Source organism: Bradyrhizobium huanghuaihaiense (assembly GCF_007830635.1).
GTDB classification, from domain to species: Bacteria; Pseudomonadota; Alphaproteobacteria; order Rhizobiales; family Xanthobacteraceae; genus Bradyrhizobium; species Bradyrhizobium huanghuaihaiense.
This window is the reverse complement of the sequence record NZ_VLLA01000014.1, coordinates 1-55,247: the sequence shown is the minus strand read 5'-3', so window position 1 is coordinate 55,247 and position 55,247 is coordinate 1. Positions and strand designations below refer to the sequence as shown.

55 protein-coding genes, 2 pseudogenes and 1 riboswitch (1 of these 58 running past the window's edge) are annotated in these 55,247 nt (G+C 64.4%); of the genes and pseudogenes, 27 read left to right on the top strand and 30 right to left on the bottom strand.

Features of this window, described 5'->3' with window-relative positions:
- The 3 genes from gcvP to gcvT form a co-directional block, all read right to left on the bottom strand.
- On the bottom strand, window positions 1-887 hold the 5' portion of the coding sequence (gene gcvP, locus IQ16_RS25770) for an aminomethyl-transferring glycine dehydrogenase (RefSeq protein WP_026311953.1). It extends 1,978 nt beyond the left edge of the window; 887 of the gene's 2,865 nt are visible here — the first part of the coding sequence; its start codon is at window positions 885-887; the stop codon falls past the left edge of the window.
- Window positions 888-1,039: 152 nt separating this feature from the next.
- Entirely contained in the window at window positions 1,040-1,408 is a 369-nt protein-coding gene (gene gcvH / locus IQ16_RS25765) for a glycine cleavage system protein GcvH (protein ID WP_145831824.1), read from the bottom strand.
- Window positions 1,409-1,418: 10 nt separating this feature from the next.
- Window positions 1,419-2,564 carry a glycine cleavage system aminomethyltransferase GcvT gene (gene gcvT, locus IQ16_RS25760; protein ID WP_018642756.1) on the bottom strand — a complete coding sequence of 382 codons (1,146 nt, stop codon included), beginning with the start codon at window positions 2,562-2,564 and terminating at the stop codon, window positions 1,419-1,421.
- Window positions 2,565-2,709: 145 nt separating this feature from the next.
- A riboswitch (glycine riboswitch) is annotated at window positions 2,710-2,800 on the bottom strand.
- A 220-nt stretch (window positions 2,801-3,020) separates the two neighbouring features.
- Here gcvT and alaS point away from each other — a divergent pair.
- Window positions 3,021-5,699, top strand: coding sequence for an alanine--tRNA ligase (gene alaS, locus IQ16_RS25755; RefSeq protein WP_026311952.1), 2,679 nt, complete (start codon window positions 3,021-3,023; stop codon window positions 5,697-5,699).
- A gap of 6 nt (window positions 5,700-5,705) precedes the next feature.
- A complete protein-coding gene (locus tag IQ16_RS25750) occupies window positions 5,706-6,932 on the top strand; it encodes a cyclic nucleotide-gated ion channel (RefSeq protein WP_018642754.1) in 1,227 nt (408 codons plus the stop codon).
- 4 nt (window positions 6,933-6,936) lie between these two features.
- On the opposite strand, the gene IQ16_RS25745 is transcribed toward IQ16_RS25750, so the two are convergent.
- Window positions 6,937-7,437, bottom strand: a complete 501-nt coding sequence (locus IQ16_RS25745) for a DUF3455 domain-containing protein (RefSeq protein ID WP_018642753.1) — start codon at window positions 7,435-7,437, stop codon at window positions 6,937-6,939.
- A 124-nt stretch (window positions 7,438-7,561) separates the two neighbouring features.
- Window positions 7,562-8,776 (bottom strand): NADP-dependent isocitrate dehydrogenase, encoded by a 1,215-nt coding sequence (locus tag IQ16_RS25740; protein WP_018642752.1) that lies wholly within the window; start codon window positions 8,774-8,776, stop codon window positions 7,562-7,564.
- 353 nt (window positions 8,777-9,129) lie between these two features.
- Between IQ16_RS25740 and IQ16_RS25735 the strand changes: the two genes are divergently transcribed.
- Window positions 9,130-10,329, top strand: a complete 1,200-nt coding sequence (locus IQ16_RS25735) for a TrmJ/YjtD family RNA methyltransferase (protein ID WP_018642751.1) — start codon at window positions 9,130-9,132, stop codon at window positions 10,327-10,329.
- Window positions 10,330-10,547: 218 nt separating this feature from the next.
- Window positions 10,548-12,323, top strand: a complete 1,776-nt coding sequence (locus tag IQ16_RS25730) for a tetratricopeptide repeat protein (RefSeq protein WP_018642750.1) — start codon at window positions 10,548-10,550, stop codon at window positions 12,321-12,323.
- A 342-nt stretch (window positions 12,324-12,665) separates the two neighbouring features.
- Here the strand turns inward: IQ16_RS25730 and IQ16_RS25725 are convergent, their stop codons facing one another.
- The 4 genes from IQ16_RS25725 to IQ16_RS25715 all read right to left on the bottom strand — a co-directional run bounded on the left by IQ16_RS25725 (window position 12,666) and on the right by IQ16_RS25715 (window position 15,943).
- Entirely contained in the window at window positions 12,666-13,412 is a 747-nt protein-coding gene (locus IQ16_RS25725) for a hypothetical protein (protein WP_018642749.1), read from the bottom strand.
- A gap of 309 nt (window positions 13,413-13,721) precedes the next feature.
- On the bottom strand, window positions 13,722-14,090 hold the full coding sequence (locus IQ16_RS47340; RefSeq protein WP_283812189.1) for a diguanylate cyclase domain-containing protein: 369 nt from the start codon (window positions 14,088-14,090) through the stop codon (window positions 13,722-13,724).
- Entirely contained in the window at window positions 14,071-14,931 is an 861-nt protein-coding gene (locus IQ16_RS25720; protein ID WP_283812188.1) for a GGDEF domain-containing protein, read from the bottom strand. The genes IQ16_RS47340 and IQ16_RS25720 overlap by 20 nt, the downstream gene beginning before the upstream one ends.
- Before the next feature lie 364 nt (window positions 14,932-15,295).
- Window positions 15,296-15,943, bottom strand: coding sequence for a TetR/AcrR family transcriptional regulator (locus IQ16_RS25715; protein ID WP_018642747.1), 648 nt, complete (start codon window positions 15,941-15,943; stop codon window positions 15,296-15,298).
- A 246-nt stretch (window positions 15,944-16,189) separates the two neighbouring features.
- On the opposite strand from IQ16_RS25715, the gene IQ16_RS25710 reads away from it, so the two are divergent.
- The 3 genes from IQ16_RS25710 to IQ16_RS25700 are packed head-to-tail and all read left to right on the top strand — an operon-like array spanning window position 16,190 to window position 18,807.
- Window positions 16,190-16,732 (top strand): OsmC family protein, encoded by a 543-nt coding sequence (locus IQ16_RS25710; RefSeq protein ID WP_018642746.1) that lies wholly within the window; start codon window positions 16,190-16,192, stop codon window positions 16,730-16,732.
- A gap of 35 nt (window positions 16,733-16,767) precedes the next feature.
- Window positions 16,768-17,880 carry an acyl-CoA dehydrogenase family protein gene (locus IQ16_RS25705; RefSeq protein ID WP_026311951.1) on the top strand — a complete coding sequence of 371 codons (1,113 nt, stop codon included), beginning with the start codon at window positions 16,768-16,770 and terminating at the stop codon, window positions 17,878-17,880.
- Window positions 17,881-17,928: 48 nt separating this feature from the next.
- Window positions 17,929-18,807: a sulfurtransferase gene (locus tag IQ16_RS25700; protein WP_018642744.1), complete on the top strand. Its 879-nt coding sequence runs from the start codon at window positions 17,929-17,931 to the stop codon at window positions 18,805-18,807.
- A 10-nt stretch (window positions 18,808-18,817) separates the two neighbouring features.
- Here IQ16_RS25700 and IQ16_RS25695 read toward each other — a convergent pair whose 3' ends face one another.
- On the bottom strand, window positions 18,818-20,743 hold the full coding sequence (locus IQ16_RS25695) for a sigma 54-interacting transcriptional regulator (RefSeq protein ID WP_018642743.1): 1,926 nt from the start codon (window positions 20,741-20,743) through the stop codon (window positions 18,818-18,820).
- 159 nt (window positions 20,744-20,902) lie between these two features.
- Between IQ16_RS25695 and IQ16_RS25690 the strand changes: the two genes are divergently transcribed.
- The 4 genes from IQ16_RS25690 (at window position 20,903) to cynS (ending at window position 24,890) form a co-directional block, all read left to right on the top strand.
- Window positions 20,903-22,282, top strand: a complete 1,380-nt coding sequence (locus tag IQ16_RS25690; RefSeq protein WP_018642742.1) for a CmpA/NrtA family ABC transporter substrate-binding protein — start codon at window positions 20,903-20,905, stop codon at window positions 22,280-22,282.
- Window positions 22,283-22,469: 187 nt separating this feature from the next.
- Window positions 22,470-23,309: a nitrate ABC transporter permease gene (ntrB, locus tag IQ16_RS25680; RefSeq protein ID WP_026311950.1), complete on the top strand. Its 840-nt coding sequence runs from the start codon at window positions 22,470-22,472 to the stop codon at window positions 23,307-23,309.
- A gap of 153 nt (window positions 23,310-23,462) precedes the next feature.
- On the top strand, window positions 23,463-24,386 hold the full coding sequence (locus tag IQ16_RS25675) for an ABC transporter ATP-binding protein (protein ID WP_026311949.1): 924 nt from the start codon (window positions 23,463-23,465) through the stop codon (window positions 24,384-24,386).
- Between the two features lie 15 nt (window positions 24,387-24,401).
- A complete protein-coding gene (gene cynS, locus IQ16_RS25670) occupies window positions 24,402-24,890 on the top strand; it encodes a cyanase (protein ID WP_018642739.1) in 489 nt (162 codons plus the stop codon).
- A 271-nt stretch (window positions 24,891-25,161) separates the two neighbouring features.
- Here cynS and IQ16_RS25665 read toward each other — a convergent pair whose 3' ends face one another.
- A complete protein-coding gene (locus IQ16_RS25665) occupies window positions 25,162-25,509 on the bottom strand; it encodes a hypothetical protein (protein WP_018642737.1) in 348 nt (115 codons plus the stop codon).
- A 160-nt stretch (window positions 25,510-25,669) separates the two neighbouring features.
- Here IQ16_RS25665 and IQ16_RS25660 point away from each other — a divergent pair.
- Window positions 25,670-25,831: pseudogene (locus IQ16_RS25660) on the top strand (cyanase); the annotation flags it as partial.
- Here the strand turns inward: IQ16_RS25660 and IQ16_RS25655 are convergent.
- Window positions 25,818-26,645: an isocitrate lyase/PEP mutase family protein gene (locus tag IQ16_RS25655; RefSeq protein ID WP_020607860.1), complete on the bottom strand. Its 828-nt coding sequence runs from the start codon at window positions 26,643-26,645 to the stop codon at window positions 25,818-25,820. The pseudogene IQ16_RS25660 and the gene IQ16_RS25655 overlap by 14 nt on opposite strands.
- Window positions 26,646-26,753: 108 nt before the next feature.
- Between IQ16_RS25655 and IQ16_RS25650 the strand changes: the two genes are divergently transcribed.
- Window positions 26,754-27,728: a LysR family transcriptional regulator gene (locus IQ16_RS25650; protein WP_018642734.1), complete on the top strand. Its 975-nt coding sequence runs from the start codon at window positions 26,754-26,756 to the stop codon at window positions 27,726-27,728.
- Between the two features lie 5 nt (window positions 27,729-27,733).
- Here the strand turns inward: IQ16_RS25650 and IQ16_RS25645 are convergent, their stop codons facing one another.
- Complete coding sequence (locus tag IQ16_RS25645) at window positions 27,734-28,057, bottom strand: DUF1476 domain-containing protein (RefSeq protein WP_018642733.1); 324 nt, start codon at window positions 28,055-28,057, stop codon at window positions 27,734-27,736.
- Window positions 28,058-28,388: 331 nt separating this feature from the next.
- Here IQ16_RS25645 and purC point away from each other — a divergent pair, with 331 nt between their 5' ends.
- Window positions 28,389-29,156: a phosphoribosylaminoimidazolesuccinocarboxamide synthase gene (gene purC, locus IQ16_RS25640; RefSeq protein ID WP_172782948.1), complete on the top strand. Its 768-nt coding sequence runs from the start codon at window positions 28,389-28,391 to the stop codon at window positions 29,154-29,156.
- A 13-nt stretch (window positions 29,157-29,169) separates the two neighbouring features.
- Window positions 29,170-29,412 (top strand): phosphoribosylformylglycinamidine synthase subunit PurS, encoded by a 243-nt coding sequence (gene purS, locus IQ16_RS25635; protein WP_007602264.1) that lies wholly within the window; start codon window positions 29,170-29,172, stop codon window positions 29,410-29,412.
- 123 nt (window positions 29,413-29,535) lie between these two features.
- Here purS and IQ16_RS25630 read toward each other — a convergent pair whose 3' ends face one another.
- Window positions 29,536-30,552 carry a magnesium and cobalt transport protein CorA gene (locus IQ16_RS25630; protein WP_018647439.1) on the bottom strand — a complete coding sequence of 339 codons (1,017 nt, stop codon included), beginning with the start codon at window positions 30,550-30,552 and terminating at the stop codon, window positions 29,536-29,538.
- A gap of 167 nt (window positions 30,553-30,719) precedes the next feature.
- Here IQ16_RS25630 and purQ point away from each other — a divergent pair, with 167 nt between their 5' ends.
- From purQ to IQ16_RS25615, 3 genes are all read left to right on the top strand, one after another.
- Window positions 30,720-31,421, top strand: coding sequence for a phosphoribosylformylglycinamidine synthase subunit PurQ (gene purQ, locus IQ16_RS25625; RefSeq protein WP_018647438.1), 702 nt, complete (start codon window positions 30,720-30,722; stop codon window positions 31,419-31,421).
- Window positions 31,418-32,407 (top strand): tripartite tricarboxylate transporter substrate binding protein BugD, encoded by a 990-nt coding sequence (locus tag IQ16_RS25620; RefSeq protein ID WP_018647437.1) that lies wholly within the window; start codon window positions 31,418-31,420, stop codon window positions 32,405-32,407. Before purQ ends, IQ16_RS25620 begins: the two co-directional genes overlap by 4 nt.
- Before the next feature lie 182 nt (window positions 32,408-32,589).
- The gene (locus tag IQ16_RS25615) at window positions 32,590-33,333 is read left to right on the top strand and encodes a tetratricopeptide repeat protein (protein WP_018647436.1); all 744 of its coding nucleotides are present in this window, start codon (window positions 32,590-32,592) and stop codon (window positions 33,331-33,333) included.
- Window positions 33,334-33,341: 8 nt separating this feature from the next.
- Here IQ16_RS25615 and IQ16_RS25610 read toward each other — a convergent pair whose 3' ends face one another.
- The 3 genes from IQ16_RS25610 to IQ16_RS25600 all read right to left on the bottom strand — a co-directional run bounded on the left by IQ16_RS25610 (window position 33,342) and on the right by IQ16_RS25600 (window position 35,633).
- Window positions 33,342-34,010, bottom strand: a complete 669-nt coding sequence (locus tag IQ16_RS25610; protein ID WP_018647435.1) for a CPBP family intramembrane glutamic endopeptidase — start codon at window positions 34,008-34,010, stop codon at window positions 33,342-33,344.
- Window positions 34,011-34,091: 81 nt separating this feature from the next.
- Window positions 34,092-35,078: a DMT family transporter gene (locus tag IQ16_RS25605; RefSeq protein WP_018647434.1), complete on the bottom strand. Its 987-nt coding sequence runs from the start codon at window positions 35,076-35,078 to the stop codon at window positions 34,092-34,094.
- Between the two features lie 75 nt (window positions 35,079-35,153).
- A complete protein-coding gene (locus IQ16_RS25600) occupies window positions 35,154-35,633 on the bottom strand; it encodes a PaaI family thioesterase (protein WP_018647433.1) in 480 nt (159 codons plus the stop codon).
- A 185-nt stretch (window positions 35,634-35,818) separates the two neighbouring features.
- Here IQ16_RS25600 and purL point away from each other — a divergent pair, with 185 nt between their 5' ends.
- Window positions 35,819-38,029, top strand: a complete 2,211-nt coding sequence (gene purL / locus IQ16_RS25595) for a phosphoribosylformylglycinamidine synthase subunit PurL (protein ID WP_018647432.1) — start codon at window positions 35,819-35,821, stop codon at window positions 38,027-38,029.
- 121 nt (window positions 38,030-38,150) lie between these two features.
- Here purL and IQ16_RS25590 read toward each other — a convergent pair whose 3' ends face one another.
- Window positions 38,151-39,341, bottom strand: coding sequence for an acyltransferase family protein (locus IQ16_RS25590; RefSeq protein ID WP_018647431.1), 1,191 nt, complete (start codon window positions 39,339-39,341; stop codon window positions 38,151-38,153).
- Between the two features lie 181 nt (window positions 39,342-39,522).
- On the opposite strand from IQ16_RS25590, the gene IQ16_RS25585 reads away from it, so the two are divergent.
- Entirely contained in the window at window positions 39,523-39,696 is a 174-nt protein-coding gene (locus tag IQ16_RS25585) for a DUF1328 domain-containing protein (RefSeq protein ID WP_018647430.1), read from the top strand.
- Window positions 39,697-39,725: 29 nt separating this feature from the next.
- Here IQ16_RS25585 and IQ16_RS25580 read toward each other — a convergent pair whose 3' ends face one another.
- Window positions 39,726-40,826, bottom strand: a complete 1,101-nt coding sequence (locus IQ16_RS25580; RefSeq protein WP_026312703.1) for an alpha/beta fold hydrolase — start codon at window positions 40,824-40,826, stop codon at window positions 39,726-39,728.
- Window positions 40,827-40,884: 58 nt separating this feature from the next.
- Window positions 40,885-41,244, bottom strand: a complete 360-nt coding sequence (locus tag IQ16_RS25575; RefSeq protein ID WP_018647428.1) for a DUF427 domain-containing protein — start codon at window positions 41,242-41,244, stop codon at window positions 40,885-40,887.
- Window positions 41,245-41,441: 197 nt separating this feature from the next.
- Between IQ16_RS25575 and IQ16_RS25570 the strand changes: the two genes are divergently transcribed.
- Together IQ16_RS25570 and IQ16_RS25565 are read left to right on the top strand one after the other, a co-directional pair.
- A complete protein-coding gene (locus tag IQ16_RS25570; protein WP_018647427.1) occupies window positions 41,442-41,687 on the top strand; it encodes a BolA family protein in 246 nt (81 codons plus the stop codon).
- Window positions 41,688-41,726: 39 nt separating this feature from the next.
- A complete protein-coding gene (locus IQ16_RS25565; protein ID WP_018647426.1) occupies window positions 41,727-42,920 on the top strand; it encodes a low temperature requirement protein A in 1,194 nt (397 codons plus the stop codon).
- Window positions 42,921-43,156: 236 nt separating this feature from the next.
- Here IQ16_RS25565 and egtD read toward each other — a convergent pair whose 3' ends face one another.
- Together egtD and egtB are read right to left on the bottom strand one after the other, a co-directional pair.
- A complete protein-coding gene (gene egtD, locus IQ16_RS25560; RefSeq protein ID WP_026312702.1) occupies window positions 43,157-44,128 on the bottom strand; it encodes an L-histidine N(alpha)-methyltransferase in 972 nt (323 codons plus the stop codon).
- 51 nt (window positions 44,129-44,179) lie between these two features.
- On the bottom strand, window positions 44,180-45,478 hold the full coding sequence (egtB, locus tag IQ16_RS25555; RefSeq protein ID WP_018647424.1) for an ergothioneine biosynthesis protein EgtB: 1,299 nt from the start codon (window positions 45,476-45,478) through the stop codon (window positions 44,180-44,182).
- 273 nt (window positions 45,479-45,751) lie between these two features.
- On the opposite strand from egtB, the gene grxD reads away from it, so the two are divergent.
- From grxD to IQ16_RS25535, 4 genes are read left to right on the top strand one after another with little or no spacing between them, the layout of a single operon-like run.
- Window positions 45,752-46,078, top strand: a complete 327-nt coding sequence (grxD, locus tag IQ16_RS25550) for a Grx4 family monothiol glutaredoxin (RefSeq protein WP_018647423.1) — start codon at window positions 45,752-45,754, stop codon at window positions 46,076-46,078.
- A 4-nt stretch (window positions 46,079-46,082) separates the two neighbouring features.
- Window positions 46,083-46,637 (top strand): O-acetyl-ADP-ribose deacetylase, encoded by a 555-nt coding sequence (locus tag IQ16_RS25545; RefSeq protein ID WP_018647422.1) that lies wholly within the window; start codon window positions 46,083-46,085, stop codon window positions 46,635-46,637.
- Between the two features lie 43 nt (window positions 46,638-46,680).
- Window positions 46,681-47,967, top strand: a complete 1,287-nt coding sequence (locus tag IQ16_RS25540) for a serine hydrolase domain-containing protein (RefSeq protein ID WP_026312701.1) — start codon at window positions 46,681-46,683, stop codon at window positions 47,965-47,967.
- A gap of 1 nt (window position 47,968) precedes the next feature.
- On the top strand, window positions 47,969-49,234 hold the full coding sequence (locus IQ16_RS25535) for a serine hydrolase domain-containing protein (RefSeq protein ID WP_018647420.1): 1,266 nt from the start codon (window positions 47,969-47,971) through the stop codon (window positions 49,232-49,234).
- 107 nt (window positions 49,235-49,341) lie between these two features.
- Here the strand turns inward: IQ16_RS25535 and IQ16_RS25530 are convergent, their stop codons facing one another.
- The 8 genes from IQ16_RS25530 to murI all read right to left on the bottom strand — a co-directional run bounded on the left by IQ16_RS25530 (window position 49,342) and on the right by murI (window position 54,844).
- On the bottom strand, window positions 49,342-50,409 hold the full coding sequence (locus IQ16_RS25530) for a threonine aldolase family protein (protein WP_026312700.1): 1,068 nt from the start codon (window positions 50,407-50,409) through the stop codon (window positions 49,342-49,344).
- Between the two features lie 20 nt (window positions 50,410-50,429).
- On the bottom strand, window positions 50,430-50,759 hold the full coding sequence (locus IQ16_RS25525; RefSeq protein WP_018647418.1) for a type II toxin-antitoxin system RelE/ParE family toxin: 330 nt from the start codon (window positions 50,757-50,759) through the stop codon (window positions 50,430-50,432).
- The gene (locus IQ16_RS25520) at window positions 50,719-50,934 is read right to left on the bottom strand and encodes a hypothetical protein (protein WP_167526348.1); all 216 of its coding nucleotides are present in this window, start codon (window positions 50,932-50,934) and stop codon (window positions 50,719-50,721) included. The genes IQ16_RS25525 and IQ16_RS25520 overlap by 41 nt, the downstream gene beginning before the upstream one ends.
- Window positions 50,935-51,002: 68 nt before the next feature.
- Window positions 51,003-51,620 (bottom strand): 30S ribosomal protein S4, encoded by a 618-nt coding sequence (gene rpsD / locus IQ16_RS25515; RefSeq protein ID WP_018647416.1) that lies wholly within the window; start codon window positions 51,618-51,620, stop codon window positions 51,003-51,005.
- A 270-nt stretch (window positions 51,621-51,890) separates the two neighbouring features.
- Window positions 51,891-52,658, bottom strand: coding sequence for an acyltransferase (locus IQ16_RS25510; RefSeq protein ID WP_018647415.1), 768 nt, complete (start codon window positions 52,656-52,658; stop codon window positions 51,891-51,893).
- Window positions 52,659-52,763: 105 nt separating this feature from the next.
- Window positions 52,764-53,147, bottom strand: a complete 384-nt coding sequence (locus tag IQ16_RS25505) for a cupin domain-containing protein (protein WP_018647414.1) — start codon at window positions 53,145-53,147, stop codon at window positions 52,764-52,766.
- A 70-nt stretch (window positions 53,148-53,217) separates the two neighbouring features.
- Window positions 53,218-53,991 (bottom strand): HpcH/HpaI aldolase family protein, encoded by a 774-nt coding sequence (locus tag IQ16_RS25500; protein ID WP_018647413.1) that lies wholly within the window; start codon window positions 53,989-53,991, stop codon window positions 53,218-53,220.
- Between the two features lie 61 nt (window positions 53,992-54,052).
- Window positions 54,053-54,844, bottom strand: coding sequence for a glutamate racemase (gene murI, locus IQ16_RS25495; RefSeq protein ID WP_018647412.1), 792 nt, complete (start codon window positions 54,842-54,844; stop codon window positions 54,053-54,055).
- 138 nt (window positions 54,845-54,982) lie between these two features.
- On the opposite strand from murI, the pseudogene IQ16_RS25485 reads away from it, so the two are divergent.
- Window positions 54,983-55,247: pseudogene (locus tag IQ16_RS25485) on the top strand (IS110 family transposase); the annotation flags it as partial.

Genomic DNA, 55,247 nt, shown 5'->3' with positions numbered 1-55,247 from the left:
AGCGAGCGCTTCAGCGCATCGCGCACCGCCATATAGGCCGCGTGCGGCCCGCCATAACCCATCGGTACGCCGAAGCGCTGCGCGGAGCCGATTGCGATGTCGGCGCCAAGCTCGCCGGGCGAGGCGAGCAACGTCAGCGCCAGCAGATCGGCGGCAACGATCGCCAGCGCGCCCTTGGCCTTCAGCGCCGCGATCGCGGGCCGGAGGTCGCGCAATGCGCCGGACGAACCCGGATATTGCAGCAGCGCGCCGAGCACATCTGATTTGTCGAGATCGGTGAGGGGATCGCCGACGATCAGATTCCAGCCCAGCGGCTCGGCGCGGGTGCGCATCACCGCCAGCGTCTGCGGATGCACGTCCTTGTCGACGAAGAAGGCTTTTGCCTTGACCTGCGAGTGGCGCTCGGCGAGCGCCATGGCTTCGGCAGCGGCGGTTGCTTCGTCCAGCAGCGAGGCGTTGGCGACGTCGAGTCCCGTGAGGTCGCAGATCATGGTCTGGAAGTTGAACAGCGCCTCCAGCCGGCCCTGGCTGATCTCGGGCTGGTAGGGCGTGTACGCCGTGTACCAGGCCGGGTTCTCCAGAATGTTGCGCTGGATCACCGCGGGCAGGATGGTGCCGGAATAGCCTTGGCCGATCAGCGAGGTGAAGACCTGGTTCTGCGCGGCGAGCTCGGCCATGTGCGCGATCGCCTCGGTTTCGCTGAGCGGCTTGCCGAGATCGAGCGGGGATGCCTGCCGGATCGAGGCCGGCAGCGTCTCGGCCATCAGCGCGTCGACGCTCTTGGCGCCGACGGCCTCGAGCATTGCGGTGACATCGCGCACTGAGGGGCCGATGTGGCGGCGAACGAAGGCGGCGGTGTCGCCATTGGATTTGCGGTGCGCGGTCATCATGGGTCCTCGCTAGAAATGTCTCTCGCCGTCATCGTCCGCGAAGGCGGACGATCCAGTACGCCGCGGCCTCTCGGTTCAATCCGTGCTGCCGGTGGCTACTGGATGCCCCGCCTTCGCGGGGCATGACGATCGCTTGGGTCTGCTTCATCTCACGCCGTATGTGCCTTGTAGGCGGCTTCATCCATGAGGCCGCCGAGCTCGCTTTTGTTGGCAATCTTGATCTTGAAGAACCAGGCCGCGCCTTGCGCATCCGAATTGATCAGCGCCGGCTCGGCGGCCAGCGCCTCGTTGGTCTCGAGCACTTCGCCGGTAATTGGGGCGTAGACGTCGGAGGCGGCCTTCACGGACTCGACCACCGCTGCGGCTTCCGCCTTCTTCAAGCTGCGGCCGACCTTGGGCAATTCGACGAAGACGACGTCGCCGAGCTGCTGCTGCGCGTAGTCGGTGATGCCGACCGTGGCGGTATCGCCGTCGATGGCGAGCCATTCATGATCGGAAGTGTACAGCGTCGTGGTCATTGTCTCGTCCTCAGCGTTTGTAGGTGTTTTTCACGAAGGGCATGGCGGCGACCACGAGCGGCAGTCGCTGGCCGCGCACTTCGGCGAAGAGTTTCGTGCCGAGCGCGCTCAGGCTCACGGGCACGTAGCCCATCGCCACCGGCGCGCTCAGGCTCGGGCCAAAACCGCCCGATGTGACCTTTCCGACGGGCTCGCCGCCCGCGCTGTCGGCAAACAGCAGCGCGCCCTCGCGCACCGGCGCACGGCTCTCGGCGAGCAGGCCGACGCGACGACGGGATGCGCCATTGTCGAAATGCGCCAGAATCTTTTCCGCACCGGGAAAGCCGCCGGCACGGGCGCCGCCGCTGCGGCGGCTCTTCTGCACCGACCATTCCAGCGCGGCCTCGACCGGCGTGGTGGCGGTCTCGATGTCGTGGCCGTAGAGGCAGAGCCCGGCTTCCAGCCGCAGGCTGTCGCGGGCGCCAAGGCCGATCGGCAACACGTCCGGATTGTCCAGCAGCATCCTGGCGAGGCGTTCGGCATCGCTGTCGGGAACCGAGATCTCGAACCCGTCCTCGCCGGTGTAGCCGGAGCGCGAGACGAAGCACTTGATGCCGGCGACCTCATGCGGGCCGGCGTCCATGAACTTCATGGCCGGTGCCGCTGCACAGAATTTCGCCAGCACCGCCTCGGCCTTCGGGCCCTGCAGCGCGATCAGCGCGCGGTCGGCAAGCGAATCGATCACGCAGTCGTCGGACAGATTCGCGCGCAGATGCGCCTCGTCCTGTTCCTTGCAGGCGGCGTTGACGACCAGGAACAGGTGATCGCCGAAATTGGCGACCATCAGGTCGTCCAGGATGCCGCCATCCGCATTGGTGAACTGGGCGTAGCGCTGCCGCCCCTTGGCGATTGCCACGATATCCTGCGGCACCAGCCGTTCCAGCGCGCGGGCGGCGTCCTCGATCCTCCCGGATTTCGGCAGCAAGCGGAGCTGGCCCATATGGGAGACGTCGAACAGGCCGGCTTGGGTGCGGGTATGAAGGTGCTCCTTCAGCACGCCCGCGGGGTATTGCACGGGCATGTCATAGCCCGCGAACGGCACCATCTTGCCGCCCAGGGAGACATGGAGGCTGTGGAGGGGCGTACGTTTCAGAGAGTCTTGGCTGTGCGCTAGCATCTAAGGGGCCCTCGGCGGTTCCCGGGGAGGATTCCCCATGGACACCAGTCGAAGCCCCATCTGTCGCTGTGCCTGAGAGTATTATCCCGTCGGCGGACGCTGGTCCGGGCCTTAAGCCCGTCGGCGCCTCTTTCCAGATGCTGTCAAAGCCACGCGGTCCTTTTGCCTGAGAGTTTCCGGGGCGGTTGCTCCTTCGGCGCCGGCTGCCTAAAGCCGGTCTCTCCCGACGTGGCCGTACGATACAGATGGGTACAGACCACAGGCCAGCCAAGGCTGTCAACGCGACTTCAGCGGCTTTCAACCGGATTGCGCGCCTGCGGCAACCCTCTGATCTCCTTGCACAGTTTCTGGACAGCGAAGCTGGCCTTGTCTAAAAGCGCTTTGGCCCGCAGATATCAGCCTTAATTTCCGGTTTGGACGGCGGCAGCGGGCCCAAGCACACCCGATTGGATGAACATGAGCGGCGTCAACGAGATCAGGTCGACCTTTCTGAACTTCTTTGCCGAGAACGGCCACGAGATCGTGCCGTCCTCGCCACTCGTGCCGCGCAACGACCCGACGTTGATGTTCACCAATGCCGGCATGGTGCAGTTCAAGAACGTCTTTACCGGCGTCGAGAAGCGGCCTTACCAGCGCGCCACCACGTCGCAGAAATGCGTGCGCGCCGGCGGCAAGCACAACGACCTCGACAATGTCGGCTACACCGCGCGCCATCTCACCTTCTTCGAGATGCTCGGCAACTTCTCGTTCGGCGATTACTTCAAGGAGCGCGCGATCGAGCTCGCCTGGAAGCTGATCACCAAGGAGTACGGGCTGAACAAGGACAAGCTGCTCGTCACGGTCTACCACACCGACGACGAGGCGCACGGGCTCTGGAAGAAGATCGCCGGCTTCTCCGACGACCGCATCATCCGCATCCCGACCTCGGACAATTTCTGGGCGATGGGCGACACCGGCCCGTGCGGCCCGTGCTCGGAGATCTTCATCGACCGCGGCGAGCACATCTGGGGCGGGCCTCCCGGCTCGCCGGAAGAGGATGGCGACCGCTTCCTCGAATTCTGGAATCTCGTGTTCATGCAGTACGAGCAGGTGACGAAGGAGGAGCGCGTGGATCTGCCGCGTCCCTCGATCGACACCGGCATGGGCCTGGAGCGCATGGCCTGCGTCCTCCAGGGCGTCGAGAGCGTGTTCGAGACCGACCTGTTCCGCCACCTGATCGATGCGACGTCGTCCGCGCTCGGCAGCGGGCCGCAGGAGCAGACGGTTGCTTCGTTCCGCGTCATCGCCGACCATTTGCGCTCCTCCGCGTTCCTCGTCACCGACGGCGTGCTGCCCTCGAACGAGGGCCGCGGCTATGTGCTGCGCCGGATCATGCGCCGTGCGATGCGCCATGCGCAGCTGCTGGGGGCCAAGGAGCCCTTGATGCATCGCCTGGTGCCGGCGCTGGTGCGTGAGATGGGCCAGGCCTATCCCGACCTGATGCGCGCGGAGAAGCTGATCGAGGAAACGCTGCGGCTGGAAGAGACCCGCTTCCGCAAGACTCTTTCGCGCGGCTTGGCGATCCTTGACGAGAAGAGCGCGTCCTTGAAGAAGGGCGACATGTTCGACGGCGACGTCGCCTTCACGCTGTACGACACCTACGGCTTCCCGCTCGACCTGACGCAGGACGCGCTGAAGTCGCGCGGCATCGGCGTCGACCAGTCCGCCTTCACCGACGCGATGGAGCGCCAGAAGGCCAAGGCGCGCGAGTCCTGGAAGGGCTCGGGCGAAGCTGCTTCCGAAGCGATCTGGTTCCCGCTGCGCGAAAAGCTCGGCGCCACCGAGTTCCTGGGCTACGAGACCGAGAGCGCCGAGGGCGTGGTGTCCGCGCTGGTCAAGGACGGCGCGGAGGTCGCCAGTCTCAAGGCCGGCGAGACGGGCGCGCTCGTGCTGAACCAGACGCCGTTCTATGCGGAGTCCGGCGGCCAGGTCGGCGATACCGGCGTGCTGATCGGTGAGGGCGGCATCAAGGTCCGCGTCACCGACACGCAGAAGAAGCTCGGCGATTTCTTCGTCCACATCGGCACCGTCGAGAGCGGCGAGCTCAAGCTCGGCACCGCGCTGCAGCTCGAGGTCGATCATTCGCGCCGCTCGTCGATCCGCGCCCATCACTCGGCGACGCATCTGATCCACGAGGCGCTGCGCCAGGTGCTCGGCGACCACATCGCCCAGCGTGGCTCGATGGTCGCGCCCGATCGCCTGCGCTTCGACTTCGTGCATCCGAAGCCGATCACGGCGGAGGAGCTTGCCCGCGTCGAGGACATCGCCAACGACGTGGTGCTGGAGAACGACGAGGTGACGACGCGCGTCATGGGCGTCGACGAGGCCCGCGAGGCCGGCGCGCGCGCCCTGTTCGGCGAGAAGTATGGCGACGAGGTCCGCGTCGTCTCGATGGGCAGGACCGCGCGCGAGCGCGGCGCCAATGCGCTCGGCTGGTCGGTCGAGCTCTGCGGCGGCACGCATGTCAAGCGCACCGGCGATATCGGCCTGATCACGCTCACGGGCGAAAGCGCGGTCGCCTCGGGCGTGCGCCGCATCGAGGCGCTGACGGGCAACTACGCGCGAAAACACGCCAACGAGACCATGGCGCTGGCGAAGACCGCGGCGAACGAGCTGCGCACCTCGATCGACGACGTGCCGGCGCGCATCGCCGCGCTGATGGAGGAGCGCAAGAAGCTCGAGCGCGAGCTGTCCGACGCCCGCAAGAAGCTGGCGATGGGCGGCGGCGCATCCGCGGGCAACGGCGCCGCGAGCGGCGTGCGCGAGGTCGGCGACGTCAAGCTGATGGCGCGTGCGGTCGAGGGCATCGAGATGAAAGATCTCAAGGGCCTTGCCGACGACGGCAAGAAGCAGATCGGCTCGGGCGTCGTCGCCATCGTCGGCGTCACCGGGGACGGCAAGGCCGGCGTCGTGGTCGGCGTCACGCCGGATCTCACCGCGCGCTTCAACGCCGTGAACCTCGTCCGCGTCGCCTCCGAAGCGCTCGGCGGCAAGGGCGGCGGCGGCCGGCCCGACATGGCCCAGGCCGGCGGCCCCGACGGCGCCAACGCCACCGCGGCGCTCGCGGCGATCGAAAAAGCGATGGCAGGCGCTTAAAGGCCCATGCGCCTCGTTCCGCGAGGACGTGGGCTTGGCGATCCCGACTTCCGGGATCGCCTCTACGAATTGCTGGAGCACGATCCCTTGGCCTATTCGGTCGGGTCGCGCTTCATCCAGCTCATCATCGGCGTCATCGTGCTCAACGTGGCCGCGATGATCCTCGCCTCGGTGCCGGAGTTAGATGCGCGGTTCGATGTGCTATTCAGCGCGATCGCCGTCTTCGCCGTCATCGTGTTCGCGCTCGAATATCTGGCGCGGCTGTGGACGGTGGCGGGGCACACCCAGCGCACAGGCTCGGCGCTGTCCGACCGGCTGTCCTATGCCTTCTCCGCGCTCGGCATCATCGACCTCATGGCGTTCCTCCCCGCAGCGATCGTGCTCGCGACGGGGCGGCACGCGACGCTCGCCGGGCTCGGCGTGCTGCCGTTCTTCAAGCTGATCCGCTATTCGCCGGCGATGCGTTCGCTGCTCGCCGCCGTCCATGCCGAGCGGCGCGCGCTGATCGGCTGCATTGTCATCCTGATCGGTGCGGTCCTGACCTTCGCCTCGCTGCTCTATGCCGTCGAGCGCGACGTGCAGCCGGACAAGCTCGGCACCATCCCGCAGGCGATGTGGTGGGCGATCGTGACGCTCGGCACCGTCGGCTATGGCGACGTCGTGCCGGTGACGCCGCTCGGCAAGTTCATCTCCACCTTCGCCATCATCAGCGGCTTCGCCATGATCGCGCTGCCGGTCGCGATCATCTCCTCGGCGTTCGCCGAAGAGGTGAAGCGGCGCGATTTCGTCGTGACATGGGGCATGCTGGCGCGGGTGCCGCTGTTCTCGCATCTGTCCGCGGCCGAGATCGCCGACATCATGCGCCTGTTGCGCGCCCGCACCATCGAGCAGGGCGAGATCCTGGTGCGGCGGGGCGATGCCGCCTCGTCGATGTATTTCATCACCGCCGGCGAGGTCGAGATCGCGCTGCCGAGCCAGCAGGTGCGCCTTGCCGACGGCACCTTCTTCGGCGAGATCGCGCTGCTGCATAAGACAAAACGCAGCGGCACGGTGACGGCGACGCGCAAGACGCGCCTCCTCGTGCTCGACGCGCAGGATTTCCACGCCCTGATCGCGCGTATGCCGACGCTGGCCGAGCACGTCCACACCACCGCCAAGGCGCGGCTCGCCGACAGCGGCGATCTCGCGGCGGCTGAGCTGGCGCAGGCCGAGAAGGACCACACCGACCGCTGAGCGGTCAGCCCTTCTTCAAGAAGACGTAGTCGGCCGAGTAGGGCGCGCTTTTGAACTCGCCGGCCTTGTCACACGCGCCGTCGAGCTTGCCGCCATGGGTGTTGATACGCTGGACCGTGGTGACGGGCGTCAGGGTGCCGCTGCCGCGGCGGGAGGCGACTTCAAGCTTCAGCCAGGGGATATCGGCAGCCGTTGCGCCGGGCGCGTTGCCGATGGCCTTGCCGACGACGGCGCTGCCGTCGGCGAGCTCCCAGTTCGGCCCGGCATAATGACGGCCGACGGTCTTGCCCTCGGAGAGCAGGGTGGCGACCGGTTCGCGGAAGGCCCAGGCGAGCTTGCCGTCGGCGGCGGCCTTGCACTCATAGACCTGCGCGCCCTCGGCGTGGACGCTGAGCACGACGGTCTCGCCAGGCGCGGCGATGGCGTCAGGAAGTGGGTCTGCGGCCAGCGCGGTGGTGCTGGTCAGGGCTAAGACCGCAAATGCAAGGCTCTTGAGTGTCGGCATGGTGCTTCCTCAGGCAAAGGTCTCGTCATTGCGAGGAGCCCTTGCGACGAAGCAATCCAGACTGTTTCCGCGGAGGGATTCTGGATTGCTTCGCTTTGCTCGCAATGACGGCGTAGTTGACAGCTTACGCCGCCATCGCCTTGGTGAGGTTCTCGGCGACCTTGTCGAGGAAGCCGGTGGTCGAGAGCCAGCGCTGGTCGGCGCCGACCAGGAGCGCGAGGTCCTTGGTCATGTAGCCGGCCTCGACTGTGTCGACGCAGACCTTCTCGAGGGTCGAGGCGAACTTGGCGAGTTCGGCATTGTTGTCGAGCTTGGCGCGGTGGGCGAGGCCACGGGTCCAGGCGAAGATCGACGCGATCGAGTTGGTCGAGGTCTCCTTGCCCTTCTGGTGCTCGCGGTAGTGGCGGGTCACGGTGCCGTGGGCGGCTTCCGCCTCGACGGTCTTGCCGTCGGGGGTGAGCAGCACCGAGGTCATCAGGCCGAGCGAGCCGTAGCCCTGCGCCACCGTGTCGGACTGCACGTCGCCGTCGTAGTTCTTACAGGCCCAGACATAGCCGCCGGACCACTTCAGCGCCGAGGCCACCATGTCGTCGATCAGGCGGTGCTCGTAGGTCAGGCCCTTGGCGTCGAACTCCTTCTTGAACTCCTTGTCGAAGATCTCCTGGAAGATGTCCTTGAAGCGGCCGTCATAGACCTTCAGAATCGTGTTCTTGGTCGACAGGTAGACCGGGTAGCCGCGCAAGAGGCCATAGTTGAAGGAGGCGCGGGCGAAGTCGATGATGGAGTCGTCGAGATTGTACATCTCCATGGCGACGCCGGCGCCCGGGGCCTTGAACACTTCCTTCTCGATCACGGTGCCGTCCTCGCCGACGAACTTCAGCGAGAGGGTGCCCTTGCCCGGGAACTTGATGTCGGTGGCGCGGTACTGGTCGCCATAGGCGTGGCGGCCGATGATGATCGGCTTGGTCCAGCCCGGAACGAGGCGCGGCACGTTCTTGCAGATGATCGGCTCGCGGAAGATCACGCCGCCGAGGATGTTGCGGATGGTGCCGTTTGGCGACTTCCACATCTGCTTGAGGTTGAACTCCTTCACCCGGGCTTCATCAGGGGTGATGGTGGCGCACTTGACGCCGACGCCGACCTTCTTGATCGCCTCGGCGGCGTCGATGGTGACCTGATCGTTGGTGTGGTCGCGGTACTCCATGCCCAGGTCGAAATACATCAGCTCGACATCCAGGAACGGGTTGATCAGCTTGTCCTTGATGTACTGCCAGATGATCCGGGTCATCTCGTCGCCATCGAGTTCGACGACGGGATTGGATACCTTGATTTTTGCCATGATCGGGGAAGCCCTCTTGGGAACGGCGCTTTTGGCGCGCCAACGTGAATATCCGCCGCCTCTTAGCACCGGATAGCAGCGGGCGAAAGCCAAGTGATTATGCACTTTTAGCTCATCCAGCTTCCCCAGATGGGGAGCGGGGCCTGACACCACGGCTGGGGCGGGGGTGAGGTTTCAAGCGAGATTCAAAAGTTGAATCCAACCCGTTATTTCCCTTGAGAATTTTGTCAGGACAGGCAAACGACAGGCGGGCAGCGCCGGCCGGCCCAAGACCGACTCGAAAAGGCCGCCTTGAATCATTTCCTAAGAGTGCCTTGCCAAGGCCTTGAGAGACAGTGTGAAAGCGAAGCCAGATGTCGGGGACTGACAAGAGCAAGACGGGCCTTTCCCTCGACGGTCCCATCGTCATCCTGGTCGAGCCGCAGCTGGGTGAAAACATCGGCATGGCCGCGCGCGCCATGGGCAACTTCGCGCTCGGCGCCTTGCGCATCGTCAACCCCAGGGATGGCTGGCCCAACATCGCGGCCCAGCGGGCCGCGGCCGGCGCCGACCACATTCTGGAAAAGGTCGAATTGTTCGACACGGTGGAGCAGGCCGTCGCCGACCTCGACCTGTTGTTCGCCACCACGGCTCGCCCCCACGACCAGGCCAAGCCGGTGGTCGGGCCGGAAGCGGCAGTCAGCGAGATCGCCCGGCATGTCGCGACCGGCGGCAAGGCCGGTATCCTGTTCGGCCGGGAGCGCTGGGGCCTGACCAACGAGGAGGTCGGGCTCTCCAACCGCATCATCACTTTCCCGGTCAATCCGGGCTTTGCCTCGCTCAACCTCGCCCAGGCCGTGCTGCTGGTCGGCTATGAATGGTTCAAGCTGGCGACGTCAGGCGAACTGCCGCACGCCATGCCGGAGCGCTCCGAGCGCGCCTCGCAGCACCAGATGCAGGCCTTCTTCGACAATCTCGTGCGCGAGCTCGACAAGGTCGAGTTCCTGCGGCCGGCCGAGAAGCGCGACACCATGCTGGTGAACCTGCGCAACATTTTTAGCCGCATGGAGCCGACCAAGCAGGACATGCATACCCTCCACGGCGTCGTCATGGCGATTGCGGAGGGGCGCAAGGGCCCGGCCAAGGGCGGCGTGCTCGACGGCGAGCAGGCCACACGCCTGCGCGCGTTGCTGGCCGAGCACGGCCAGGGCGGCGGCGTGCCCGACAGCGGCTCGACCGTGCGCGGCCTCGCCCGCCTGCTCCGCCGCAACCCGACCGACGCCGAGCGGCTGCTCTGGCAGGCCCTGACCCGCGACCGCCGCTTTGCAGGTGGGTTCAAGCGCCAGACCCCGGTCGGCCGTCATATCCCGGACTTCGTCTCGTTCCCGCACCGGATCGCGATCGAGCTGGTGAACCCGGGCGAGGGGGAAGCCATCGCGGCTGATCGCGCAGGGCGGCGGACATGGCTCGAGGCGCGCGACTATCGGGTGCTGGAGATCCGCGCGGCGGATGTGGAGCGCGATCTCGAGGCGGAGCTGGTGCGGCTGCAGGGGATGGTGGAGCAGGGCGCGTAGGTTTCGTCGAGCACAGGTCTCGTAGGGTGGGCAAAGCGAAGCGTGCCCACCACGTCCATCGACGACGCTGAGAGAGAAGTGGTGGGCACGGCGCTTTGCCTTTGCCCACCCTACGAGACCGTCATCGTCGCCCGAGTTGCACCTCGCGCCGCAACCAAGGGCTGTGCAGAGGCGCAATCGGTTGCTATGAAGTCCCCGGGAATTGAATTGGGGACTGCATGTTGGGAATGACAGGCCGCGCGCTCGTTGGCGCGGCAGCAGGCGTGAGTGCGTTGGCGCTGACGACTTTGCTCGAAATATCAGGCGCCCGCGCGGAAATGCCGTTGGCTTCCAAGTGCAACGCGGTCGGCAATTTCAGCATCGATGACAGGATCGCAGGCTGTACCGCCATCATCGAGGCGGCGGGGACGAGCATGCCGCAAGGTGTGATCATGACGCGCTTCCGCCGCGCCATGTTCTACCGCCAGAAGGGCGAGATCGACCTTGCGATAGCGGACTACAACGAGATCATCTCGCACTATCCAGACAATCCGAGCGCCCGACTCGAGAGGGCTTCTGCGTTTCTGCAGAAGCGAGATTCCGACGCCGCTTTATCGGATTACGACAAGGCGATCGTGCTCGATCCCAAAAATGCCCAGGCATACCTGGGCCGCGCGCGAATCTACGGAGAGAGACGCGACTTCATCCGCGCCATCGCCGACTACGATCAGGCCCTGCTGATCCATCCGGACAATGTCCAAGGGCGTGTCGAGCGAGGTCTTGCTCACCTCCACAATGGGGATACCGATCGTGCCATGCCCGACTGTGATCGAGTGGTCGGCATCAGCCCGCAAGACGGCGGTGGCCAGCTATGCCGCAGCCGGGTTTACTTCGCCAGGGGGAACAGATCGCGGGCATTGGCCGAACTCGAACAAACCGTCCAGAACAAGCCAAGGAACGACTCTTTCTATTATTTTCGTGCCGAATCCTTTCTTCAGCTGGGCGAGTTCGACCGGGCGATTGCGGATTATGACGAGATCATTCGGCTGGCACCAAGAGATCAGCGCGCGTACTACAGTCGCGGGGTTGCGTACGTTAGAAAAGGCGATCTCGATCGCGCGATTGCCGACTATACCAAGACGATCGAGTTAAATTCCGATCCGTCCCAGCGGGCGCGCAGCACAGAAGCTCACTACAGTAGCGAGCTGGCTCCCGCCCCGTCCAATCAGCCTGTTCAGCTCAATCCAATGTACAAGGCCGCTTATCTGGCGCGCGGAGAAGCGCACAGCAGGAAGGGCAATGCCGATGGAGCAATGTCGGATTATGATCAGGCGATACAGATCGATCCGACCTATCGGGCTGCGTACGTCTACCGCGCGACCGAATACAGGGCCGCGCGTGATCTCATGCGGGCGATGGCCGATTGCGACCGCGCAGCATCGCTCGACCCGAAAGATGTGTATCCTTACGTCTGTCGTGGCTTGACCTACCAGGCTATGGGCGATTCGGAGCGCGCCGTTGCGGCGTGTGACCGTGCAATCGAGCTCGCTCCGAAGGCAGCCGGCATCTATCGTCCCTGTGCCATGGTACAGCTTCAGGCCGGTTTTCCGGCAAAAGCGGTCACCTATCTCGATCGGTCGAGGGAGATTGATCCCAAGGACAGCTACACCGCGTTGTGGCGCGAGATTGCGGCCCGGCGCGGGAATGCGGCGAGTACGCTCGCGGATGCGACCGCCAAGCTCGACATGACTAAATGGCCTGCGCCGGTAATCCGGCTATTCTTGGGAACGACGTCGGCCGACGACGTGCTGCACGCAGCTGACGATCCCGATCCGATCAAGAAGAAAGGCCAAATCTGCGAGGCGAACTTTTTCACCGCTGAACTCGCCTTGCAGCGCGGCGTGACGCAGGAAGCGCGGCGGCTTTTTGGGCTTTCGCTTGCTGATTGTCCGCCGGCTTTCGTGGAAGCACAGGCGGCCGCGGCCGAACTCAAGGCGCTGGGTGTCAATCCCTGATGGGATATCAGTGTTTCTTCGCAGGGGACGCAACCCGCCTCTTCATGTTCCGGAGAGAGAACCCGTGGATTAGGTCGGTGGACTGCGCTTTGCGCCGCCGCCGGCTATTAGGGTGGGCAAAGCGAAGCGTGCCCAGCATGATCCAGCATGCTGAAACAACGCGTAGGTCTTGTAGGGTGGGTTAGCCATGCGGCTGCGCGAAAGCGCAGTCCGCTGGGCGTAACCCACCTCTTCCGTCTCTGAGGAAATCAAAGAGGTGGGTTACGCTACGCTAACCCACCCTACGAGCTACGCTCCGCTAGTCAGCAATTTTCCCGCATGTACGATCGCCGCCCTCTGCATCTACCGTTCTGATTCAGCATCAACAAAGGTGACGATCAGCTTCGGTCCTGCTTCTGTTTTGGAAACCCAACCGCCCGCCTTCTCGATACGCAGGTCATCAAGTTCTGACGCGATTTCGGCCTTTTGCTTGCTGCTTTTCTCAAAGATCGTCGTCATCGACTTTTCAATGATTGAATCCATTACGTCGATCATCATCTTCACGTGCGCATCGATAGCCGCAGCTAAGTCTACGTGATGATGCATGGACGACGCAGTGTAGTTCACGTAGGTAACGGACAAGCCATCATTCAGGTTAAGCCTTAGGGGGACGAAGGCTTGCTGGGTGCCTGTAGCCCGGTCCAGAAGATCTGTTCCGTGCGACGACAGTTTATGTCTGAGACCGCGAATCTCCAATGTCTCAAATGTCGCTCTGAGTTGCTTCGGATCGGGCAGGTTCATCAACTTGTAGATCGTGCCGATCGACTGTTGCTGAATGTAAGTCGCGCTCAGAAGTCCGTAGAGTCGCAGATATTTTTCGCCTAGATCGTCGTACTTCGTTGGGCCGCGAAGCCCGTATTTCATCACATGACCTATGGCGGCGGACCCATCGTCAACAATATCCATCGCAGAGGTTAGAAAATCCCAGTCTGCCTCTGAATTGAGACTGAGGAGTTCTTTGATCGAGCGTTCGCTGCTCCAGACCTTCGCGCTTATCATTTTGCGGAAGAGAGATGCGTATTTGTAAAGCAGTCCGAGTGGGTCCATCATCTATTGATGCCTTCACGATTGCTCCGGGCAGCTTCGCCTAAGGAGCGGGTTCGTTTCATATGGTCGTGAATTACCTCCGATTGATCTTCCCCCACAAGTTGCGCCATCATTCATGAATGACCAGCCCTCGATCGTTTCGCTTTCTTCTGCGAAGGATCTGACGATAAAGCGTGAGGTCGGGGTCTCGCTTAGACCAAAACGGCGCAGCGCCGTAGCCCGGATGAGCGAAGCGATATCCGGGGAAAGGCCCCGCATGTCGCTGCGCTCATGCGGGCTACGCCGTGGGGGTGGAGCGCGTTTCGGTTCGCATCAGGCCGCACTCGCCATCGGGCCCCTCGGCTCGCTCTGTTTCAGCCGGCGCAATGCCGAAAGGTTGGTCTCGACCGATGCGAGGCAGCAGCGCGATTTGCCGCCCGACTTCGCCTCGTAGAGCGCGGCATCGGCGACGGCGAGCAAATCGGCGACTTCGGCGCCGTGATCCGGCGACATCGCAATGCCGACGCTGGCTCCGACACTGGCGCGCATCTCGCCACTGAGCTCATAGGAGGCGGCAACCTCGGCGATGAGGCGGTGTCCCGTCTCCTGCGCCATCTCGGGAGTGACGCCGTCGAGGAGCACGACGAATTCGTCGCCGCCCATCCGCGCAACCACCGTGCCGTCAGGCAACACCCGGCGCACGCGCGCGGCCACCGCTTTTCAGCACTTCGTCGCCCGCCGCGTGTCCGAACGTGTCGTTGATCGGCTTGAAATTGTCGAGGTCGAAGAACATCACCGCGAAGGAGCGTTCGGCGCGCGCCGCGAGCCTCGTGCCGAGCGCTTCGACGAGGCCGGCCCGATTGAGCAGTCCCGTGAGCGCGTCATGATGGGCGCGATGGCTGTTCTCGCGCTCGGCGCGCATGGTTGCGATCAGCATCCGGTTGAGGCGGAAGGCGGCAGCCGTCATCGCCGCCAGATACATCGGCACCTGCAGATACACGATGTAGAACAGCGGCTCGCCGGCGAGTGCGGCGCCGGGGATGATGGGACCAAGGCTCAAGAGGATCATGGTTCCGGCGAGGCGCGGTGCGCCGAAATTGCGGAAGCAGATGCCGCCGACCATCGCTGCGGCCGACAGTGACGCCAGCATGGCGACGACCCAGTCGCCGCTCGCAAGGCTGGCGATGGCGCCAAATCCGACGCTGGCGCTCCAGGCGACCGCCAGCATGAGATGAAGGTCAGTCGGAGTCGGGCGGTGCTCACGCGCCTTGCGATGCGCGCTGGCGAGCACGAGGAGACGGGCGAGGCAGATCGCGATCTCCATGACCAGCCAGACGATGAAGGGGGCGGTCTGCTTGCGGGCGGCGATCACGGCGGCGACCGCAATGGTGTTGACGGCGCCGGCGGCAAACACCGGCAGCGATCCATGGAGCTGGGCAATGAGCGCGGCGCGGATGTCGTCGGGCGCGCCCGGCCCGGCATCGGCCAGCCAGCGCGTCAGGCGCCAGCTCGGCGCGCTGTAGAGTGCCTCGTTCGATTGCATTGCAGAGCGTCCCCGTATCCCGGGGGCCAACAACGACGACGGCTCCTAACAGCCTTTTAGGCCAGAAGCCGATTGTGCCGGCCGTGCTTGACGCAAGGTAAATGGACGCTGCCGGGACTGCGGCCGTGCAGGAAGATGCGGGTTGGTGCAGGTGCGGCGAGGGAGAGGCGGATTGGGGTAGCGAGCCAACGGGTCGGCGCGAAGCGCCGCCCGATGACAGGCTCCGCGATATCCGGGGAAAGGTCCCGCATGTCGCTGCGCTCATGCGGGCTACCAGCGTCGTAGCCCGGATGGAGCGGAGCGTAATCCGGGACAGTGTCCCCGCATTCCGCTTCGCTGCATGCGGGCTACGAGAGCAGCGCGTTTAGACCGCCTCTAACTGATCCGCCCCACGCTTTCTCTTTACTTTCGCCTGGCCGAGCAGGGGGCCGGCTGTGAGCGCGGCCGTATCGGCCACCCCCGGGTCGCGCGAGATCATCGCGGCGACGATGGCACCATCGATGATGAGGCCGAGCTGGTGCGCCAGCACCGCGGGCTCGCTGGAGCCGAGCTCGCCGGCGAGCTTCTCGATATGGCCGAGCACGATCTTCTTGTGCTTCAGCGCGATGTTGCGGAACTGTTTTGCGTCCTTGTCATGCTCGCCGACGGCGTTGATGAAGGGGCAGCCGTAGAAGCGCTCTTCCGCGAACCAGCTCTTCAGCGCCGGGAAGATCCGCGTCAGCTTGGCCTGCGCGTCGCCGCCGCCCGCTTCCATGGCGCCGATGAACCATTCGCGCCACTGCTTGCCTTCGCTCTCCAGCACCGCGTTGACGAGATTGGTCTTGGAGCCGAACAATTTGTAGAGCGTGGTCTTCGCCGTGCCGGCTTCCTCGATGATCGCGTCGATGCCGGTGGCGTTGATGCCGTTCTTGCAGAACAGATGCGTCGCGGCGCTGAGCAGGCGCCCGCGCGCGGATTCATCTTCGCCAGCGGCGGCGTGCGGCGAATGCTTTTTCGATGACGTCTTTGCCATGGACTCAAACTTACCCGCAGCCGTGCCGCATCAGCAAGCCGCATCTGTTCCGCGCTGAAAAGATTCGCAAAGGCCGCCCATCTGCATCGCCTTTGAGCAAGCGGCTGCTGATCAATCCGCAGGCAGGCAGGCTTAAGCGGCTCCAAAGCTTCGCCTTTTGTTTTCGGCCGGCTCTGGCACGCTCCATGCAAGGAAACAGACCGTTCGGTATCCTGCCGATTTCCACTTCTGCCAGGGAGAAGATTGATGACCGCCGTCGTTCAGAAGACAGTGCTGACGGGTTGCCTCGCACCCATCGACAAGAATGGCCTCGAGCAACTGATCGCCAACGGCAAGGCGAACCCGAAGGTCATCAAGACCTTGAAGTGCAAGACGGTCGCGGAAGGCAAATTCCGCCACGCCAACTACATCCGCAACCTGCCGCCCTACATCGTCGACGAGCCGCCGGGGCTGCTGGGCGACGATACCGCGCCCAATCCGTCGGAGGCCTCGCTCGCCGCGCTCGGCTCCTGCCTGGCGGTCGGCCTGCACGCCAACGCCGTGCATCGCGGCTGGATCGTCAACAAGCTCGAGCTCGAGCTCGAAGGCGACCTCAACATCACCGCGGTCTGGGGCACCGGCGATGTCTCGGACAAGCCGGTCGGGTTCACCGACGTCCGCGTGAAAGTGGACATGGAGTGCGAGGGCATCTCGCCGGACGAGATCAACGCGCTGGTCGCCCATGTGAAGAAATGGTCGCCGGTCGCCAACACCTTCACCCGCCCGGTCAATCTCGAGGTCGGCATCTAGCAGACAGCAATCAGGACAAGGTGCGGGAGACGACCATGGGTTCACTGGCTTTATCGCGGGTCGAAGTTCTGGATCAGCCCGCACCGTCCATTGCAGGGGAGGTAGCGCGGATCGCGCGGGAGCAGCTCGCGCCGCTCGCCGCCGGTATCGACGACGGCTCGGTCTATCCGGCCGAGGTGCTGCGCGCGTTCGGCGCGGTCGGCGCCTGGGGCAGTCACATGCCCCTGGAAGGTCCCGCGGATTTGCGCTGCGCGATCGAGTCCATGGCTGCGATCGGCGAGGTCTGCGGCGCCACCGCCTTCATGGCCTGGTGCCAGAACACGCTGGTCTGGTACGCCGCGAACTCGACCAATCTGAAGCTGGCGCGGCGTTTTGGCGATGCGTTCTCGACAGGGCGCGTGCTCGGCGGCACCGGGCTCTCCAATCCTATGAAGAGCTTTTTCGGCATCGAGAAGCTCAAGCTGAAAGGCAAGAAGGTCGAGGGCGGCTACATCGTGCGTGGCGCGCTGCCCTGGGTCTCCAATCTCGGCCCGGACCATTATTTCGGCACGATCTTCGAGCGCGAGGACGACCAGGGGACCGTCATGTTCCTCGCCGACTGCTCCGATCCCGCGATCACGTTGACGCCGTGCAAGCCGTTCCTGGCGATGGACGGCACCGGCACTTACGGCGTGCAGTTCCGCGACGTGTTCGTGCCTGATGAGCTCATCCTTGCCGATCCCGCCGCGCCCTTCGTCAAGAAGATCCGCGCCGGCTTCATTTTGCTGCAGGCCGGCATGGCGCTCGGTGTCATCAGGGACTGCATCAACATCATGGACGAGGTGGATAGCCCGCTCGGCCACATCAACCGCTACCTGCCGCAACAGCCGGTGCACTTCCGCGAGCTCGCCGCCGAGCTGGAAGCGGAGACCATGGCGCTGGCGCGCGATCCCTACAACGAGGAGGAGACCTACTGGCGCAAGGTGATCGCGCTGCGCCTGCGCGCGGGCGAGGCCGGCGTCGCGGCGGCGCACGCGGCGATGCTGCATTGTGGCGCGCGCGGATACCTCAAAAGCCACCGCGCGCAGCGGCGCCTGCGCGAGGCCTATTTCGTCGCGATCGTCACGCCGGCCACCAAGCAGCTGCGCAAGATGCTCGCCGATGCCTGAGTTCACCGAGTCCACCTGAAGACCACCCACCTCAACGGAGAGGCTGCCATGACTGACGTCCTGATCACTGCCGTCGAACTCGCCGATCTCTTGAAGCTCGAACCGTGTGTCGTCATCGACACCCGCAATCCCGATGCCTATGCCGCCGGGCACCTGCCGGGCGCGGTGAACGTGCATGAGATCTTCACGTTCCTGGCGACCTCGACGCCGGAGGGCATGGCTGAGCTCAAGACAAAATTCGCCGATGCGTTCGGCGGCGCGGGTCTCTCCGGCAAGGAAACCGCCGTGATCTACGAACAGTCGATGAACTCCGGCTTCGGCCAGTCCTGCCGCGGCTATTACCTGCTCACCATGCTCGGCTATCCCAAGGTGAAGGTGCTGCATGGCGGCTTCGATGCCTGGTCGGCCGCGGGCTTCCCGGTGACCAAGGACGTGCCGGCGCCGGCGAAGGCTTCGTTCGCGATCGTGCCGGAGGCGGGCGAGATCCTGATCGACGCCAAGACCATGCTGGGCGCGGTCGGCAAGCCCGGCATCGCCATCCTCGATGTCCGCGATGTCGACGAGTGGATCGGCGACAGCTCTTCTCCGTATGGGAAGGATTTCTGCCCGCGCAAGGGCCGCATCCCCGGCGCGGTCTGGCTGGAGTGGTATCGCATGATGAAGCCGACCGCCGAGGGCCCGCGCTTCAAGTCCAAGGACGAGATTTTGGCCGAATGCGCCACCGTCGGCATCTCGCAGACGACGCCGGTCTATCTCTACTGCTTCAAGGGCGCGCGCGCCTCGAACACCTTCCTCGCGCTGAAGAATGCCGGCGTGAAGGACGTGCGGATGTATTTCGGCTCCTGGAACGAATGGTCGCGCGATCCCTCGCTGCCGATCGAGCAGGGCCTGCCGATTGCGACGGGAGTCACGACCAAGGCGGCGTGAGCGCCTGCGATCACATGGCCCGCGGGCGAGGCGCGATTCCCAGCGCCTTGATCCGCGAGGCCAGCGTGGTCGGCTTGATGTCCAGCATCTCGGCCGCGCCGCCGGGGCCGAAGACTTTTCCCGAGCAGGCCTCGAGCGCGGCCAGAATATTGGCGCGCTCGTGGTCGCGCATTTCGGATGACGTCATGACGGCGGGGCGCGTGTCGGCCTTCTGGCGTGCGGCGCCGCTAGGTGCTTGCGCGCCGGAGGAGTCGGGCAGATCGATGCGCAGGCGGCCGTTCTGCGACAGGATCGCGGCGCGCTCGATCACGTTCTGCAATTCGCGGACATTGCCGGGCCAGTCGTAGCGGGCGAGCCGCCGCGCATCGCCCTCGGAGAGGCGCAAATTCGACTTCAGCGCCTTGCCCTCGCGCGTCAAGAAATGCTGGGCGAGCAGGGGAATGTCCTCGCGCCGCTCGCGCAAGGGCACGGTCTCGATCGGGAACACGTTGAGGCGGAAATAGAGGTCTTCGCGGAAACGGCCGCGCTGCACCTCCTGCTTGAGGTCGCGATTGGTCGCGGCGATGACGCGGACGTCGACGGCGCGGGTGCGCTCCTGGCCGACGCGCTCGAAATGTCCCTCCTGCAGCACGCGCAGCAGCTTGCCTTGCAGTTCGAGCGGGATCTCGCCGACCTCGTCGAGGAACAGCGTGCCGCCGTCGGCGAGCTCGAAGCGGCCGATGCGGTCGCGCGTCGCGCCGGTGAAGGCGCCGCGGACATGGCCGAAGAACTCGCTCTCGAACAATTCACGCGGGATCGCGGCGCAGTTGACGCGGATCAGCGGGCGGTCGCTGCGGGTGGAGTCCTCGTGGATGGCGCGCGCGATCAGCTCCTTGCCGGTGCCGGACTCGCCGGTGATCATCACCGCCGCCGTGGTCGGCGCCACCAGCTTGACCTGACGCAGCGTCTTCTGGATCGCCTCGCTTTGACCGATGATGCCACGCGGGTTGGTCTCAATGCGGATTTCTTCCTGCAGATAGGCGTTCTCCAGCTCCAGCCGCTCGCGCAGACGGTCGACCTCGGCGAGCGCGGCATGCAGCTTCTCGTCGGCCTCGCGGCGCTGGCTGACGTCGCGAAACACCACGACCGCGCCGACCACGACGCCGCGGTCGCGAATTGGCGTGGAGGTGTATTCGACCCAGGCGGGCGAGCCGTCCTTGCGCCAAAACACCTCGCCGTCGACCTGGTGCACGGCGCCGTCGCGGAACGCCGCATAGATCGGACAGTCGTGGTTGTGATAGTGGCGGCCGTCGTGATGGGTGTGGTGGACGATCGGGTGGATCTCCTTGCCGACCAGCTCCTCGGCGGTCCAGCCGAGCATGCGCTCGGCCGCGGGATTGACGAAGGTGGTCTTTCCTTCCGCGTTCACGCCATAGATGCCTTCGCCGGCGGCGCGCAGGATCAGCTGGTTCTCGCGCTCGATGTCCTGGAACACGCGCTCGACCCGCTGCCAGGTCGAGATGCCGCCGCGCATATGGTCTTCGGCGGCGGCATCGACATTGCGCCGGCGGCGCGCTTCGAGATCGGTCAGTGTCAGCAGCAGCAGCGAGCGGCCGTCATGCGGCAGCAGGCAGCCCGCATATTCGAGCTGGAGATTTTGCCCCGTCGCATGGCGGGGCGTGAGCGCCGTGGTCCAGTAGGCGCCCCTGTGCAGCACCGCCTGGGTGAAGACGGTGAGGGCGGGAAGCTCGCCGGCGTGGAGCGTGCTGGCCCTGGTCTGCCGCAGCAGCGCGCGATCGTAGCCGAGCAGGGCGCAGGCGGCGGGATTGGCATCGACGATCTGGTCGCTGAAGGGATCGACCAGCAGCGTCGCCTCGACCGAGGATTCGAACGCCGCGATGCGCGGGTCGATGGCGGGGGCCACATCGTCGTGGATGGGCATTGGCGTCGTTGCCATTGCGAAATCTCGTAATTGAGCTACGAAATCTCGTTTATCACGAGTTTTCGTAGTGGCCAAGCGTGACCGAAAGTGCTGCGTCATCAAGGCACTGGCCGCTTCTGGGGCCGTGGCATGCTCCTTGCGTAATTGCTCTCGCAATGACGCGCAGGAGGGCCGATGTCCACGTTCGACAATCCGTTTGATCCCGATCGCAACCTTCGAGCCGGCTGCGTCTGTGGCCAGCATCGTTCCGCGGCCGAGCACGAGCAGGCCACGGCGCTGCGCTGCGAGCCGACCGAGAGCGAGGAGAAGCGCTACGAGGGCGTCGTCGCCTCCGCCGTGATGCGCGCGATGTTTCCGCAGGATGTGGCGCGGCGCGCGTTCCTGAAATCGGTCGGTGCATCGACCGCGCTCGCGGCACTCTCGCAGTTCTTCCCGCTCAAGACGGCGACCGAGGTCTTTGCGCAGACCGGTGCGCCCGAGAAGAAGGACCTCAAGGTCGGCTTCATCCCGATCACCTGCGCCACGCCCATCATCATGGCGGCGCCGATGGGCTTCTATGCCAAGCACGGCCTCAATGTCGAAGTGGTCAAGACCGCCGGCTGGGCGGTGATCCGCGACAAGACCATCAACAAGGAATACGACGCCGCGCACATGCTGGCGCCGATGCCGATCGCGATCTCGCTTGGCTTGGGCGCCAACGCCATTCCGTTCGCAGTGCCCGCGATCGAGAACATCAACGGGCAGGGCATCGTGCTCGCGGCCAAGCACAAGGACAAGCGCGATCCGAAGGACTGGAAGGGTTTGAAGTTCGCGATTCCCTTCGACTATTCCATGCACAATTACCTGCTGCGCTATTATCTCGCCGAGCACGGGATCGACCCCGATACCGACGTGCAGCTGCGCTCGGTGCCGCCGCCGGAGATGGTCGCGAACCTCCGTGCCGACAACATCGACGGCTTCCTCGCGCCCGACAACATCTGCCAGCGCGCGATCTATGACGGCGTCGGCTTCATGCATCTGCTCTCGAAGGAGATCTGGGACGGTCATCCCTGCTGCAGCTTCGCCGCCAGCCGCGAGTTCATCACGACGGCGCCGAACAGCTTTGCCGCGCTGACGCGCGCCATCGTCGATGCCACCGCCTATGCGTCGAAGGCGGAGAACCGCAAGCAGATTGCGGAGGCGATTGCGCCGGCCAACTACATCAACGCGCCGGTGACGGTGCTGGAGCAGGTGCTCACCGGCACCTATGCCGACGGTCTCGGCGGGGTGAAGACCGATGCCAAGCGCGTCGATTTCGATCCGTTCCCCTGGCAGTCCTTTGCGGTGTGGATGCTGACGCAGATGAAGCGCTGGGGCCAGATCAAGGGCGATGTCGACTACAAGGCGGTGGCCGAGCAGGTGTATCTCGCCACCGACACCAAGAAGCTGATGACCGAGATGGGCCTGTCGCCGCCGGCGGACAGCTACAAGTCGTTCGCGGTGATGGGGAAGACGTTCGATCCGGCCAAGCCCGAGGATTACGTCGCGAGCTTCAAGATCAGGAAGCAGTCGTGATGGGCCGCGCTGTCTCCCCAACGTCGTCCCGGCGAAGGCCGGGACCCATACCGCGTGATCTATCGGCTGCGGAAGGTCGCAGTACCGAACGACGAGTCTTCGCCAAACTTCTCCCTGTGGTTATGGGTCCCGGCCCCCGTGCGCAAAGCGCACTAGGCCGGGACGACGGGTGGAGAGGTCTCGCACAATGAACTCTTCCCTCCGTCTCCGCGCCGGCCTCGTCTCCATCGCGCTCCTCGCCGCCTTCCTCGGCATCTGGCATCTCGCCACGCGCTCCACTGCGCCGGTGACGACGATGAGCCCGGAATATGCCAAGCTGATGGGCCTCACGGCCACGCAGGGCAAATCGGCGATGCCCGGTCCGCTCGATGTCGGCGCCAAGCTGTGGGACCATCTGAAGCGGCCGTTCTACGATAACGGGCCGAACGACAAGGGGCTCGGCATCCAGCTCGCTTATTCGATCGCGCGGGTCGGCACCGGCTATCTGCTGGCGGTGCTGGTCGCCATTCCTCTCGGCTTCCTGATCGGCATGTCGCCGCTGCTCAGCAAGGCGCTCGATCCCTTCATCCAGGTCTTGAAGCCTATCTCGCCGCTGGCCTGGATGCCGCTGGCGCTCTACACCATCAAGGATTCCTCGGTCTCCGCGATCTTCGTGATCTTCATCTGCTCGATCTGGCCGATGCTGCTCAACACCGTGTTCGGCGTCGCCAGCGTCCGCAAGGAATGGATCAACGTCGCGCGCACGCTGGAGGTCGGCACCATCAGGCGCGCCTTCACCGTGATCCTCCCCGCGGCGGCTCCGACGATTTTGACCGGAATGCGCATCTCGATCGGCATCGCCTGGCTCGTGATCGTCGCGGCCGAGATGCTCGTCGGCGGCACCGGCATCGGCTACTTCGTCTGGAACGAGTGGAACAACCTCTCGATCACCAACGTCATCATCGCGATCCTCCTGATCGGGATCGTCGGCATGCTGCTCGACCAGATCCTCGCGCGCTTCACGCGCATGGTCACCTTTCCGGAGTAGGATCATGGGCTCAATGATCTTTATTCTCGTGTCCCGGGCGCACTGCAGCGCGCAGCGTTGCAGTGCTGAACCGGGACCCATTGCGGCGACATGGGTCCCGCATCTGCGGCGCACCGCTGCGCGCTGCACCGCGTGCGGGACACGAGACCTGACATGACCGACAAATTCGTCTCCATCGAAGGCATCGCAAAACGCTACCCCGGTGCGGGTGGCGCCACGACCACCATTTTCGAGAACCTCTGGCTCTCGATGGCGCGCGGCGAGTTCTGTTGCGTGATCGGCCATTCCGGCTGCGGCAAGACCACGGTGCTGAACATCCTCGCCGGCCTCGATGCGCCGAGCGAGGGCGCCGTCATCGTCGACGGGCAGGCGATCTCCGGCACCAGCCTCGACCGCGCCGTGATCTTCCAGAGCCATGCGCTGCTGCCCTGGCGCACCGTGCTCGGCAACGTCGCCTATGCCGTGAGCTCGAAATGGCGGAGCTGGGATCGCGCCAAGGTCAAGGCGCATGCGCAGACATTCATCGATCTGGTGGGCCTCACCGGCTCCGAGTACAAGCGCCCCTCGGAGCTGTCGGGCGGCATGAAGCAGCGCGTCGGCATCGCGCGGGCACTGTCGATCACGCCGAAGATGATGCTGATGGACGAGCCGTTCTCGGCGCTCGACGCGCTGACGCGCGGCACGCTGCAGGACGAGGTGCGGCGCATTTGCCTGGAGACCGGCCAGACCGCGTTCATGATCACCCATGACGTCGATGAGGCGATCTATCTCGCCGACAAGATTTTCCTGATGACCAACGGGCCCGGCGCTGTGCTGGCCGAAGTCGTCGAAAACCCGTTGCCGAGGGATCGCGCCCGCACCGACCTGCATCGCCATCCGCTCTACTACGCGCTGCGCAACCACATCATCGATTTCCTGGTGGCGCGCAGCAAGACCTTCGTGGCCGAGACGCCGGATCATGATCCGCGCAACGTGCCTCTGGTGCATATCGGCAAGCCCGGACTGACGATCGCCTCGGGTAGTGAAGAGCAACGACAGACCTGGACACCCGGGACCAATCCCGGATTGAGTGCCTAACAAGGAGACACCAACATGAAACGCGAAGACCTCACCGAAAAACTGCTCGACATCAAGCGCGAGAAGGGCTGGAGCTGGAAACACATCTGCGAGAAGATCGGCGGCTATTCCGAGGTGCTGATCGTCGGCGCGATCATGGGTCAGATGAAGCTGACGAAGCCGCAGGCGGCGAACGCCGGCGAGCTGTTCGGCCTCTCGAAGGCCGAGACCGCGATGCTCAACGAGGTGCCGATGCGCGGCACCGGCACGCCGATGCCGCCGACCGATCCCCTGATCTACCGCTTCTACGAGATGGTGATGGTGAACGGCCCGGCCTGGAAGGCGCTGATCGAGGAAGAGTTCGGCGACGGCATCATGTCGGCGATCGACTTCGACATGGGAATCGAACGCGTTGCCAACCCGAAGGGTGACCGCGTCAAGATCACCATGACCGGCAAGTTCCTGCCGTACAAATATTACGGCGCCAGCGGCAACGTGCCGGAGTACGGCTTCAAGGAAGGGTGAGGGCGCTCAACCGCCATGGCGGGGCGCTTGCGACAAGATTGCGAAGCAATTTGCCCTGAAGCAATCCATCTTGCGTGATGAGCGCGGCGATCGATTGCTTCGCGGAGCCTGCCGTCGCGCGCAACCTGACGGCGCGCCACGCGACGTCGTCACGACGACGCGCCGCGCTTTTTGAGCGCGGCGTCGCGGGCTTCTGTGTTGAAAATGATCCGCGCCGGCATGGCGCTCCGAAGCCGTACGCTCCTTGACGAACCAGCCGACGCCGGCCGTGCTAACCCGTAACGAGCTGCACAGCGTAGGCGTAAGGTCCGTTCGGACTGCGTTGCGCATTCCACGCGCAATACCAGCCGGTGCCATAAGGCAGACCGGTATCCCAGCCACCCGAACTGACGTTATCCCACTGCCATGCCTTGACGTTGTCTTGGGGGTTGGACGGAAAAAACTGGCCCGAATAGACCATGATTTGTCCCTGCTGGGCCCTGAACGGCGCGGTGGTCTGCCAGGACAGCCAAAGGTTGCCGTGCAGCTGATACGCGTTGAGGTACCAGGTATAGGTACCGGACTGGGTTTGGACCGCCTGGGCCTGGTCGGTGATTTGCCTCGTAAGCATTTCGTTCATTTGCGCCTCCCCTTAAGGCTGCTGCCATCAATGATATCTTAGATTTTAATATCAAGATTTGCAACCAAAGGTCGATCACAAGGTGGTGTTGCCAAAGGGGGAGGGTGTCGCGAGAGACGATGGGCCCATCAGCCTGGCCAGAAATTTCGGAGCCAGGCTCGGTGACGGCATCATGTCGGCGATCTACTTCGACATGGGGATCGAGCGCGTCGCCAACCCGAGGGGCGATCGCGTCAAGATCACGATGAGCGGCAAGTCCCTGCCGTACAAAGATTACGGCGGCTGCGGCAACGTGCCGGAGTACGGCTTTAGGGAGGGCTGACCGACGCGAATGCGTCGCGCAGCTCCTTGATCGGTGCCATCTCGCGAACATAGGTGAAGGAGCCGTTCTCCTTCATCTCGCGCGCGCTCTTCAGGAAAGCAGCCAGCGCAACGCGGGCCATGGCGCCGCCCACGCTGATGCGCTTGACGCCGGCTGCGGCAATCTGCTCGACGGTCAGCGTCGGATCGGCAAAGCCCATCACCAGGTTGAAGGGCCTTTTGACCGACGAGACCACGGTGCGGATGGTCTCGAGGTCGTGGACCCCCGGCGAATACAGCACGTCGGCGCCGGCGGCCTCGAACGCCTGCAGCCGCCGGATCGTGTCGTCGAGATCGTTGTTGCCCTTCAGCAGGTTCTCGGCGCGGGCCGTCAGCGTGAATGGGAAGGGGAGCGCGCGTGCCGCCTCGACGGCGGCCTGCACGCGTTCGACCGCGAGCTGGAAATCGTAGATCGGCTTGCGCGGATCGCCGGTAAAATCCTCGATCGAGCCGCCGACGCAGCCGGCCTCTGCCGCGCGTGTGATGGCCCTTGCCGCGGTCTTCGGATCGTCGGCGCCACAGTTTTCGAGGTCGGCATTGACGGGAAGATCGGTCGCCTCGGCGATGATCCGGCAGTTTTCAAGGATGGCATCGAGGCTGACGGTCGTGCTGCCGAGGGTGTTGGCAAGGCCAAGGCTCGTCGTCGCCAGCGCCTCGAACCCCATCGACGCCAGCAGTTTTGCGGTGCCGCCATCCCAGGGGTTCGGGATGATGAAGGCGCCGGGGCGCTGATGCAGTTCGCGAAATCGTGCTGCCTTGTCGGCCTGGGTGGGCATAGGGGCTCCTGTCGGTCTCTTGTCGCGCAGCAGCGATAGGATGGTTTCGCCCATCAGACAAATTTGTTATTTCTCTCGATATCATCAGCTTTTTGCATGAGGTCCGACATGGACAGCGACGCGCTGAACACGTTCCTGGTGGTGCACCGGCGCGGCGGCATCTCGAACGCTGCAAAGGCACTGCATCGCTCGCAGCCGGCGATATCGCGCCGCATCGCGCTGCTGGAGCAGGAGCTCGGCGTGCCCCTGTTCGAGAGGATCGCGGGTCGTACGCGGCTCAGCGATGCCGGGCGCGTGCTGATCCCCTACGCCGAGCGCGCCGTCGCGGCGGCGCAGGACGCCGAACAGGCGATACGCGCGCTGACCAAACAGAATTCGGGGCCGGTTTCGCTGGCCGTGACCGGCACGCTCGCCGACGGCCGCCTGTCGGGCATCATGAAACGGTTTGCCGCGGAGAATCCCGCGGTCGCGCTCGCCTTGCGGACCGCGACCAGCGCGGAGGTCTCTGATCTCATCCGGCGCGGCGAGGCCACGATCGGCTTGCGTTACAACGCCGGTCGCGCGGGCGATCTTGCCTGCGAGCTGGTACTCAGCGAAGCGTTGCAGGTGGTCTGTGCGTCCGATCATCCGCTCGCCGGCAAGCGCGTGAAGCGGCTTGCCGAGCTTCGCGGCGAGCGCTGGATCGCGTTCCCGGAAACGCGCGGCCGCCGCGAGATCGCGGCGGCTCACGTGTTCGCGCTGTTCCTGACGCAAGGCCTCGGGGACGTGGAGTGGACGGCGGTGGACAGCCTCACCGCGCAGAAGCGCCTCGTGGAGGCGGGCTTTGGCCTTGCGCTATTGGCGCAAAGCCACGTGGCGGAGGAACTGCGTACGGGGACGATCTCGACGATCACCGTCGGCGATCTCGCTGCGGACCAGCGCATCGTCCTGGTGACCCGTCGCGGCGGCTTTCTGAGTGCGGCCGCTCAGCGTCTGCTGGAAACCATCCGCCGCGACTACGCCAAGGGCGACGTTTCGAACATCCGGGGTAGGCGAAAAAAATCGCCGGCGCGCAAGGTCGTTGCGCGCCGGCGTCGGATCTGAACGTATTATTTCCCTGCCTTCACCTCGGCGGCCGCGACCGCGAGCAGCTCGCTCATCTTGGCGCGAATCGCCTGCTCGGTAACCGCGACGCTCTTGGCGGCGAAATCGGCCATGACCTTGCGCAGGACGTCGGCATCGCCGGCTTCCTCGAAATCGGCCGCGACGACCTCCTTGGCGTAGGCGGTGGCGGCGTCGCCCGATATGCCGAGCTTTTCGGCTGCCCACAGCCCGAGCAGCCGGTTGCGGCGGGCCTCCGCCTTGAATTTCTGCTCCTCGTCGAGGGCAAATTTCTTCTCGAAGCCTTCCTGGCGCTTGTTGATTTCGCTCATGCGTCTTCCAATTCCCTGCTGACTGGACCCGGCGGCCCTCGTTGCGGGAGCCCCGGCGCATGCCTAGATAAGGAGCACGAATCGGCAAAACAACGAGCCGTTAAGCCGCAGGCAGGACGGTATAAGTTGGTGCCGGACGGCCGGATCGATTGTGCTCGGACAGCCAATCGGATAGGTTGCCTAAAGGCTTGGTTCCCGTTCTGTTTCCTCGGTGTTTCCTTGGGTTATGGATGGGTTCCGAGCCGTTCACGGCAGCTCCGCTGTGGGTCGTAATCCTAGTCAACCGGAGCACACCAAATTCATGGATTTCAACAAAACACGGTACATCCCAATGAGCCGTCGGCGTCGCATTTATGAAGGCAAGGCAAAGGTTCTCTACGAAGGCCCGGAGCCCGGTACCCTGATCCAGCACTTCAAGGACGACGCCACCGCGTTCAATGCGAAAAAGCATCAGGTGATCGAGGGCAAGGGTGTCCTCAACAACCGGATCTCGGAGTACCTGTTTCAGCACCTCAACGACATCGGGGTGCCGACCCATTTCATCCGCCGCCTCAACATGCGCGAGCAGTTGATTCGTGAGGTCGAGATCGTGCCGCTGGAAGTGGTGGTGCGGAACGTTGCCGCCGGCTCGCTGTCGCAGCGCCTCGGCATCGAGGAGGGCACGCAGCTGCCGCGCTCGATCATCGAATTCTATTACAAGAACGACCAGCTCAACGACCCCATGGTGTCGGAAGAGCACATCACCGCTTTCGGCTGGGCGACCCCGCAGGAGATCGACGACATCATGGCGCTCGCCATCCGCGTCAACGATTTCCTCACCGGCCTCTTCCTCGGCATCGGCATCCGCCTCGTCGACTTCAAGATGGAGTGCGGCCGCCTGTTCGAGAACGAGATGATGCGGATCATCGTCGCCGACGAGATCTCACCGGACAGCTGCCGTCTGTGGGACATCAAGTCGAACGAGAAGCTCGACAAGGATCGCTTCCGCCGCGACCTCGGCGGCCTGCTCGAGGCCTATACCGAAGTTGCAAAGCGCCTCGGCATCCTCATGGAGAACGAGCGTCCGCAGGGCACGGGCCCGGTGCTGGTGAAGAGCTAAGAGGGATATAGACGTGAAGGCACGTGTTACCGTTACCCTGAAGACCGGCATCCTCGATCCGCAAGGCAAGGCCATCGAAGGCGCGCTGAAGTCGCTCGGCGTCGACGGCGTCGCCAGCGTCCGCCAGGGCAAGGTGTTCGACATCGAGCTCGCCGGTGCCGACAAGGCCAAGGCGGAAGCCGCGCTGAAGGACGCCGCCGACAAGCTGCTGGCGAACACCGTGATCGAGAACTACCGGGTCGAGCTGATCGGCTAGGCCGGACTGAGTCGTAGCCCGGATGGAGCGAAGCGAAATCCGGGGACTATCCGCGGTGGCACTGTCCCGGATTGCGCTTCGCTCCATCCGGGCTACGAAGTTATTGCTGAGCGCTTTCGCAGCTCACAGCCATCCCACCCGCCGAAAACGCCAGTAGAGCGCGCCGCAGGCCGCCAGCATCACGCCGAGCAGCATGTAATAGCCGTACTCCCAGTCCAGCTCCGGCATGTGCTTGAAGTTCATGCCGTAGATGCCGGCGAGCGCGGTCGGGATGGCGATGATCGCCAGCCACGAGGCGAGCTTCTTCGACACCGCCGTCTCCTGCGCCTGGCCGACCAGAAGGCTCGCCTCGAAGGCGAAGGCCAGCACCTCGCGCATGGAATCGATGCGCTCCTGGATGTTCCTGACGTGGTCGGTGACGTCGCGGAACAGCGGCTGCATCGTCGCGCGCACCATCGACAGCTCGTCGTGCTCGAGCCGGCGGCAGACTTCCACCAGCGGTCCGATCGCGTTGCGGAGCCGTAACAGGTCACGGCGCAGCATGTAGAGCCGCTCGATCTGCGCCCTGGTGATCGCGTGGGCGAGCACGTCGTCCTCGATGCCCTCGACCTCTTCGTGAATGCTCTCCAGCACGGGCGAGTAGTTGTCGACGATGAAATCGAGGATCGCGTAGAGGATGTAGTCCTCGCCGCGGGCAAGCGCCCGCGGGCAGCTTTCGCAGCGTTCGCGCACTGGGGTGTAGGACGTCGAGGCGCCGTGGCGCACCGAGACCAGATAGCCGTCGCCGACGAAGATGTGGGTCTCGCCGAAGGCGATGCGACCATCGATCAGCTGCGCCGTGCGCGCCACGATGAACAGGGCCTCGCCATATTGCTCGATCTTGGGCCGCTGATGGGCGTGGTTGGCATCCTCGATGGCGAGCTCGTGCAGGTCGAACTGCTTCTGCACCGCGCCGAGCAGCGCCATGTCGGGCTCGTGCAGGCCGATCCAGACCACGTGGCCGGGCTTGGCCCGCCAGCTCGACGCTTCGCTGATGGCGATGTTGGCGACGCGCCTTCCGTCGACATAGGCGCCGGCAGCGATGACGCCCTCGGTGGATACCGGCTCGGAGGGGGATGCGGGCCGCGACGGGACGTTCATGGCTTCAATCCCGGGCAAGATCGTCGGGCAAAAGTGCCGTGGCTATGGCCTGTGTACAAGGCCGCCCGGCAAGGCTAGCACTGGTAAAATCCCCGTCAAATGGCTATGTCTCTTCACGAATTGGCCCTTTGGCCAGCCCGATTCCCATCACCGTCGGAACCTCTGCCATGAAAGCCGCCATCCTCGTCTTTCCCGGAATCAACCGTGAGCGCGACATGGCGCGCGCATTGAGGCTGATCTCCGGAAGCGAGCCGGCGATGGTCTGGCACGCCGAGACGTCGCTGCCATCAGGTACCGACCTCGTGGTCGTGCCGGGCGGTTTCTCCTATGGCGATTACCTGCGCTGTGGCGCAATCGCCGCGCGTGCGCCGGTGATGGATGCGGTGCGCGATTACGCGGCCAAGGGCGGGCTCGTGCTCGGCGTCTGCAACGGCTTCCAGATCCTCTGCGAATCCGGCCTCCTGCCGGGCGTATTGATGCGCAATGCGCGGCTGAAATTCATCTGCCGCGACGTGCATCTGCGCGTCGAGCGCTCCGACACCCCGTTCACCCGCGGCTACAATGCAGGTCAGGTGATCCGCGTGCCCGTCGCGCATGGCGAGGGCAATTACGAGGCCGACGAAGAAACCATCAAGCGGCTCGAAGGCGAGGGGCGGGTGCTCTACCGCTACTGCTCCGCCGACGGCGTGGTCGACGAGGCCGCCAACATCAACGGCGCGGCACAGTCGATCGCCGGCATCGTCAACGACAAGGGCAACGTGCTCGGCATGATGCCGCATCCCGAAAACCACGTCGAAGACATCATGGGCTGCACCGACGGCCGCGGCCTGTTCGCCGGCCTCGCCCAGCATCTGGACAAGGCCGCGTGATCCCGTTCGTGGTGAAGCGTGCTCTCGCCGCGATCGCGGCGCTGGCGTTCACAACATTTTCGCTTGCGACTGCCGCATTCGCGCAGGACTATCCCAAGCGTCCGATCACCATGATCGTGCCGTTCGCGGCCGGCGGCACCTCGGACGTGATCGCGCGCACCGTCGCCGAGCAGATGGGCATCGCGCTCGGCCAGACCATCGTGATCGAGAACGTTGCGGGCGCCGGTGGCTCGACCGCGCTGGCGCGCGCCTCCCGCGCCGAGCCTGACGGCTACACGATCGCGATCGGCAATGCCGGCACCAATGCGGCGACCTACACGATCTATCCAAAACTGCCGTTCACGCCCGAGTCCTTCGTGCCGATCGCGATGGTGGCGAAGACGTTCGGCATCATCGCGTTGCGCAAGGACTTTCCGGCGAAGGACCTCAAGGAGTTCATCGCCTATGCCAAGGCCAATCCCGGCAAGATCAATCTCGGCCATGCCGGCGTCGGCTCGTCGAATTATCTGATCTGCAAGAGCTTCGTCACCGCCGCCGGGATCGATGCGACGCTGGTCGGCTATCGCGGCGCCGCGCCCGCGCTGACGGATGCCGTGGGCAGCCAGATCGACGGCGTCTGCGATGCGGCCGCCTCGGTCTCGCAGTCGATCAACGAGAAGCTGGTGAGGGGGCTCGTGGTCGGCTCGACCGTGCGGCTCGCCACGCTGCCGGAGCTGCCGACATCGGCTGAAGCCGGTCTTCCCGATTTCGAGGCGCAGGGTTGGAACGGCCTGTTCGCGCCGAAGGGCACGCCGCCGGCCGTCATTGCCAAGCTGAACGCGGCGGCGCGCACCGCAGTCGGGACCGACGCGGTGAAGAAGCGTTTTGCCGACCTCTCGACCGTCGCGCCCGATGACAACGAGCATACGCCAGAGCTGCTGCAGCAGCTCGTGACGCGCGACGTCGAGAAGTACCGGAAGATGCTGGCGGACGACGCCAAGCAATAGCCGCTTTCTGGCTGCGATCCCGTGAACCTGCCTTGCGTTCGAGACGACTGACTCCACGTCGCCATCTCGGCGCATGTGTCCTGGGCTATTGATTCCTGCGAAGACTGGCAACTCCAGGTTGTTCGGTCGCGCCGGTTGCGATATCAGGAAGCGTGCGCTGTCGTTGTGCCCCTGGATGTCACATGCCCGTTGCCCTGGTCGTTCTGCTGCTCGATATCACGCTGATCTACCACGCCTCGCGAACCGGCCGGTTGCGCCCCTGGGCCTTCATCATCCTGCTGGTGCCGATGATGGGCGCGCTCGCCTATATCGCGGTCGAGCTCATTCCCGAATGGTTTTCCAGCCCCGGTGCGCGGCAGGCGCGCCAACGCGTCGCCAACCGCCTCGATCCGGAGAAGCGCTATCGTGAGCTGTCGGACCGGCTGGCGGACACCGACACCATCGCCAACCGGGCGGCGCTGGCGGAAGAGTGCACCAATATCGGCCGGTTCAGCGAAGCGGAAGCGCATTACGATCACATCCTGAAACTGCCGATGGGCCACGATCCCGCCTATGCCTTCGGCAAGGCGCGGGCCGAGTTTGCCGCCAAGCGCCCGGCCGATGCGCTGGCGACGCTGGACGATCTCCAGAAGCAATGGCCAGACTTCGATTCCGCGGAGGCGCATCTGCTCTACGCCCGCGCGCTCGCCGAGGTCGGCCGGCTCGACGAGGCCCTGGAGGAATATCACGCGCTCGCCGGCTATTTCCCCGGCGCCGAGGCGCGGGTGCGCTACGGCATGCTGCTGCAAATGGTCGGCCGTACCGCCGAGGCGCGCATGGTCTTCAACGAGCTGCTGATCCAGATGCGCCGCGCGCCAAAATATCTGCGCGATGCGCAGGCCGAGTGGCTCAACATCGCCGAGAAGCAATTGTCGGCGTCGCGCTGATTGCCGCTTCAACGCCAAACGCCAGAGAAGGCGATCAGGTCAACCAGGTAATGCACGAGCACGACCGGCCAAAGCGCGCCTGAGCGCCGGTACATCACCATGAAAAGGATGCCGATTGTTGCGGAGAGCAGGATGTTTCCGATCCCCGTCCACCAATGATGGGCGCCGAATATCAGAGACGTGACCAGAATGGCAAAGACACCGTCGCCCACGTAAGGCAGCAATGCGTTCCGAAGCAATCGCCTGAAAATGATCTCTTCGCTGGCCGCGACCAGTGCCAGGCCAAAAACGAGATCGAAGACGTCGAGCCAGCCGGTCGGGTGCGGATACTTGCCAATGACAGTCGCCGGAAATGTCGCATCGATGAGACGTTGCGGCCACTGACCCAAGCGGTCCAGCAGCACAATTCCTGCGATCCAGACGCCGATTTCAAGAAAGGAAATCCGACGTTTCTCCGTGCGATAGGCAATAGCTCGTGCTGCCGGAATCGCCGCAAGGATGGCCAGGGCAGCTATCCGGCCGGCATAGTCCCAGACGAGCCAACCCGCTGCAGTGTTCTGATGCAGTCGCATGAGTTGGGATGCAACGAGCGGAACAAGCGCGAGGGCGAACCACCAGATGCCGGGCACGCGATCGGCTTTTGAATCGCCAATGGCGTGCGGAGAACGACTTTCCATGCTGGGCCCTGATGGAGGGATGTGTCACGACAGGCTTGCGCGCGACTACCTCACATTGGTCCAACGTGTGTCAACCGGCCCTCAGACCCTACGCAGCCGTCCCAACCAGCGCTTGTAGGCCTCGTCCGGAATCGTCATCGCGGCGACGCCCGCCATCACCAGCAGCAGGCCCAGTGCCAGGCTCGATGGCACGCTCTCGCCGAGCAGCAGCACGGACAGGCCAACGCCGATCGGGATGCGCAGATAGCCCTGCGCGTTCGTTGTCAGCGTGCCGAGCCGGCCGAGGCAGACGTAGAACAGCATCAGGCCCAAGGCGCTGGAGACGATGCCCATGACGATGGTGGCGACGATGGCCTGAAACGTCGGATGCAGTGTCCAGGGCTGGTCGATGACCAGCGCGGGCGGCAGCAGCACGAGGCCGCCGAACAGGAGCGAGCCCGCCGCCACCACCATCGGATCGTAGTCGGACAGCCTGAGGCCGAAGATGGTCGCGCAGGCAAAGGAGATGGTGGCGAGCAGGATCGCGATCTCCGCCACGATCTCACTCCCGAAGCCGCGCAGCGCATCGAGCCCCACGATGGCGACGGTGCCGGCGAGTCCCAAAATCGCGCCGGCGAGCTTCAGCAGCGTCGCCGGCTCGTGGCGCGTGATCAGCGAGGTGATCAAAAAGGCGAAGATCGGCGTGGTTGAGGCCAGCACCACCGTGTTCGAGGCCGGCACATATTGCTGCGACCAGGTGATGATCAGGAACGGGAAGGTCGAGTTGATCAGCTGCTGGGTCGCAAACAGCTTCCAGGCCTTCGCGTCGGTGGGAATTTTGCTGCCGCGCATCCACAGGATCGCGAACAGGAAGGCGGCCGCGATCAGCGAGCGCGCCGAGATGAAGGTGATCGGCGGGATGGTGTCCAGCGCGAGTTTTGCCAGCGGATAGGTCGAGCTCCAGCAGCAGGCCAGCGCGAACAGCAGCGCGTAATCGCGCCAGTTGCGGGCGCCGGTGGCGGCCATGGATGGCAGCGGCGACGATACGGCGGCCGCTGCGCGACCCCTCGGCGATGTGCTCTGCGGCACCTTGTTTCTGCTCCCCGGCGCGAACGCGCTCGGCCCAAGTCTGGGCGAGGGGGCGGCAAAAGGGAAGGCGCCGAGCTATGCGTTTGGCTGAGGGAGCGACTTCCACTTCGCCCGCTTGATCGTTCCGGAAAAGGTGAACAGAAGGCGCTCGCCAGATCTCATCTGCCCGCGCAGGAAGATCAGCGACTTGCCGGCGCGGGTGACCTCGCCGGTGCACTCGATCAGCTCGCCCTCATGTCCCGCATCGAGGAATTCGCAGGCGAAATTGACGGTCACACCCTTGCCCTGCAGCGCGTGGCGGCCGAGCGCGAACAGGCTGTAGTCGGCGAAGGCCATGAAGCAGCCGCCATGGACGTTTCCGGAGCCGTTCAGGTGCTTCTTTTCGACCCGGAAGGCGCAGCGGACGCTGCCGTCCGCCTCCAGGCGGTGCCAGAAGGGGCCGATATGGTTCTCAAAACTGTCGCGGATCCAGGTCTGCCAGCCCGCAAATTCGCCCTCGGTCGCGACATGCAGCTCGGGGCGGGGGGAAGCGGCCATTTTGGTCAATTCGTGCAAGGAAATGGGCCTTCAATTACGGGTGCTTTGCCCTTAAATCCGATCCGTCAGCGCCGTGCAATTCCCGTTCCCGCGGGGCCCCCGGCGCAAAACGTGGGACAGCGGGAAAATGCGCCATAAAGGGCTTTTCCAAGGCCCCCGATGTTCCTAAGAACGGCCAAACCGCCGCCGAAAGCCCCGAATCCATGAAGAACGAACCCAAGATCACCCCCGAACTGGTTGCCGCCCACGGGCTCAAGCCCGACGAGTATGAGCGCATCCTGAAGCTGATCGGGCGGGAGCCGACCTTCACCGAGCTCGGCATCTTCTCGGCGATGTGGAACGAGCATTGCTCGTACAAGTCCTCGCGCATCCATCTGCGCGGCCTGCCGACCAAGGCCCCCTGGGTGATCCAGGGTCCCGGCGAGAATGCCGGCGTGATCGACATCGGCGACGGCCAGGCCGTGGTCTTCAAGATGGAGAGCCACAACCACCCGAGCTACATCGAACCCTACCAGGGCGCGACCACCGGCGTCGGCGGCATCTTGCGCGACGTCTTCACCATGGGCGCGCGGCCGATCGCCTGCCTCAATGCGCTGAGCTTCGGCGCGCCCGAGCATGCCAAGACCCGGCATCTCGTCTCCGGCGTGGTCGCCGGCGTCGGCGGCTACGGCAATTCCTTCGGCGTGCCGACGGTCGGCGGCCAGGTGCGCTTCCACACCCGCTATGACGGCAACATCCTCGTCAACGCGATGGCGGTCGGCCTCGCCGACGCCGACAAGATCTTCTATGCGGCCGCCTCCGGCGTGAACATGCCGATCGTCTATCTCGGCTCGAAGACCGGCCGCGACGGCATTCACGGCGCCTCGATGGCCTCGGCCGAATTCGACGACAAGTCCGAGGAGAAGCGCCCGACCGTGCAGGTCGGCGATCCCTTCGCCGAGAAGCTGCTGCTGGAGGCCTGCCTCGAGATCATGGAGAAGGGCTGCGTCATCGCGATCCAGGACATGGGCGCGGCGGGCCTGACCTGCTCGGCGGTCGAGATGGGCGCCAAGGGCGATCTCGGCGTCGATCTCGATCTCGATGCGGTGCCGACCCGCGAGACCGGCATGAGCGCCTATGAGATGATGCTCTCGGAAAGCCAGGAGCGCATGCTCATGGTGCTCAAGCCCGAGAAGGAAAAGGAAGCGGAGGAGATCTTCACGAAGTGGGGGCTCGATTTTGCGATTGTCGGCTACACCACGCCGAGCAAGCGCTTCGTCGTCAAGCATGGCGGCGACGTCATGGCCGACCTGCCGATCAAGGAGCTCGGCGACGAGGCGCCGGTCTATGACCGCCCGCATGTCCCGTCCGCTGCGCTGCCGGTCGTGCACGCCCGCGACGTGGTCGCGCCGATGGGCTTAGGTAGCGCGCTGGAGAAGCTGATCGGTACGCCCGACATGTGCAGCAAGCGCTGGGTGTGGGAGCAGTACGACCACGTCATCCTCGGCAACACCATGCAGCGCCCCGGCGGCGATGCCGCCGTGGTGCGCGTCCAGGACGGGCCGAAGGGCCTGGCGCTGACCGTCGACGTCACGCCGCGCTATTGCGAGGCCGATCCTTATCAAGGTGGAATGCAGGCGGTGGCGGAAGCCTGGCGCAACATCACCGCGGTCGGCGGCAAGCCGCTCGCGATCACCGACAATCTCAACTTCGGCAACCCCGAGCGTCCCGAGATCATGGGCCAGTTCGTCGGCTGCCTGAAGGGCATCTCGGAAGCCTGCCGCACGCTTGACTTCCCGGTCGTCTCAGGCAACGTCTCGCTCTACAACGAAACCAACGGCCGCGCGATCCTGCCGACGCCCTCGATCGGCGGCGTCGGCCTGCTCGACGACTTCACCAAGTCGGCGTCGCTGGCCTTCAAGGCCGAGGGAGAGGCGATCCTCTTGATCGGCGAGACCCATGGCTGGCTCGGCCAATCCGTGTATTTGCGCGACATCTGCGGCCGCGAGGAGGGCGCACCGCCCCCGGTCGATCTCGCCGCCGAGAAGCGTAACGGCGACTGCGTGCGCGGCATGATCCATGCGGGCACCGCGACCGCCGTGCACGACCTCTCCGACGGTGGCCTCCTGATCGCGCTCGCCGAGATGGCGATGGCGGGCGGCATGGGTGCAAAGCTGCTGGCGGCGCCGACGTCGCTTGTCTCGCAGGCTTATTGGTTCGGCGAGGACCAGGCGCGCTATCTCGTCACCGTGCCGGAGACCGAAGCCGGCCGCGTGCTCGCCAAGATGCGCGGCTGCGAGGTGCCCTGCGTGCGGATCGGCACCACCGGTGGCGACGCGATCGCGATTGCCGGCGAGGCGCCTGTTACGATCGACAGCTTGCGCAAGTCGTTCGAGCGCTGGCTGCCGGAATATATGGGCGGCAAGGCGGCGTAAGCTGCTGCCACGCACTCCGTCATTGCGAGCGTAGCGAAGCAATCCAGGATCCCTCCGCCGAGGCAGTCTGGATTGCTTCGTCGCAAGGGCTCCTCGCAATGACGAGTGGAGAGGCCTGGCCTCACAGCACCTTCGTTGCCCCGGGGATCTGCCGCAACGCTCGCGTTAGCGCCCAACTGAACGCGACCGTCAGCACGAAGCCGATCGTCGCCTTGACGATCGCGGGCAGGTCATAGTCGAACAGCCAGTATTGCAGCCACAGTGCGATCGGGTAGTGCACCAGGAACATGCCGTAGGCGTCGGACTGCATCGGATCGAGTAGCTTGGCTGAACCTGATTGCTTGAACCGCTGGAAAAAGGCCAGGATCAGAAACATGATGGCCACGCTGAAGACAGTGAAGCAGATGGCATAGAGCGCTTCATACCAGTCCGGCAATGCCGACGGGTTGCCCAGTATTTCGCGCTTGATGAAGATCAGCACCCAGAGCAAGCAATACGGAACGATCGCCAGCACCATCCAGTCCCAGCTGACCCTCGCCATCCGGCCATCTGCCGCGAGCAGGCCGCGATCCATGTTCGCGACGCCGATGCCGGCACCGAAAAAGAAGTAGGTCGCATAGAGCATCACGCGCCCGTGCTGCACTGAGAACGGTCCGAACTCGAACCAGCTGCTTGGTCCATAAAGAATTCGCCCAGGAATGTAGAACGCTGCGGTGACGGCAAGCATGACCGCGAAGAACGCGGCGGGCCGACGGCGACCATGCAGCGAGAGGCGGTTGATCGGATCGAGCAGGTTGGGTGACAGCCGGTGCAGCAGGCAGGCAACCAGGTCGAAGGCGAACAAGACCCAAAGGAACCAGATCGGCCCGCTCGGCCACGGGCCCTTCGTGACCATATTCCACCAGTATTCCGAAAAGCCGATCTCGGGATGGTGTCGGAGCGAGATGGCGTAATAGGCGAGCGGGATGATCGTGAATGCGCAGATCACGAACGGCAGGCCAAGCCGAAGCAGGCGATCTGCCAGATAGTTCAGCGCGCCCTTGCGGGCGATGCCCGACCAAGCAAACAAGCCCGACAGGAAGAAGAACATCGCCATGAAGAAGCTGTCGGTGGCGAGCACGATCATGTCGAAGCCGAAGAAGAATTTCGGATCGGTATGACCGAAGTAGGTATAGGGGATCACGGCGTGGTGCAGCAGCACCACCAGGGTCAGGAAGGTGCGGGCCCGATCCAGCGACAGGTTGCGCGCCTTGGCCTTTGGTGCAGCTTGCGCCTCCGGACCGATCGTCGCTGTATGTGACATCGTCGTCATGGTTCGCCCCGATTGCGCTCCTGTCCCGCGACGGACTGTGCCGCCCGGAACCGGATTCAGCAAGGGGTGTGTGAGCCCCACAACCGTCCTGGGACGATAGGAACCAGTTCCGCGTAGCAAGGTTGGCGTTCGCGCAAAGGGGCTTGAGGGCCGCAGTGGCGGCACAATTTCGGAGCTGGTGATGACGATCCTGAAATGGGCGCTGATCTTCTTACTGGTCTCGATCGTGGCCGGCGTGTTCGGCTTCACCGGCATCTCGGCCGCCTCGGCCGATGTCGCCCGCTTCCTGTTCTACGTCTTCGTCGTGATCTTCCTGGCGCTGCTGATATTGGGGCTGACGATCTTCCGGGCGTAGCGGCGAAGCCGCTCGACCGGCTCGCGTCCTCAATTGCGAGCGTACGCCCTTACGCGGGTCAGCAACTCCCCGAGAAACTCGTCGGGACGGTTGAACGGGAGAAAATGATCGCCGCCGCGAACCCAGACAAATTCCTTATGGGGTGCAGTGATCTGACTGAAATATTGCTCGGCAGGTCCGCCCGGCGTCACGCCATCCGAATCGCCCTCGATGAAGAACATGGGGATTGAAAATTCGAGTCCTAGTGAGGCCACCTCGTGCTGAACCATCGGACCATCCCGTCCGGTCAGATATTTGGTGGAGAAGGCGACGCCCTTGCGCCAGTTGTACCAATCGAGCAGCGAGAAATCCGGCATGAAGCGGGGCGGGATCGCGCCAGCCAGCTGGATGCGATCGACGGGAAGGGCCAGCACGCGGCTCCACTTTTCGGCGATCAGGCGATTTTCCTCGCTCATGGTCGGCCGTGCAGCGATCGGCGCCAACTCCGCCAGCGCCTCGTTGTTGCTGGTCGACGCCGCCAGTGTTTGCAGGCGGGCAATCTTGAGCTCGAATGCCTTCTCGAAGGTCGTCCTGCCGACGACCTGACCTGTGCCGACATAGGCCCAGAACAGGTCGGGGCGTTGCTTCGCCATGTGAATTGCCAGGAATGAGCCCCAGGAGTGTCCGACCAGGACAATCCTGTGCTTGTGCAAGTGCGCGCGCAGATATTCGGCCAGCTCGATGCCGTCCTGCGTCATTCGTTCCAATGTCATCGTTGGAGCGAGCGTCTCTCCAGCGGCACCATAAGTGCGGCCGGTACCGCGCTGGTCCCACTGCACAATAGTGAAATGCTTTTCCCAGGAGCGCCAGCCCGACGAGATGGGCAAGGTAGTGCCTCCGGGCCCGCCGTGGACGAACAGCAGGACCGGGTTATCCCGATCCTCGCCGCGGATTTGAATCCATTGCTTGATGCCGCCGATGTCGACGAACTCTCCCTCCTGCACCCCCTTGGGGGAGCGGATCGCGAGAGTTTCGGCAGCAAGATGCTGGCGATAGGCGCGAAAACCCAGCCCGGCTGTGGCCACCACGATGACGACGCCGGCCAGTCCCAGCAACGAGAGTCCAATCAGTCTTCCGGCCTTGCGCGGCATTGACAGCAGCGTCGACTGAGACGGGGTGATGATCGCCCGGAGTCGGAGTGCCGTGAACCTACCCCACTTCCTCGATCTTCACCTTGTCCGGATAGAAGGCGAGATGGCCGGAAATCTCCGTCATGGCGGGGAAGGGCGTCTCGTAGGTCCAGATCGCGTTGTCGAGCGTCTTGCCGTCGGCCTTGACGCTGTAGTAGCTCGCGTCGCCCTTGTAGGGGCAATGGGTGACGCGGTCGGTGCGCTCCAAGAGCGCCATGTTGGCGTCCTCCCGCGGCACATATTGCACCGCCGGATATTTGGCCTCCTTCAAGGTCAGCGCCTTGCTGGTCTCGGCGATGACGATGTCGCCCGCCGTGACGCGGACGCGCCGGGGATTTGGGGTGATGGTGATGGGGTGGTCCGGCCCTGGAAGCTTCATGATTTCACGCCTTTTCGATCAATCTGCCGCGCGCGGCACTTTGTCGTGCCTTTGTCCCGATGCGATCAGGGATATAGTGCCGGAAGGCGTGACGTAGAAGACCGTTCACGCTAAGTTTGTCCCGCCGGCCCCGGGGACCCCGGCGAGCGATTCGAAGACGAGGCTGCCCTGCAGCCGAGATAAGGAGCTAGACCCGAATGCCCATGGACGCCCACGATATCGAGGCGATGATCAAGGCAGCGATCCCCGATGCCGAGGTGACCATCCGTGATCTCGCCGGTGACGGCGATCACTATGCCGCGACCGTGATCTCAGAATCCTTCCGCGGCAAGTCCCGCGTCCAGCAGCACCAGATCGTCTATCAGTCCCTGCGCGGCCAGATGGGCGGCGTCCTGCATGCGCTGGCGCTGCAAACCGGGGTACCTGGGGTACCCGGCACCTGACCTGACGAGCGCCTGATCCGAACGCGCCGGGGAACGACGATGGCTGCCGAGAATTCGCGCGGCGCGATGTTTCGCGTCATCCTGCCGAACCAGCCCAGCCGCGTCACCAACGCCGAGCTGTTCTTCGACCTCGTCTTCGTCTTCGCCGTCACGCAAATCTCGCACACGCTGCTGCACCATTTCACGCCGCTCGGCGCGGTGCATGTCGCGGTGCTGTTTCTCGCGGTGTGGTGGGTGTGGGTCTACACCGCCTGGGTCACCAACTGGCTCAATCCGGATCTGACGCCGGTCCGCATCCTGATCTTCCTGATGATGCTCGGCGGCCTCGTGCTGTCGACGACCATCCCGACCGCCTTCGAGGGGCGGGGCCTGTGGTTCGCGATCGCCTACGCGGCCATGCAGGTCGGACGCACCGCGTTCTGGCTGTTTGCGACCCCGCGCCATCGCACGGCGGTGCGGCACAACGCGATCCGCATCCTGACGTGGCTCTCGATCTCTGCGGTGCTGTGGATCGCGGGCGGTTTCTCCGAGGGAGAGACCCGGTTGTGGCTGTGGATCGCGGCGGTCACTTGGGAGTATGTCTCGCCCGCGGCGCGCTTCTGGGTCCCGAAGCTGGGCTTCTCGTCGGTCGAGGCCTGGGCGGTCGAAGGCAACCACATGGCCGAGCGCTGTGCCGGCTTCATCATCATCGCGCTGGGCGAAGCCGTTGTGGTCAACGGCGCGACTTTTGCCGAACTGGAATGGACGTCGGCCAACATCCTCGCTTTCGTCTCGGCGCTGGTCGGCAGCATCGCGATGTGGTGGGTCTATTTCCACAAGGGCGCCGAGGCCGGCTCCGAGCGGATCTCGAAATCCACCGAATCCGGCCGGCTGGCGCGGCTCGCCTACACCTATCTGCACATGCCGATCGTCGCCGGCATCATCCTGACCGCGGTCTCGGACGAGCTGGTGCTGAAGCACCCGACCGGCCACTCCGACGTCCGCACCATCGTGAGCACGATCGGCGGTCCCCTGGTGTTCCTGATCGGCACCATCCTGTTCAAGCATTCGATCCGCGGCTTCCTCCAGCTCTCGCACGGCATCGGCATCATCCTGCTGCTGGTGCTGTGGTGGTTTGCAGCCGATCTGTCGCCGCTCCGGCTCTCGGTCGCGACCAGTGTGATCTTGATCGTGGTGGCGGTGTGGGAGTCGGTGTCGCTGGGATCGAAGGTGGAGGAGGCGGAGGAGCATTGAAGCGCGGAGCGGCCTGAGCAAGCGCCCCGTCCTTCGAGACGACCGCGGAGCCTATCATCGGGCCGCGCTTCGCGCGGACCCGGTGGCGGTCTCCTCAGGATAAGGCTGACCGGTCACGCTGCCTGTTGAAACTGCTGCCGCACACTCCGCCCTCATCCTGAGGAGCCGCTTAAAGCGGGCGTCTCGAAGGATGCGCCGCGGGGAAAGCGCTCTCAAATACCGGGAAGCGGTGAGGATTACTCCACGACCTCCAGCGCATGCACGGAGAACATCTTCGCCGCGTCCGTCCAGCTTTCGCGCACCCGCCAGCCAGCGCCTTGCGCCAGTGCGGCAAAGCGCTCAATGCTGTATTTGTAGCTATTCTCGGTATGAATGCTCTCGCCCGGCTTGAACGAGAAGCTGGTGCCGAGCAGGCGCACGGTCTGGCTCTTCCTGCTGATCAGGTGCATCTCGATGCGGTGCCGCTCGCGATTGTAGATCGCGCGATGGGTGAAGGCGGACAGGTCGAAATTGCCGCCGAGCTCGCGGTTGATGCGCACCAGCACATTGAGGTTGAAGCGCGCGGTGACGCCGGCGGCATCGTTATAGGCGTCATGGAGCACGCGCTCGTCCTTCTCGAGGTCGGCGCCGATGATCATCTGCGCACCCTTGCCCAGGATCTGGCGCGCGCTCTTCAGGAAGGCCTGCGCTTCATGCGGCTCGAAATTGCCGATGGTCGAGCCGGGGAAGAAGCCGACCTTGGGCATGGATGCGACCGCCTTCGGCAGCTCGAACGGCGTGGTGAAGTCGGCGGCGACCGGATAGATGCCGAGCGCGGGGAAGTCGCGCTTGAGCCCGTTCGCCTGCGCCGCCAGGAAATCGCCGGAGATGTCGACGGGCACATAGGCCGCGAATTTGCAGTGGCCCAGCAGCAGGCGGACTTTCGTGGTCGCGCCCGCCCCGAACTCGACCAGCGCCGCATGCCCGGGAATGATCTTCGCGATCTCGCTGCCGCGCTCCTTCAGGATCGAGAGCTCGGTGCGCGTCGGGTAATATTCCGGCAGGCGCGTGATCGCCTCGAACAATTCCGACCCGGTCGCATCGTAGAAATATTTCGGCGACAGTTTTTTCGGCTGCTGCGATAGGTCCTCGATGGCCTCGCGGGCGAAGGCGGTGGTCTGCTCGTCGGGAAGATGGGCTTCGGCCAAAGCGCTGGCGTGCACATTCATGATACTCTCCTGAACGCGCTGTCCGGCGCGCATCTGTCGTCGGATTAAGGACTAGACGTAATCGGCGAGCCGCAGTCCCGTGAACTGCCAGCGATGGTGCGGATAGAAGAAGTTGCGATAAGTAATACGGCTGTGGTCCTCAGGAGTTGCAAGCGAGGAGCCGCGCAGAACCAATTGGTTGATCATGAACTTGCCATTGTACTCGCCGAGCGCGCCTTCGACGGCGCGATAGCCGGGGTAGGGCGAGTAGGACGACCGCGTCCATTGCCAGACGATGCCGAAGGCGTCGTTGAGCTGCCTGGAGCGGGCCGCGACCTCCCATTCCATCTCGGTTGGGAGATGCCTGCCGGCCCAGCGCGCGAACGCATCCGCCTCGTAATAGCTGACATGGCAGACCGGCGCGTCGGGATCGACCGGCTTGAGGCCGGCGAGCGTCATCACCTGCCATGCGCCGTCGACCTCGCGCCAATAGCCCGGGGCCTGCCAGTCTTCCTTGCTGGCTGCGGCGAAGCCGTCCATCAGCCACAGCGTTGCCGTGCGGTAGCCGCCGTCGCGCATGAAGGCGAGCCATTCGGCGTTGGTGACGAGATTGCGCGCGACCTTGACAGGGCCGACGAGGGCGCGATGGGCGGGCTTCTCGTTGTCGAAATGGAAGCCGTCATCGACATGGCCGACGGTGTGGATGCCTTCGTTGAGCGTCAGCCAGTCGTCGCCGGTGCGCGTTGCGGACGGAAAGCGCCAGTCCGGGTCGTAGGCCGGATAGACCGGATTCTGCGCGAACGCATGCAGGATGTCGGTGAACATCAATTCCTGATGCTGCTGCTCATGGTTGAGCCCGACCTCGACCAGCGGCGCCAGGGCCAGGAGCTGGTCGTCGCTCGCTTCGCGGAAGAATTTGACGACGGCTGCATCGACATACCTGCGGTAGGCGCCGACCTCGCCCGCGCTCGGACGGGTGATGTCGCCGCGATGGTTGCGGGCATGACGCGGGCCGGCGCTGACGTAATAGGAATTGAACAGAAACGCGAAATCGGGGTGAAAGGGCCGGTAGCCGGAGGCGTGCTCGCCAAGTAAAAATTGCTCCCAGAACCAGGTGGTATGAGCCCTGTGCCATTTCGCAGGGCTCGCATCGGGCATGGACTGGATCTGCTGGTCCTCGGGCGACAGCGGCGCGGCCCGGCGCTCGGTCTCGTTGCGAACCGCGAGAAAGTCCTCTTCCAGCCGCCGGGCAAGGCTGCCCTCCTCGGAGGATGGTGACGAAAGCGCGGGGGCGGCCGTGGCGGAGGCTGGTTTCGTCACGTTTTTCTCCAGACAGGACAAGAGAACGTTGTTGGCGTTGCCCGGTTCCAAAACCAAGGTTCGTCCTAGATAGGGGCTCCGTTACGGTATGAAAGTCCTCCCCGGTGATGATATTTGTGCCATCATGCAATGGGCCGGCGCTGCCGGGGCCGGCCGCCCAAGGCCGGGAGAAGGCCGGGACACGGGCGGGGACGGGGACCGTTCGCCGCCATTTTACTTTGGATGCACAACGGTTTGGGCTACATATATAGGCAGGTATCGGGTTAAATCGGCTGAGCCGGCCCGAAGCAATTGGTGAGGGCTCTGCCCCAGAAGGACACGGATATGAGCATCGCGGAATTCATCGACAACGAAGTGAAGTCGAACGACGTGGTTCTGTTCATGAAGGGTACGCCGCAATTTCCGCAGTGCGGTTTCTCCGGCCAGGTCGTCCAGATCCTCGACCATATCGGTGTCGGCTATAAGGGCCTCAACGTCCTCGAATCCGCCGAGCTGCGCAACGGCATCAAGGAATACTCGAACTGGCCGACCATCCCGCAGCTCTATGTGAAGGGCGAATTTATCGGCGGCTGCGACATCGTCCGCGAGATGTTCCAGGCCGGCGAGTTGCAGCAGCTCTTCTCCGAGAAGGGCGTCGTCGTCGCGGCCTAAGGGCGTGACCGTGCTGTCGCGCCGGATTGGCGGCGTGGAGCTCGACGTCGTCGTTGCCGACATCACGACACTGAGCGTTGACGCCATTGTCAACGCGGCCAACACGTCGCTCCTTGGCGGGGGCGGCGTGGATGGTGCGATCCATCGGGCCGCCGGGCCCGATCTTGTCGCTGAATGCCGCATGCTTCACGGCTGCAAAACGGGCGACGCCAAGATCACCAAAGGCTATCGGCTCAAGGCCGCCCACGTGATCCACACGGTCGGACCGGTCTGGAATGGCGGCACGCTGGGCGAGGACGGCCTGCTCGCCTCCTGCTATCGTCGCTCGATGGAGCTGTGCGGCAAGCACAAGCTGACCTCGGTGGCGTTCCCCGCGATTTCGACCGGCATTTTCCGCTTTCCTGCCGACCGGGCCGCCGATATTGCCGTGCGTACGACCATCGAAGGGCTCGCCGCCGCGCCATCCGTCACCCGCGTGGTGTTCTGCTGCTTCGCCGAGCCGAGCGCCAAACTCCATGCCGAGGCGCTGGCGCAACACAGCAGCCCTTGTGCCCGATGACGCGGTCAGTACACTCCGCCGGACCATGTTCCGGGGAGGGGATATGAATTTTCATGTTGGACTGCGCCCATTTGTCTATGGCGCATTGTTGTCGTTCGGCCTGATATCGCTGGCGCGCGCGGAGGGCACCTACGAGATCCCGGCCGGCGCGCATTTCAACCAGGACAAGCTCGCCAAAGTCAGTGAGTTCTTCAAGAACGAGGTTGCGACCGGCAAGATCGCCGGTGCGACCGTGCTGATCCAGCAGCACGGCAAGCCGGTCTACCACGAAGCCTTCGGCGTGCAGGACGTGGTCAGCAAGGCGCCGATCACGGACAAGACCATCTTCCGCCTGTTTTCGATGACCAAGGCGATCACCTCCGTCGTCGCGGTGCGACTGATCGAGGACGGCAAGATCAAGCTGGATGATCCCGTCTCGAAATACATTCCGTCCTTCGCCAATGTGAAGGTCGGCGTCGAGAAGAAGGCCGAGGACGGCACCAAGTCGCTCGAGCTGGTGCCGCCGAACCGGCCGATGACAGTGTACGATTTGATGACGCACACCTCGGGTGTCACCTATGGCTTCTACGGCGACAGCCTGGTGCGCAAGGCCTACCGCGACGCCAATATCTATGCCGGCGACTATGACCTCGCCGAGTTCGCCGAGCGCATCGCCAAACTCCCGCTGCACAATCAGCCGGGCGCGCTGTGGCAATACGGCCATTCCACCGACATTTTGGCGCGCGTGATGGAGATCGCCGCCGGCAAGCCGCTGATCGACATCATGCAGGAGAAGCTGCTCACCCCGCTCGGCATGGTCGACACCGGCTTCTTCGTCACCGACCCCGAAAAGCAGAAGCTGCTGGCGCAGCCGGTGCCGAATGATTCCGATTTCCGCGTCGGCCGCATCAACGATCCGACGGTCGTCAAGAAGATCATGTTCGCCAGCGGCGGCATGGTCACGACCATGGCGGACTACAAGCGCTTTGCGCAGATGCTGCTCAATGGCGGCAGTCTCGACGGCAAGACCATCCTCAAGCCCGAGACGTTCAAGCTGATGGTGACGGATCAGATCGGTCCGAAATCGGGCGTTGATCGCGACTATTTCTATTTCCCCGGCGACGGCTTCGGCTTCGGCCTCGGGCTTGCGGTCCGCACCGATCCCGGCAACGCAAAACCGCCGCCGCCCGGCGATCTCGGTGAATTGAAGTGGGACGGCGCCTCCGGCTGCTATTTCGTGATCGATCCCAAGCAGGACATGTTCTTCGTGCTGCTGGAGCAGACCCCGACCGAGCGCCAGCGCGTGCAGCGGACATTGAAGCTGTTGGTTTATGAAGCCATGGAGAATTGACATGAGCGGGCGCCGTGCGCTGTTCGCGGCGCTCGTTCTGCTGTTGAGTGCGGCCGGTGCGCAAGCGGGCTCGGAGACGCGCGCCGCACGCAGGTTCTCGCCTGAAGGCCTCGCAAAGGTCTCCGACTACATCCAGAAGGAGATCGTCGCGGGAACGTTCCCGGGCGCGATCCTGCTGCTGCAGCAGCACGGCAAGCCGGTCTATTACGAGAATTTCGGCGTTCGCGACGCTGCGACCGAGCTCTCGATGAGCGCCGACACCATCTTCCGCCTCTACTCGATGTCGAAGCCGGTCACGACGGTCATGGCGATGATGCTGGTCGAGGAGGGCAAGCTCTCGCTCGAAGATCCCGTCTCGAAATACATCCCGGCCTTTGGCGAGATGAAGGTCGGCGTCGAGACGAAGGCCGAGGACGGCAAGGTCTCGCTGGCGTTCGAGCCGGTCAACCGCCCGGTCGCGGTCAAGGATCTGATGCGCCACACCGCCGGGCTTCCTTACGGCTATTATGGCGGGGGCCTGGTGAACAAGCTCTATGCCGACGCCGGTCTGTTCGACAACAAGGCTTTGACCAATGCCGAACTCATCGCGAAGATCGTCACGCTGCCGCTGGCCGAGCAGCCCGGCACGATCTGGGACTACGGCCTCTCCACTGACGTGCTCGGCCGCATCATCGAGGTGATCTCGGGGAAATCGCTGTTCCAGTTCGAGAAGGAGCGGCTGCTCGATCCGCTCGGGATGACGGACACCGCATACTATGTCGCCGATCCCGCCAAGTGGCCGCGCATCGCCGAGCCGATGCCTGGGGATCGTGCGATCAGCCCGATGACGCAGGTCCGCGATCCCCGCAAACCGCTGAAATGGGAGTCGGGCGGCGGCGGCCTCGTCGGGACGATTGGCGACTACGCGCGCTTCTCGCAGATGCTGCTGAATGGCGGCACGTTTGAAGGCCGGCGCTATCTCAAGCCGGAGACCATCGCGCTGATGGCGTCGGACCATATCGGGCCGGAAACGAAGATCGCGCGCGACCAGAACTATTATCCGGGCGGCAGCTCCGGCTTCGGCCTCGGCTTCGCCGTGCGCACCTCGGTGCCTTCAGGCACGTCATGGCCGCTGGGCGAGTATCGCTGGGACGGCGTCGGCGGCACCTTCTTCTTCATCGATCCCGAGGACGACCTGTTCGGGATCTTCATGGTGCAGACCCCCTCGCAGCGCGGCCGGATTCAGCTGGCGCTGAAGACGCTGATCTATCAGGCGATGGGGCGGTGACGAGCCGCCCTCGTAGCCCGGATGGAGCGCAGCGCAATCCGGGACTTTCTCACCGTGCGGATAGATCCCGGATTTCGCTGCGCTCCATCCGGGCTACGGGACTGGACTTACGCCCCGCGCACGATCTCGCGCACGTATCCGATCGCTTCCTCGACCTGGGCCGCGTTGACGTCGAGATGGGTGCAGGCGCGGATGCGGCCATCCATCATCGCAAGCGTCACGCCGCGCTGGCGCAACGCCGCGACCATCTTGTCACCGGAAATGCCGGCGCCGTCAGGCCTGAAGAACACGAGGTTGGTTTCGGGCTCCTGCACCTCGATGCCGGAGATCTGCGACAGCCCGCGCGCGAGCGCGCGCGCATTGGCGTGGTCGTCGGCGAGGCGCCCGACGTGATGATCGAGCGCATAGATGCAGGCGGCGGCGCAGATGCCGGCCTGCCGCATCGAGCCGCCGAGGCGCTGCTTCCATTGCCACACCGCATCGATGAAGGCCCGCGAGCCTGCGAGCACGCCGCCGATCGGCGCGCCCAGGCCCTTGGAGAAATCGATCCAGGCCGAATCCCAGCCCGCCGTCATGTCACGCGGGGAGATGCCGCTGGCGACGGTGGCATTGAGGAGACGTGCGCCGTCCATGTGGGTGACGAGGCCGTGTTGCTTGGCGATGGCGACGATCTCGTCGAGCGCCGCCTTCTTCCAGATCGTACCGCCGCCGATATTGGCGGTCTGCTCGACGCTGACGACCGTCTGCGGCGGCTGGTAGCGCGTGCGCGGATGCAGCGCTTTCCGGAACGTCTCCGGCGTGAACTGGCCGTCGGGACCCCTAAGTTGCGTCACCTGGAAGCCGCCGATCGCGGCATGCGCGCCGCCTTCGCGGGCGATGATGTGCGCGGTTTCATGGGCCAGGATCTCGTCGCCGGGACGGCAATGCACCAGCGTCGCGGTGACGTTGCACATCGTGCCCGAGGGCATGTAGACCGCGGCCTCCTTGCCGAGCAGCTCGGCGACGCGCTCGCAGAGCGCATTCACGGTCGGATCGTCGCCGACCTGCTCGTCGCCGACCTCCGCCCGCGCCATTGCGTCGCGCATCCCCGCCGTCGGCTTGGTCTGCGTGTCCGAGAGCAGATTGATGCGCACCGGCGGTGCCTTGGGATCGGTCGGGGGAGGGGTGTAGAGCATGGCTGATCTCGTCATTTCATCTAGTCGAACAATTGCGGTCTGATGTCTTGTGCGCCGTGAAGAATGGCACGGATCTCGACGTGGTCGGCTTGCACCGTGTAGAAGATCAGATGGGATTGGAAGCGGAAACGTCGATAGCCGGCCGCAAGTTCATCCACTTGCTGGCCGATCAAGGGAAAGTCGGCGAGAAGTCCGAAGGAACGGATCGGACCAGCGTAATAAGCTTCAGCCTGATATTTGCCGAACCGGCTTTCGGTGAAGTCGTAGATGTCGATCAGGTCGGCTCGGGTGCGCTCCGATAACCGATACTCAGCCATGGCGGCGTTGAGCAACACGTTGGCGCGCGGCAACGAGGATGTCGTCCGGCGTGTCCGAGGTGAAATTGTTGCAATCGGGCTGAACGAACAGCGCCTGATATCGGCGGACTTGCTCGTCACGGGGCAGCTTGGCCCATGCCTCAAGCTCCGCCTCGGAAGGCGTTGCCGATGGGGTGATGTTGGAGAGCTGGTCGGTCGTCTGGGACATCGAGAGCATGTTACCACAACAAAAAGGCCCCGGAAACCGGGGCCTTTGAGCAATGGATCGCGGAGATATCAGCGCGAATAGAATTCGACGACCAGATGGGGCTCCATCTGCACCGGGAACGGCACGTCGGAGAGGCCGGGGATGCGCGCGTACTTCGCGGTCATCTTGCCGTGGTCGACTTCGAGATAGTCGGGGACGTCGCGCTCGGGAAGCTGGCTGGCTTCGAGCACGTGGGCGAGCTGCTTGGAGGCTTCCTTGACCTCGATCACGTCGCCGACCTTGAGCTGGTAGCTCGAGATGTTGACCTTGCGGCCGTTCACCTTGATGTGGCCGTGGTTGATGAACTGGCGGGCGGCGAAGATCGTGGAGACGAACTTGGCGCGGTACACGACCGCGTCGAGACGGCGCTCCAGGAGGCCGATCAGGTTCTCGCCGGTGTCGCCCTTGAGGCGGCTCGCCTCGACATAGATGCCGTGGAACTGGCGCTCGGAAATGTTGGCGTAGTAGCCCTTGAGCTTCTGCTTGGCGCGGAGCTGCACGCCGAAGTCGGAGAGCTTGCCCTTGCGGCGCTGGCCGTGCTGGCCGGGGCCGTATTCGCGGCGGTTCACGGGGCTCTTCGGGCGGCCCCAGATGTTCTGGCCCATACGGCGATCGATCTTGTACTTCGCCTCACTGCGCTTAGTCATCGCGTCCTCTTCGGTTGCATGGTTTGAGGAAACGCGCCCTCCTGTGTGACGGGCCAGGCCCGGCACCGACAGGTCCGATCCCCAAAGCTAGAGGGAGCCGACCACGGGTCGCGAAACGCTTCGCGGGCCGAAATCGGCCCGCGAGCAGGCGGCTTTTAGGGGAGTTTGGGGTTCGCTGTCAATTCTCTAGCCGTCATTCCGGGGCGGCGCCGAACCCGGAATCTCCAGGTTCCGGGTCTGGTCCTTCGGACCATCCCGGAACGATGGGGCTTAAGTCCTGACCGCCCGGATCGCCTTTGGGCCCGAGCCCTGCAATTCGGCAGCGATTTCAGTGTTCAGGACCTGTTCCAGCCGGGTCAGGACCCGGGCGATGGGGGCCGCGTCCGTGACCCGGTGGTCCCAGCGGATCACGACATGGATGGTCTGGTCGGGCTCGACCACCCCATAGCTGACGATGAAGGGGCCCGGCGTGATGGGGTGGAGCTCGCCGCCGCCATAGGCGGCCACCGAGCTCACCGCAAAGCTGCCGAACCAGTTGCCGCGCTGTCGGCCGAAATTCAGCCCCACGGCCCAGGACAGCCGCCGCAGCGGCAGCGGTAGGCGGGTCGCCCGCATGATCTTGCGGAACATCGGGATGTCCTCGATCGGGGCCGTCTTGGCGCGGCGGATCTCGGCGTCGACCTGGGCCAGCGGCAGGGCCTCCGGGGCTGCGATTCGCTGCGGCAGCACGCATTCCTCGCCGTCCTCGACCCTGGCAATGGCCACCGTCGCCACGCTCTTCGGCAGCTCGTAGAGGGTCGGCCGGGGCCATTTGGCGTAGACGGTGCGCAGCACCGGCTCGTCCCTGGCCACCAGGGCGAAAGCCTTGACGAACATCGCCGCCCAGCCCACGGGCGCCAGTGCGCCGGCACGGGCCTCCAGCAGGGGGCGAATATCGAGCGAACGGGAGAGCGAAACGAACGGCACGTCCATCGAGGCGCGCATGAGGTCGCAAATCAGGCGGCGCGGCAGCGAAATGGTCTTGGGGGTCCCGCGCATCGCTCTTTCGGTTCCGGCGGATGAAAAAATGGGCAGCGAACGGGCTCCCGCTCGCCGCCTGCTCTAGCACGAACCAACCCGCTTGGGGCCGGTCGGTTCGCCGCATCAGGGGGCCGGCGAGGCCAGCGGCTTGGTCTTGTCGACGACGTAAACTCCAAGCACTTTCATAGCCTTATCGCCATGGGCCTTGGCGTCGTGCACGACGCCTGCCGGGATCTGGTAGGAATCACCGGCTTTCAGGGTTTTCTCCGGCTGCCCATCGATCAGGAGACTGAGTTCGCCTTCCAGGACATAGCCCGTCTCAATTCCGGGATGCGTGTGGCGTCCGGCCGAACCGCCCGCCGGGACTTCGGCGATGGCGGTGATGGTGTTGTAGCCGTCCGGAAACTCGATCTTCTGGAGCGGGGTGCGCTTGATGCCGGGCTGCTGGGCGACGGCCGCAACGGCAAGGCCGGTGAAGACGAGAGCGAGCAAAGTCTTTTTGAGCATGATTTTCCTCCCTTGAAGCGGCCGACCCTAGCAGCGCCGCAGTTCCCGGCAAGGCTCGATAACCCAAGGGCTAACGTCTGATCCCCTCGAACGCGGCCATGATGCCGCGCTGGAACAGCGACCAGTCGAAGCCGAGTGCGATGGCGCGATAGCCGCGGTCGATCAGGGCGTTGGCCTGGTCGGCGGTGCGGGCGACGCCGCCGATCGGCACGCCGCTTTTGAGGATGCCGGCTTCGGCGCGCGCGACCAGCTCCAATAGCTCCGGATCGTCCATTTGGCCGCGCTTGTTGATGGACGTCGCGAGATCGCCGGGACCGATCACGGCGACGTCGATGCCGGGCGTCGCCATGATCTCGTCGATGCGGTTGACGGCCTCGACGTGCTCGATGGTGACCATGCAGATCATCTCGTCGTCGGCAGAGGCCATGTAATCAGGCATCGATTTGCCCCAGCGGAACGGCGCGTGGAAGGGACCCCAGAGACGGTCGCCGCGCGGCGGATAGCGCACGCTGCGCACCGCCTTCTCGGCATCGGCGCGATTGGTGATCATCGGAAAGTTGATGCCGAAGGCGCCGATGTCCATCGGCGCTTTGGCAAGCCACGGCTCGTTCGCCGCGATCCGCACCAGGGGCGTGCACGGCGTGCCCGTCGTCGCGGCAATCATCGCATGTGCTTCGGTGAGGCCGATCGGTCCGTGCTCGAGATCGACGATGATCCAGTCGAGCGAGCGCGCCATGATCTGCACCATCTGCACGCTCGGGATGGTCGCGATCGCGCCGAAGGCGGGGCGCCCCTCGCTCCACAATTGGCGGAGGCGATTGAGCGGCGTTGCGGGGATCGACATGGGATGACCTGCGCGGAGATGACGACGGCAGAGCCTAGCAGCGCGTCGTCGATGCGGAAAGTCAGGCCAGCGCGCGCCCGCCGAAGAACGGCGTCAGCGTGGCGCTGAGCCCATGCACGCGGTTCGAGGTGAAGATCATCTCGGCGCCGGACTGCGCGATGGCACAGGTCGACGCACCCAGCAGGTCCGAGACGCGGCGGGCGATCGCCGGCGCCGGGTCGATCCACTCGACCGGCCAGGGCGCGAGCTTCTTCAGGCGGTCGAGCAGCAACGGATAATGTGTGCAGGCCAGCACCACGGTATCCGTGCGCGCGCCCGCTTCCTCACCGACGAAGCAGGGCGCGAGCTCGGCGCGGATGGCGTCGTCACTGACGGAAGCGCCACTCAGCTCGGCTTCGGCCAGCGAGGCGAGCTCGGGCGAGCCGACCAGCGTCACCTCGCAGCCTTGCGCGAAATCGCGGATCAGCGCCTTGGTGTATTCGCGCTTCACCGTGCCCTTGGTGCCGAGCACCGAGACACGGCGGGTCTTCGACAGGGCGCAGGCCGGCTTGATCGCCGGCACCGTGCCGACGAAGGGCAGGGAATAAGCGGCGCGCAGGTGCGATAGGACCAGGGTGGAGGCCGTGTTGCAGGCGATGACGACGAGGTCGGGATCATGCGTGCCGATCAGCTCACCCATCAGCGGCACGACGCGGGCGATGATCTCGTCCTCGCTGTGGTGGCCGTAGGGGAAGAAGGCGTCGTCGGCGACGTAAACGTAATGGGCGTCCGGGCGCGCGGCCACGACCTCACGGAGCACCGTGAGCCCGCCAAGGCCGGAATCGAATACCAGGATCGTCAGGGAATTGGTCACGTCGTTACCTTAAGGCGCCATGGTTACCATTCGGTTTTTGGGGCGGTTTTGCGGCGGATCCGCTAATGGGATGGTCCGGCCGTGCTCCTGCCCCGCCAGCGATAAGCTGGCCAGGGGCGCCAAGACAAGGAGCACGCCATGTCCCAGACACCCAGTACTGCGATCGCCGTGATCGGCATCGATATCGGCAAAAACTCGTTCCACGTCGTGGGCCACGATACGCGCGGCGCCATCGTGCTGCGGCAAAAGTGGTCGCGTGGCCAGGTGGAGGCGCGGCTCGCCAATATGCAGCCTTGCCTGATCGGCATGGAAGCCTGCGTCGGCGCACATCATTTGAGCCGCAAACTCGCATCGCTAGGTCACGATGCCAGGTTGATGCCGGCCAAATATGTCCGCCCTTATA

Excerpts from the sequence above, each read along its gene's own strand:
- IQ16_RS25700 (WP_018642744.1), top strand. The coding sequence starts at position 17,929 with ATGACTGACGTCCTGATCACTGCCGTCGAACTCGCCGATCTCTTGAAG.
- IQ16_RS25585 (WP_018647430.1), top strand. The coding sequence starts at position 39,523 with ATGACGATCCTGAAATGGGCGCTGATCTTCTTACTGGTCTCGATCGTG.
- cynS (WP_018642739.1), top strand. The coding sequence starts at position 24,402 with ATGAAACGCGAAGACCTCACCGAAAAACTGCTCGACATCAAGCGCGAG.
- ntrB (WP_026311950.1), top strand. The coding sequence starts at position 22,470 with ATGAACTCTTCCCTCCGTCTCCGCGCCGGCCTCGTCTCCATCGCGCTC.
- IQ16_RS25715 (WP_018642747.1), bottom strand. The coding sequence starts at position 15,943 with ATGGCAAAGACGTCATCGAAAAAGCATTCGCCGCACGCCGCCGCTGGC.
- egtD (WP_026312702.1), bottom strand. The coding sequence starts at position 44,128 with ATGAATGTGCACGCCAGCGCTTTGGCCGAAGCCCATCTTCCCGACGAG.
- IQ16_RS25575 (WP_018647428.1), bottom strand. The coding sequence starts at position 41,244 with ATGAAGCTTCCAGGGCCGGACCACCCCATCACCATCACCCCAAATCCC.
- IQ16_RS25580 (WP_026312703.1), bottom strand. The coding sequence starts at position 40,826 with ATGCCGCGCAAGGCCGGAAGACTGATTGGACTCTCGTTGCTGGGACTG.
- IQ16_RS25705 (WP_026311951.1), top strand. The coding sequence starts at position 16,768 with ATGGGTTCACTGGCTTTATCGCGGGTCGAAGTTCTGGATCAGCCCGCA.
- IQ16_RS25630 (WP_018647439.1), bottom strand. The coding sequence starts at position 30,552 with ATGAACGTCCCGTCGCGGCCCGCATCCCCCTCCGAGCCGGTATCCACC.
- IQ16_RS25645 (WP_018642733.1), bottom strand. The coding sequence starts at position 28,057 with ATGAGCGAAATCAACAAGCGCCAGGAAGGCTTCGAGAAGAAATTTGCC.
- IQ16_RS25510 (WP_018647415.1), bottom strand. The coding sequence starts at position 52,658 with ATGCGCGGGACCCCCAAGACCATTTCGCTGCCGCGCCGCCTGATTTGC.
- IQ16_RS25655 (WP_020607860.1), bottom strand. The coding sequence starts at position 26,645 with ATGCCCACCCAGGCCGACAAGGCAGCACGATTTCGCGAACTGCATCAG.
- IQ16_RS25725 (WP_018642749.1), bottom strand. The coding sequence starts at position 13,412 with ATGATGGACCCACTCGGACTGCTTTACAAATACGCATCTCTCTTCCGC.
- IQ16_RS25745 (WP_018642753.1), bottom strand. The coding sequence starts at position 7,437 with ATGCCGACACTCAAGAGCCTTGCATTTGCGGTCTTAGCCCTGACCAGC.
- IQ16_RS25720 (WP_283812188.1), bottom strand. The coding sequence starts at position 14,931 with ATGCAATCGAACGAGGCACTCTACAGCGCGCCGAGCTGGCGCCTGACG.
- IQ16_RS25730 (WP_018642750.1), top strand. The coding sequence starts at position 10,548 with ATGTTGGGAATGACAGGCCGCGCGCTCGTTGGCGCGGCAGCAGGCGTG.
- IQ16_RS25500 (WP_018647413.1), bottom strand. The coding sequence starts at position 53,991 with ATGTCGATCCCCGCAACGCCGCTCAATCGCCTCCGCCAATTGTGGAGC.
- IQ16_RS25750 (WP_018642754.1), top strand. The coding sequence starts at position 5,706 with ATGCGCCTCGTTCCGCGAGGACGTGGGCTTGGCGATCCCGACTTCCGG.
- rpsD (WP_018647416.1), bottom strand. The coding sequence starts at position 51,620 with ATGACTAAGCGCAGTGAGGCGAAGTACAAGATCGATCGCCGTATGGGC.
- grxD (WP_018647423.1), top strand. The coding sequence starts at position 45,752 with ATGAGCATCGCGGAATTCATCGACAACGAAGTGAAGTCGAACGACGTG.
- IQ16_RS25535 (WP_018647420.1), top strand. The coding sequence starts at position 47,969 with ATGAGCGGGCGCCGTGCGCTGTTCGCGGCGCTCGTTCTGCTGTTGAGT.
- IQ16_RS25710 (WP_018642746.1), top strand. The coding sequence starts at position 16,190 with ATGACCGCCGTCGTTCAGAAGACAGTGCTGACGGGTTGCCTCGCACCC.
- IQ16_RS25675 (WP_026311949.1), top strand. The coding sequence starts at position 23,463 with ATGACCGACAAATTCGTCTCCATCGAAGGCATCGCAAAACGCTACCCC.
- gcvT (WP_018642756.1), bottom strand. The coding sequence starts at position 2,564 with ATGCTAGCGCACAGCCAAGACTCTCTGAAACGTACGCCCCTCCACAGC.
- purQ (WP_018647438.1), top strand. The coding sequence starts at position 30,720 with ATGAAAGCCGCCATCCTCGTCTTTCCCGGAATCAACCGTGAGCGCGAC.
- IQ16_RS25650 (WP_018642734.1), top strand. The coding sequence starts at position 26,754 with ATGGACAGCGACGCGCTGAACACGTTCCTGGTGGTGCACCGGCGCGGC.
- IQ16_RS25695 (WP_018642743.1), bottom strand. The coding sequence starts at position 20,743 with ATGGCAACGACGCCAATGCCCATCCACGACGATGTGGCCCCCGCCATC.
- IQ16_RS25610 (WP_018647435.1), bottom strand. The coding sequence starts at position 34,010 with ATGGAAAGTCGTTCTCCGCACGCCATTGGCGATTCAAAAGCCGATCGC.
- IQ16_RS25735 (WP_018642751.1), top strand. The coding sequence starts at position 9,130 with ATGTCGGGGACTGACAAGAGCAAGACGGGCCTTTCCCTCGACGGTCCC.
- IQ16_RS25615 (WP_018647436.1), top strand. The coding sequence starts at position 32,590 with ATGCCCGTTGCCCTGGTCGTTCTGCTGCTCGATATCACGCTGATCTAC.
- IQ16_RS25520 (WP_167526348.1), bottom strand. The coding sequence starts at position 50,934 with ATGTCCCAGACGACCGACCAGCTCTCCAACATCACCCCATCGGCAACG.
- IQ16_RS25540 (WP_026312701.1), top strand. The coding sequence starts at position 46,681 with ATGAATTTTCATGTTGGACTGCGCCCATTTGTCTATGGCGCATTGTTG.
- IQ16_RS25570 (WP_018647427.1), top strand. The coding sequence starts at position 41,442 with ATGCCCATGGACGCCCACGATATCGAGGCGATGATCAAGGCAGCGATC.
- IQ16_RS25590 (WP_018647431.1), bottom strand. The coding sequence starts at position 39,341 with ATGACGACGATGTCACATACAGCGACGATCGGTCCGGAGGCGCAAGCT.
- purC (WP_172782948.1), top strand. The coding sequence starts at position 28,389 with ATGAGCCGTCGGCGTCGCATTTATGAAGGCAAGGCAAAGGTTCTCTAC.
- purL (WP_018647432.1), top strand. The coding sequence starts at position 35,819 with ATGAAGAACGAACCCAAGATCACCCCCGAACTGGTTGCCGCCCACGGG.
- alaS (WP_026311952.1), top strand. The coding sequence starts at position 3,021 with ATGAGCGGCGTCAACGAGATCAGGTCGACCTTTCTGAACTTCTTTGCC.
- IQ16_RS25690 (WP_018642742.1), top strand. The coding sequence starts at position 20,903 with ATGTCCACGTTCGACAATCCGTTTGATCCCGATCGCAACCTTCGAGCC.
- IQ16_RS25740 (WP_018642752.1), bottom strand. The coding sequence starts at position 8,776 with ATGGCAAAAATCAAGGTATCCAATCCCGTCGTCGAACTCGATGGCGAC.
- gcvH (WP_145831824.1), bottom strand. The coding sequence starts at position 1,408 with ATGACCACGACGCTGTACACTTCCGATCATGAATGGCTCGCCATCGAC.
- IQ16_RS25565 (WP_018647426.1), top strand. The coding sequence starts at position 41,727 with ATGGCTGCCGAGAATTCGCGCGGCGCGATGTTTCGCGTCATCCTGCCG.
- IQ16_RS25665 (WP_018642737.1), bottom strand. The coding sequence starts at position 25,509 with ATGAACGAAATGCTTACGAGGCAAATCACCGACCAGGCCCAGGCGGTC.
- IQ16_RS25530 (WP_026312700.1), bottom strand. The coding sequence starts at position 50,409 with ATGCTCTACACCCCTCCCCCGACCGATCCCAAGGCACCGCCGGTGCGC.
- IQ16_RS25505 (WP_018647414.1), bottom strand. The coding sequence starts at position 53,147 with ATGCTCAAAAAGACTTTGCTCGCTCTCGTCTTCACCGGCCTTGCCGTT.